This window comes from Streptomyces sp. NPDC044063, from assembly GCF_056434285.1.
In genome coordinates, this window is the sequence record NZ_JBWKFM010000026.1 from 1 (window position 1) to 55,333 (window position 55,333).

The window sequence follows — 55,333 nt, forward strand, 5'->3', positions numbered from 1 at the left end:
CGCGCGCGTCCCCCCCCCCCCCCCCCCCCACCCCCCCCCCGCCCCCCCCCCCCGCCCCCCCCCCCCCCCCCCCCCCCCCCCCCCCCCCCCCCCCCCCCCCCCCCCCGGCGGCGGTGAACGGCAGTACGTGTCTGGCCGGGCAGGACGGTAGCGGACACCAGCGGACCCAGGCCGGGAGACCGGGCGCGTGTTGCCCAGAACGAGGCCCGGTCAGCTGGAGGCTCCGCCCTATACCGATGCGAAACAAACACGATCACTCAGCTTGCCGAGCGGGACAACGCGGGCACCTTCCACACCCGGCGGGCGCGCCGTCCGGCTGAACACCTCGCGCGCTGCCCGCCGCCGGGTGTGAGCGTGGCAGCGCGCGTGGAGGTTCTCAGCGCCTGTGTCATCCGGCGATGCTGTGATCCGGGCACTCTCGCAGAGCCTCACAGTGTGTCAGCCGGCCGCGGTCTCGGATGCGTGTCATTTCCTCGCCTCGGCGGCCAGCCTGCGACGTGTCCTGACCCTCTCCCGTGTGGGCAGGCGCCAGTGGAGGGCGGCTTCCCGAGACTGAGCTGGGGGCAACGGGTTGTCGCGGGAGCTGGTCCGCGGTCGAGCGCGCCGAACGCCGAGTCCAGAAGGCTGAGACCGTTCCACAGGCAGGCTGAAGCTCCTTGCTACCGACGGTCCATGTGCTGCCTGGTGGAAGAGTTCCTCACGCGCGTCAGGAGGGGTTGGCGGCCTCCCAGGCCGCTTCGATCAGCTCGAAGATCTCGTCGACCGCGGCGTCCGGGTCGGCCGCGTCGCGGGCCAGCGCGTAGGCGTCGATCACGAATCGCGCGATCGCCCGGCAGGCCGTCGGGGTCGGTGTCAGCCCGGGGTCCGCGGCCATGGCCGCGGCCAGCGAATCCGCGTGGCGCAGCCGCATCGACTCCTCGTACTCCCGCAGGGCGCGTGACTCGTCGATCATGCGGTAGACGGGCGCGGCGCCTTCCGCCGTGCAGTGCCGCACCATGGCCCGGATCTCCTGGCGCAGTGTCGGCATGAGCGGTTCCGCCGGCGCCCGGTCCGTGACTGCGCGAATGAGGCGCTGCTCGAAGTCCTCGTCCAGCTCGAAGACCAGCGCCTCCTTCGAGGCGAAGTGAGAGAAGAGCGTGGTCACGGCGACGTCGGCCTCGGCGGCCACGTCGCGGATGCCTACGGCGTCGTACCCGCGCTCCAGGAAGAGCCGCAGGGCGGTGTCGGCGATCTTCTGGCGGGTCGCGGCCTTCTTGCGTTCACGGCGTCCGGTCGGCACGGTCATGGCCTGATGCTAACAGGTGCGAATTCATAACAGCCACTAAACACTAACCGTTAGTGTTACGGTCGGCGGCATGAAGAAGGTGAGCTTCGCCGAGTTCGGCGGTCCCGACGTCCTGCACCTCATAGATGCCGAAGAACCCCACGCGGGTCCCGGCCGGATACGCATCGCCGTACGCGCGGCGGGCGTGAACCCCGTCGACTGGAGGCTCCGCGAGGGCCAGGTCCTGGGAGCTCACCCCGTCGAGCTGCCTTCCGGGGTCGGCCTGGACGCGGCGGGGGTGGCGGACGAGATCGGCGAGGGGGTCGAAGGGGTCGAGATCGGCGACCACGTGTTCGGCGAAGGGGAAAGCACCTACGCCGAGTTCGCCGTCCTCGGGGCCTGGGCCCGGATGCCCGACGGCCTGACGTTCGAGGAGGCGGCCGGATATCCCTCGGTGGTGGAGACCGCGCTGCGGGTCATCGGCGAGACGGGTGTGCGTCCAGGGCAGACACTCCTGGTGAGCGGCGCGTCCGGGGGAGTGGGCTCGGCGGTACTGCAGATCGCCCGCGAGCGCGGCATCAAGGTGATCGGCACGGCCGGCGCCGCGAACCAGGACTATCTGAGGAGCCTAGGTGCCCTCGCCACGACGTACGGCGAGGGCTGGGCCGAGCGGGTGCGCCGGCTCGGCACCGTCGACGCGGCGATCGACGTGGCCGGTTCGGGCGTGATCCGCGAACTCATCGAGCTGACCGGTGACCCGCGGAAGGTGATCTCCACCGCCGACCTCGGCGCGCCGGAGCTGGACGTCCGGTTCTCCGGAGTGGCGGGGAGCGTGCCGGACGCGCTCGCAGAGGCGGTCGACCTCATCTCGCGAGGGAAGCTCCATACCCCGGTCGAGAAGTCCTACGCGCTCGCCGACGCCGCGGCGGCGCACATCGACAGCCAGGCCGGTCACACGCGCGGGCGCCGAGTCGTGGTCATTTGAGCGAATATCCCACGCGGTGACACACCGTGCGGACCGGATACCGACCGACCCTGCCGCTAGAAAAAGCATCGGGTGGCGATTCCCCGCCAGCCTTGAGCTTGCCGATCAGACGCTCGACGGTATTGCGTTCTTGGTAGAGGTCGGCATCGAAGCCGATGGGACGGCTGGCGTACGGATGACGGAGAATCGTGCCGGGACATCAGCGCGGCCATGGTGCTCGCGCCCGCCCTCATACATACCTACGGCGGCCGCATCGGCGCAGACGGGCCCCACACACCGGACAGCCAAGCCCAGCGGTCACAACTCCGGGCCGCCCCTACCCTGCGACGGACAAATGCCGGGCACCTGGCCGATGCGCGAAGGCCAGTGAGCTCCACTGGCCAGATAGGACCCGGTGCACCGCCCACCCCGAAGCGACGCGGCCTGGGCGACGAGGCCTATAACCGGTCAGGGGCGGTCGCCCGGTCCCGCGATGAGTGCGGTGGCGACGCGGCGGAAGCCCCCGCGGGCATAGATCCGGGCCACGGCATCGTCGCCCGCCGAGAGGAAGACGCTCTCCACGCCCCGCCACTGCCGCGCGTCAGCTACCAAGGCCGCCGTGACCATGAGTGCGAGGCCGCGCCGCCGCACGCTCGGCAAGGTGCCCACGCCGGCGATCTCGCTGACGGTACCCATGGGCTGATGCTGGCCGGAGCACAGGACTGTGCCATCGAGCAGGGCGGCGGCCATCACCGACGTACCGTCCTCCAGACGGGCCGCGAGACGTGCCACCGAGCCGTCCTCGGTCAGAGCGTGCGCCATTCCCGCCAGCAGATCCGGGCCTGCCATGCCGATGTGGGTGCCCGGTTCGGTGAAGGCGAGGTGCGCCGCGGCGAGCGCGTGGGCGAGGGACCGGTCCTCCGGGCCGATGATGCGGACGATCACACCGTCGGCCTCCTCCAGGCGCGCAGCGAGAGCCGGGGCATCCGTACCGAACACCATCAACGAGTACCCCCACACCACGAGTCCCATGACTTCCGCAGCGGCACCCAGAGACAGCGCCGCCTCAGCGACCCACTCGAAGCTGCGGCACAGCTGCTACCTCGACGTGGAAGCCCGCAGTCTGCTCGCCTGCCTCAGGAGCCTGATCACACTACGGGGCACGGGCTGAGCGGCCCGGGGCGCTCAGCTGCTGCTCGGCATGCTCCGCCTTCGCCGGTGCCCGAGCCGGGATGCGTGGACATGGACGAGGACCAGGAGCTGGTCCTCGAGGGCCTGAGCCAGGAGCAGGCCCTGGACCGGCGCATGACCGTGAACGTCGTGGACCGGACGGCACCGGCCCGCACCGGCGGGGGCTTCTCCTGTGGCCGGTCCGACCGCTCGCCCCGGTCACGGCCCGCCCCCGCGGGTCGAGAGGAGCTCCAGGCCCAGGGGTGTGCAGGAGTGCCAGACCGTCCTGCCGTCGCGCTGGGCGGTGATCAGGCGGGCGGCGCGGAGGGCCTTGGTGTGCTCGGAGACCGAGGACTTCGCCAGACCCAGCTCACGGACGAGGTCGGTGCCGGTACGGGGGCGGACGAGCTGTTCCAGGACGGCGGCGCGGGTACGGCCCAGCAGGGCGGCCAGGGAATGGCCGGTCGCGGGGTCGTCCAGCAGGGGCAGCGGGGTGACGGCGGGATAGACCAGGAACGTCCCGTGGACGTAGCGGCCGACCAGGGGCCGGCCCGTCCAGAAGACCGACGGCAGCAGGGTGAGCCCCTGCCCGTCGAGGGTGACCTCGACGTTGTCGGCACTGTCGAACTCGAGCGTGGAGCCGTTCCAGCGCGCCCCCGCCGTCAGGCCCTCCAGCGTCGCGCGCAGCCCCTGGCCGGCGAGGGTCTGGAGGCGCCAGGCGCGCTCGGCGTCGAAACCCGCGCGGATGCGCTCCCACGGCCGGGCCAGTACGCCCTCGACCGCCGCGCGCACGGCGTCCTCGAGAGTCCGCCGGGCCTGGCGGTCCCCCTCGGCCAGCAGGCGCGCCCACGGCGTCGGACGGCGGCCCGGCGCATGGATACGGACCAGCTCCCCGCGGATGTACGGGAGGGGCGCGGACAGGACCCGGTCGAGCCCCTCCTCGGTGCCCCGGCTCGGCGGGTCCAGGAACAGCGGCCCCTTGCCAGTGGCCGGCACCAGATCCAGCAGCGGCCGGGCGGGGCCGGGCAGGGTCCGGGCCGTCCGCTGCCGCCACGGGCCGAACAGCGGGTCGGAGCGCCGGAGCGCCGCCAGGGCGAGCGTCAGCTCCACCATCGGCGCCGGCTCGTCGGCGAAGGTCACGTGGAACAGATCCTCGGTGGTGAAGCGCACCCGCAGCACTGGGCCTCCCTGGCATGGCGGCGGGTGCGCACGTCCGGTTCGGCGAGGGACGAACCGCGTGCGCGGCCCGGCGCTCCTGTCCGATGGTGGGAACCGCGGAAGTCGAGTGTCGTCGCCGCACCGGCGGCACGTGAGTGGCGAACCGGTCGTTGTGGGCCGGAACGGCGCGACGCGTGCAAGGCGTCGGGAGCCCGTAGAGATCTGCCGGAGACAGGCCCCCAGGCCGCGAGCAGAAGGAGTGACATGTCTCGTAAATCACCCCGGCACAAGGCGGTCCTGGTAGCTGCCACCTCCGTTGTGGCGTTGGCTTCGTCAGCCACACCAGCCCTGGCGGGCAGTGACCGCGCTGCCCCGTCCAACACAGCGCAGGCGCAGTCCGCCGGCCTCACCCAGGCCCAGGCGCTCGTTCTGCAGAGGAAAGTCGACAGCTACCTCAAGCGAACAGCGCGAGGGCACCAGACCGGACCGAACACCATCGCCTTCCCCGGCGGGCAGATCACGGTTGCGGTGCCGGGTGAGCGCCACGCCAGAGACCTGCGCACGACACACGCACCGCTGGAAGCAATGAACTGCAACTACGGAAACTTCTGCGCAACCGTGGACGGGGATTCCACTCAGCGGGACTACTACTACTGCGGAACGTACGGTATCGGCTACAGCGGTTCAGGGGCATGGATCAACAACCAGACCCAGAGCAGGCGGGTCCGCATGAACCTCACCAATGGCCGGACCTACACCACGCCCAACGCCTTCTCCCAGGATCCCACTGCCGACTGGACGCCTGTGTACCAGCTCACGACGTGCATCCCGAGGTCCTGATTGCGCACGTGAAACCGCTCCGCTGGAAGGGCAGAGGAGCGCTCTCACAGGCCCGGTCGTATCCACCCATGCCCGGACCAGACGCTGAGTCCTCCCGGTGCGGTGATGCCGAGTCCGAGGCCCCGGCGCATACCCGTGATCAATCTCGGCGCTACTTCCTGAGCGTCGGCTACCCACACCCGACTGTGGCCCCCGCAGGTAGCACCGGGCCAGTTGCTCCATCTACACAACAGAGGGAGAGAAATGAGGGAAACGGTTTGCCGCTGGGTCCTTGCGTTCGATGCCTCCTGCGCCCTGTGCAAGGAGGTGTCGCGGCGAGTCGAGCGGGCATCGGCGGGGCGTCTGGAAGTCCTGCCACTTGGGCATCGTGACGTGCAGCGATGGCGGGCCCAGGCCTTGGACCGAGACACTCCATGGGCGCCCACCCTGCTCAGGGTCGAGGGCACGAGAGTCCGGGCTTGGACCGGTGTCCGTATGGGTTCCCGGCTGGCAATGCGGCTGGGGCCTCGTCGGACCGTGTTGGTGCTGCATGCTCTTGCCGATCCGGATCGGGAAGGGGCACCGCGCGGCAATCAGGCCGAGGGCCCCCGTATCGGACGACGAGGGGTGCTCCGGCTGAGTGCAGGAGCCGGGATCGCAGCTGCTCTGTTGTTGAGCGGCAAGGCGCCGGCGTTCGCGGCTCACGAGTCCAGGACCCTGGCCGCCGGACGGAGCTGGGCTCAGGCAAATCAGTCGCCGCGTGTCGGACAGTACGACGAGCTGGCCGGATTCCCCGTGGCCTATAGGCCGGCGATTTTCGCTGGCCTGCCACCGAGCGTCCGGAGCAGCCTGTGGGTCGAGCAGGTGGAACGCTACCGGCGCGTACACCCGGGCATGACGGCCGAGCAGGCCCGTGTGCTGGACGAGTTCGAAGCGATCGTCGCCGATGAGACGACCTACACCCACGAGGACTCGGCAATCCAGACTCGGATGAAGGCGATCGAGGCGAGGGGTGTTATCGCGTTCGGGCGTAGCGAGACATGCAGCCTCATGTCGACGCTCGGCCCTCTCGATACCGCTGAAACTCGCTCTGTCTCCGGCCATAGCGCCACATCGGCGCCGGCCGTGACGTGCAATTGCAATATCGGAAGCAGTTGCCAGCCGGGATGCGACCCCATATGCGGGCGCTGCACTTCGACTTGGCCCGGATGCGGCTGTGGCTATATCTGGACCTGTAATGGCAGGGTATGCGCCTGACGGATGCAGCACATGGGGCTCGTGCGGCACCGGCTTGTTGACAGGGACGATCGGCCGTTGCGGGAGCTCGGCGTGTAAGGAAGCCTGAGGCGACAGCGTGCGGTGACGGGCCAGAGAAATCCCGCCGCGGCTCGGTCGAGGAATGCTCAGAACCTGTGGATCGGCCCGGTAGGGCATACCTTCCCGGATGACGGGTTGCTGGTCGAACGCGATCGGGCGAAGACGGCGTGACCGGTCAGGCCACGCCGCGTCGCCCGACCGGTCTGCTACGCCGGTGTCCGGGCGCTCAGGGCCTGGATGAACCGGTCGTACGCCGGTGCCAGGCTTTCCGGCGCCGGCCAGTCGTTGATCATGCGAGTAGTTGCAGGTACTGCTCCCTGCGCGGGTCGTTCGCGGTCCTTCCGCACCTGCATGCGGCGCACGGGTGTGGCGGTTCGGTCCTTGCGGACGAGCTCGCGCCGACAGCCCGCGAGAGGTTCCTCGACCTCCTGCAGCACATGGTGACAGGCGAGGGCACGGACTGGGGGACCCGCTCGACGAGGACTTGATCTTCCAAAGATATGCCGAGACGTTGCCGTACAAGGTCTTTGGCTGCTCTATGAGGAGGTCATGTCGAATCGGTCCCCCGGGGGCAGCATCGCCTTCGCGATCCTCACGGGCCACGTACTCGTTCTTCCACAAAAGCGCCGCCGCCATCGGATACGTGTCCATACCTACACATGCCTCCCGGGCTTGGCCACCGCCGCCACCGTCGACGGCCGACCCGTTCCTGCCCATCCTCTCCCTCCCCCCCGGTCTCGGTGATCACCCGACAAGGGTGGTGCGGAGAATGTCGGGTGGCCGGGACCGGTGCCGCCGCAGGATGGGGGCATGGATGACACGACCTTGGTATCCCGATTCCTCCGCGACGGCTTCGTAAAGCTGGAGGGCGCCGTCGCCCCGCGCGTGGCCGCGGACTGCGCGCGGCTGCTGTGGCGAGAGACGGGCTGCGACCCGGACGATCCAGCAACGTGGACGCAGCCGGTGCACTGGGTGGCCGGCATGGCGCAGGGGCCGTTCGCCGCCGCCCCCAACTCCCCTTCCCTGCACCGGGCCTACGACCTGCTCGTCGGAGCGGGACGCTGGGAGCCGCGCTACTCACTGGGCACGTTCCCGCTGCGATTCCCGCACGAGGAGGAGCCGGACGATGCGGGCTGGCACATCGAGGGGAGCTATCTACCGGAGGGCGAGAGCTGGTACTTCACCAATCTGCGCTCCCGGGGCCGGGCGTTGCTGATGCTGTTCCTGTTCAGCGAGGTCGGCGAGGAGGACGCCCCGACCCGGATCCGGGTCGGCTCACACCTCGACGTGCCGAAGCTGCTGGAGAAGTACGGGGAAGACGGGGCAAGCGGGCTGGCCCTTGCACCCGACCTGGTAGCGGCGTCTGACCACCGGCCACTCGCTCTCGCCACCGGGTCCCCGGGCGACGTCTTCCTGTGCCATCCGTTCCTGGTGCACGCGGCACAACCGCACCACGGGGTGCGACCGCGCTTCATGGCCCAGCCGCCGCTGATGTCGGCCACGCCGTACGAGCTGGAGCGGGCCGACGGCGCGTACTCGCCCGTGGAGATCGCGATCCGCCAGGGCATGCGGAAACGAATCCGCTGGTGACAGCCTCCCGAGGGTGACCATAAGAAGCTGGTGGCGTCGCCCTCGCAGCTGTCTCGCTGTCCGCCATGTTGCTTCCCGCCGCCCCTTACAGCTTCCGCATCGCCCCGCTCCCGCCATCCGTAAGGACCCGCCCGAATGGCGGACGGCCGGAGAAACACACCCGCCGGAAAGATCGTGAACGCGATCCGCTACGTCGGGGACACCGGCTGCAAGTGGAGGGCCCACGTCGTTGTCCTCAAGGCAGCCGATACCGCCTCGACCTTGCCTGCGCGAAGCGTTCGCGGCCGGTTCACCCGGTCGCATGGATGCGCGCAGATGTTCGTGCGAGGGGTGGGGGAAGGTGTCGCAGGAGAAGCGGCGCGCGATCGGGGTCCGGCTCGGGCAGCTGCGGGCCGACGGTGGACGGCGACATCGTCGGCCAGCCGCACGAGAACATCGCGTACAGCCTGCACATGCTCTCCGAGCCACTCACCATCTATTCAGGCGACCGGCCGGGATGGGGATCGCCCGGTGTGCGGGTCCGACCGGTCTCCGTTTTGTCGTCCGGCAGGCCGAAGAGGGCGGTGAGCACTCCCAGGAGCTGCCGCACGGCGGCGTCGGGACCGTCCGAGCGATGGACTGCCGCGATCGCGGTCTCCAGGTAGGGGGAATCGTCGCGCAGCGGCCGGTAGACCACCCCGGGAATTCCCAGGGAGCACACCTGCTCGGGTGCGAGGGTCAGGCAGAGCCCCGCGGCGACATGGCTGAGTAGCCCCGGCAGGTCGTCCGCCTGCCCCGACTGCCGGGGTGTGAAGCCCGCCCTGGCGCAGGCCAGAGCGGCCTGCTCGGCGAGTCCGGGCAGAGCGTCCGGTTTGGGGAGCGCGAACTCCTGCTCGGCGAGTTCCCGCAGGTCGAGGGACGGCCTGGCGGCGAGCGCGTGGTCCTCCGGGAGCGCCACGATCAGCCGTTCCACGCCGATGCGCCGGACGGTCAGGCCTTCCTTGCCGGTGATCGGGAGGCGCACCAGCGCCAGGTCCAGCGTCCCGGTGCGCAGCATGTCGGTCAGCTCCCCGGAGGGATGCTGGCTCAGGTGCAGCCGCAGACCGGGGAGTTCCGTGCGGCTGCGGCGCAGCAGCCGCGGCAGGAAGTCGTAGCCGAGGCTGCTGACGAACCCGAGCCGGAGCCTGCCCTCGTGACCGCTCGCGATCCGCCGGGCCCGGTCGACGGCGGCGGCCTGCGCGTCGAGCAGCCGCCGGGCGTCCTCGGCGAACGCACGGCCGGCCGGAGTGAGCCTGGCGCCACGCCGGCTCCGGTCCAGGAGGACGACTTGGAGGCCACGTTCCAGCCGTTGGATCGCCTGGCTGAGCGGCGGCTGACTCATGGCGAGCCGTTCGGCGGCGCGGCCGAAGTGCTGTTCTTCGGCCAGCACGACGAACTGTTCGAGGATGCGCTGGGTCAATTCCATATGGCTCAGCGTATGAGAGACGGCGGGAAGAAGTATTGGACGCTATGAGACGACAGGAATTTGACTGGACGTCAACGGACCGGCATCCGAAGCCGGCCCCGGTGGAGATCGGAGACGCGCCATGTCGACAGGACGGGACGAGGTCGGTGGAGGGTCCGGTGAAGGGGACGGTGGCCCGGGGCCGCTGAACGGTGTGCGGGTGGTCGAACTGGCCAGTGTGATCATGGCCCCTTACGCGGCGCAGCAGCTCGGGGATCTCGGGGCGGACGTGATCAAGGTCGAGCCGCCGGCCGGTGACATGACCCGCCACTACCCGCCCACCCGCAGCCCGGGGATGGGCGCGATGACGCTCAACCTCAACCGCAACAAGCGCGGTGTCACGATCGATCTCAAGGCCCCTGGCGGCCGCGACGCACTGCTCGCCCTGATCGCGACCGCGGACGTGTTCATCACCAACGTCCGCCCGCAGGCCCTTCGGCGGCTCGCCCTGGGCTACGAGGACGTGGCGGCCCTCAACCCCGGCCTGGTCTACCTGAACGCCCAGGGGTTCCGCAGCGATTCCGGGCTCGGTGGCAACGCGGCCTACGACGACGTCGTGCAGGCGGCTTCCGGTCTGGTGTGGCTGAACGAACAGGTCAGCGGCGTCCCGTACTTCGTCCCCACCGTGATCGCCGACAAGATCTGCGGTCTGGTGATCGCGCAGTCGGCGCTCGCCGCGCTCCACCATCGCGACCGCACCGGTCAGGGGCAGCACGTCGAGGTCCCGATGGCCGACACCATGCTGGCCTTCAACCTGGTCGAGCACCTGGCGGCGGCCACCCTCGACCCGCCCGAGGGCCCGATGGGCTACTCGCGGGCGCTCAGTTCCCAGCGCAAGGCATCCCGCACGGCGGACGGCTGGATGTGCGTCCTGCCCTACAGCGACCGCAACTGGCGCGACTTCTTCACCTTCGTCGGCCGCCCGGAACTGGCCGACGACCCGCGCTTCGGCTCGCTCGCCGACCGGGCCCGCAACGCCGACGACCTCTACGCCCTGGCCGCCGAGTTCTCCCCCCGGCACACCAACGCCGAGTGGCAGGAGTTCTGCGACGCGGCCGGCATTCCCGCGGCCCCGGTGCTGAGCCTGGACGAGGCCGCGCACAGCGCCTACGCCGCCGAGGGCGGCCTGCTGCGAACCGCCGAGCACCCCACCGAGGGCCGCTATCACCTCATCGGACAGCCCGTACGGTTCTGGGCCACCCCGGCCGGCCTGCGCCGGCACTGCCCGGGGATCGGCGAGCACACCGAAGAGGTCCTCGCCGAGATCGGCTACCGCCCGGCCGCGTGAGCCCCGATCCCCGCGCGCCCTGGAATCGTCGCACCTTCCGGAAAGCGAGAACCCCATGAGCGAACAGCAGCCGCTGCGCGTCGAGCACCGGCCGAACGGCGTTGCCGTGCTCACCTTCGACAACCCCGGCAAACGCAATCCCATGACTGGCCGGCTGACCGAACAGTGGCGTCGGACCATGCGGACGCTGCGCGAGGACCCCGGCCTCCGCGCGGTCGTGGTCACCGGCACCGGACCCGCGTTCAGCTCGGGAGCCGACCTCGGAGAGCTCTCCGACGGGCGCGACCGGGACCTGTCCGGCGCCCGGAGCCGGATGTCGGACTTCTACCGGACCTGGCTGGCCATCCGCGATCTGCCCGTCCCTTCCGTGGCGGCCGTGAGCGGCCACGCGGTGGGCGCCGGACTGGCCCTGGCCCTGGCCTGCGACCTGCGCTACGCAGCCGAGGACGCGAAGCTCGGCGCACCGTTCGTCCGGCTGGGCCTGCACCCCGGCATGGCCGCCACCGCCCTGCTCGCCGAGGCGGTCGGTCTGCCGCGCGCCCGGGAACTGCTCCTGACCGGCAGGCTGGTCAGTGGTGCGCAAGCCGCCGCCATGGGCATGGTGCACGAGGCCCTGCCCGTCGGCCAGGTGCTCCGGACCGCGCTCGAGGCGGCCGACGAGATGGCCACCGCCGCACCGCTGGCGGTCCGGCTGACCAGGAGCGGCCTGGCCCACGGCCCGCTCACCGTCGAACAGGCGCTGACGTGGGAGTCGCTCGCCCAACCGGTGACGGCCACCACGGACGACTTCCGTGAGGGCGTCCGGGCCCGCCGCGAGCACCGCGCCCCGCGCTTCGCGGGTGCCTGAACCACGACCACCGAAAGGAGCACTCGGATGACCTTCCCCACCCTCGACACCATGGCGGTGCGCCTTCCCCCCGGGGCCCAGCGGTTACGAGAGGAGGTGCGTGACTTCCTGGCGGCCGAGCGCACCGCCGGCACCGTCATGGGCCGGCCCGACTCCTGGCTGACCGGCTGGGACCCCGGGTTCACCCGCCGCCTCGCCGAGCGCGGCTGGGTCGGCATGGCCCTGCCTCGCGAGTACGGCGGCGGTGGGCGCGGCAACCTCGAGCGCTATGTCGTCATCGAGGAGCTGCTGGCGGCCGGCGCCCCGGTCTCGGCCCACTGGGTCGCCGACCGGCAGGCCGGGCCCTCCATCCTGCGTCACGGAACCGAGGAGCAGCGACGCCGCTTCCTACCCGGGATCGCCGCCGGTGAATGCTTCTTCTCGATCGGGATGAGCGAGGAGAACAGCGGTTCGGACCTGGCCTCGGTGCGTACCCGGGCGGAACGGACGGACGACGGCTGGCGGCTGACCGGCACCAAGATGTGGACGGGCGGGGCGCACGTCAACGACCACGCGATCGTGCTCGCCCGCACCGACGACCTGCAGGACCGCCACGCCGGGTTGAGCCAGTTCATCGTCGACCTGCGCGACCCGCGCGTGCGAGTCGAGCCGATCCGCCTGCTCAGCGGCGAACACACCTTCAACTACCTCCATTTCACGGGCGTCGAGCTCGACTCCGACGCCCTGCTCGGCCGTCCCGGTGACGGCTGGCGGCAGGTAACCGGCGAACTGGCCCTGGAGCGCAGCGGGCCGGAGCGTTTCCTGTCCACGCTGCCGCTCCTGATCGCACTCGTGGGACAGTTGCACCGGACCGCGTGCACCCCGCAGCAGCACGCCCGCGTGGGCCGTCTCACCGCACGCCTGGCATCGATCAGGCAGCTGTCGCTGGGCGTGGCCGCCACCCTGGAGGCCGGCCGCCCGGCCGACGTACAGGCCGCGCTGGTCAAGGACCTCGGGACCCGTTTCGAGGGCGAACTCGTCAACGAGGTCCGTGAGATCCTGCCGGTCCCCGCCCGCTTCGACGCCACTCGCGGCACTTTCCCCGAACTGCTCGCCGCGGCGATCCTCCACTCACCGGGGTACACGCTGCGCGGCGGCACCAACGAAATCCTGCGCGGAATCATCACCCGAGGTCTGGAGCTGCCCTCATGAGCACCGAATCCCTCCTGCGGCGTGCCGTCGCCGTCCTGGCCGGACCGCACGGGACGGACGCGTACGAGCGGCCCGCCGAGGCCGCCCGGGCGGTGTGGGACGCGCTGCGCGAGGCCGACGCCCTGCCGCGGCCCGACGCGGACCCGGCCGGCCTGGTGGCCCTGGTGCGCGAAGCCGGCTACCGCACCACCCCCGCTCCACTCGCCGAAACACTGCTCGTCGCACACCCGCTGCTGACCGGGGCGGGCCTGGCCGTGCCGGACGGACCGCTGACGGTCGCGTCCGGACCGCTCGACATGCGGTTCGCCCACGTGGACACCACCAGCAGGGTCGGCCCCCCGGGCACGCACGGCACCGACGATGCCCTGCGCGTCAGCGGCACGCTGAGCCGGGTGCCCTGGGGCCGTGCCGCCGACGCCGTGGTCGTACTGACCGAGGGGCCGTCCGGCGCACCCGTGCTCCTGCTCCTCGAGGCCGCGGATTGCACAAGGAGCGAGGGTGTGAACCTCGCGGGGGAGCCCAGAGACGAACTCGTACTGATCGACGCGCACATTCCCGCCGACAGAGTCCGGCGCGTACCGCCCGCACTGGTCGGTGAGGCGGAGTGGCGCTCCGGCCTGGCACGGGCCGCCCTCATCGCCGGCGCGGCACGCCGCTGTGTCGACCTGACGGCCTCCCATACGGCTTCCCGTGTGCAGTTCGGGCGCCCGCTGAACCACTTCCAGGCGGTCAAGCAGGAGGAGGCCAAACTGATCGAGGAAACAGCCCTGATCACGGCGGCCGTCAACGCGGCGGCCACCGCCCTGACGGAGCCGCGCACCGCGGAGTTCGCCGCCTGGACCGCCGCCGCGCAGGCCTCGGCCTCGGTCGCCGAGATCACCCGTATCGCCCACCAGCTGCACGGAGCGGTCGGATTCACCGAACTCAGCCCGCTTCACCTGGCCACGACGCGCATGTGGTCCTGGCGCGACGAGGACGGCGACGAACACACCTGGTACCGGAGGATCGGACGCTGGGTGGTGGAAGGCGGCGGAGACCGCCTGTGGCCGCAGGTGGTCGGTGGCTGACCCGGCACGACGGGGGAACGTACGGCGGGAGGTGCCGGCTGTGCTGCCACCCGGCCGGCACCCGGTACGCCCCGTCCGTACGTGCAACGAAGCTGGTCGAGCAGGCCGCGCACCCGACACACGGCCCGTGCACGGCCCATGCACGGCCCGTGGAGGACGGTGGACGCGGAGCAAAGACGCTCGGCCGTCTACTCTTCGCCGCAGTGCCGGGTAATCCAATGAGCCCACCACACCGGTGGTGGGCGGCATGCGGGCCGGACGAGCGGTGCCGGCCCCTGGCCGGGCAGGTCCACAAGTCATCGGTGAGGAAGACGACATCGTCGGCCCCGCCCCCCCCCAAGGAAGCTCCCCGGGCGGCAACCATTCGACGCCCCCGGCCGGAGCGTCGTGTCGTCGGCCGGGGGCGTACCATCACGTTTTCGCTTCGTTTCGGTCGTGGGTCTCTAGCCGACCGGCAGGCCCAGGAACTTCGCTGGAGCCAGCGCAAGGAAGTTCGACATCGCGGTGGCGAGACGTGCCGCCTCGGGGCCACCGGGCTCGCCCGCCAGGCTACGGAACGTCAGTTCCAGTGCCCGGTCACCATCGCGTACCAGAAGAGTGGTAATCCGGCCCTGCCGGCCGACCGGGCCGGCGAGCATCGTGCGCATCAAGGCCTCGTCACCGAACTTCTGCTCCACCTTGAGCGGCTCACCCGGATCACCGGCCGGGTCCACCACCTCGATGGTGATCTCCTGATCGCCGATACTCATCGTCCACGCGGCGCACTGGGCGTAGATCTGTCGCATGTCGGCCATCCACGTCGCGGCAGCCCCTGCCGCCCGCTGCGAGACTCCCTCGTCGACAACGATCGAGGAGTCGGCGTTCATGAAAGAAGTCCTGACCTCCCTCGCGGCCTTGTCGGTGAACGCCTTGTTCAGCAGGGCCGTGAGTTCAGGGGTCGGACCGGTCATCGGCGGCGGGTCCTCGTCGGACGAGGGCGACTCCAACTCGGTGAAATCATCGAGGCCCGCGTCGATCAGATCCGCTGCCGTAACCAGCAGCCCCTTAAGCTCCACAGGCCGCGCGGCCGACGACGGCTGCGAATCGCCAGGTGTGCTCACAAATTTGCCTTTCGTCGAGCGGTAGCTGTACGTGGAGGCGGGCACCACCATAACCCGCCACGACCCCAAGATGATCATGTAGCTGCACCATGGTGCATGAAGTGGCGAGCGAGGCCCTGGCGGGCGTCATGGACCGGGACCGGGGGGCGGCCGGTTGGCCGGGGTGACCCTGCCGCGCACGCATCCCAACACCACGCAGCCGCCTCCTCGCTGCACTCCCGGTCGGCGGGGAACCCTCCGGTGGTGGCGATGCGCACCACGAGGTCGGTAGTGACATGAAGGAGCAGGATCCGCAAGTGGATACCGGCGCCTCCGACACGGCTGAAGAACCCTTTGCCCAGGTACGGTTGAGCAGGGGCGTCGGTGCCGCCACCCAGCCGGACCCTCGCGGTCGACGAGAACAGCAGCACCCTTCGCCCTACGCGGTCACCGAGCCCCGGACCGGGGTCAACCCGGAGCCGTCAGGCCGCGTCCGGCACCTCGGTACGCAACGCCGGCACAGGTCGCGGGCGCCCCTCGGCGTCGATCGCCACGAACGTCAACCGTCCTGTCGCGACCTCGGTGAGCGGCCCGGAAGCATTCCACCGTTCCGCGGTCACGCGCACTTCCACAGCCATGGAGGTGCGGCCGGCACGAACCAGTTCGGCGTTCGCGGTCAGCAGGTCCCCGGCACGGACGGGAGCCAGGAAGTTCATCCGGTCCACCGCGACCGTCACCGCGGGCCCCTCCGCATGCCGCCCGGCCGCCGCCGCGGCAGCATCGTCCATCAGCTTCATCACCACCCCGCCGTGGATGGTGCCGTAGAGGTTGGTGTCGTGCTCACTCATGATGTGCGCCAGGGTCACCCGGGAATCAGAGGGGACCTTCAAAGCGGTGGACGGCACGGAAGCGGTCTGTTCGGCCACGTCAACTCTCCTTCGCGAGTCGCGGCAAGAGGGGTACCACAGACACCGGTGGTGCCCTGCGGACAGCGGCAGGTCTTCGGACTCGCGGGCACACCTGCCGCCCCGGAAGACCGGACGACAAGTCACCTACTGGCCGTCGCTTCCCAGACCCACGGGCCCAGTGCGTATGACGGCGGTCGTTCCCACTCACCGCTGCGGGGCAGTCCCGGAATCCCACCGGGTTCCCTCTTACGACGCAACCCGCCTGGCGGACGGAGCGAACCAGCTGCAACACCAGACTAACCGGCACACACCAACCCCACCACACCCAACAGGGGGCGTCGGCCCGGCGCCTTCGGGCCGGGCAGGAAACCCTGCAGAACAGCCCGGGAGCCAAGCATGACAGACCATGACCAGCCGAAGGGACCCGCCGGTCCGCACGGCACGAGGGGTACGCCTCTCGCCGGGTGTGCCCCGGGTCGACAAGGCCGGCAGCTTCGGATTCGAGTGCAGTCAAATGACTGATGTCACCCGTGTGTCCTCGACGGCACAGTGGAGTTGCTCCGCAAGCGGATAAGCCGGAGCAACACCCCTGGCATGTGAAGCAGATCCGCCGGCCTGGGCCGGCGGAGGAAGCAGAGGAGATCACGATGAACATGCGGAGAACAGCATTGAGATTTGCGGTGGGCGCTGCCGCGCTGACCGGGGCGATCGCCGCCACGACGACGAGCGCGAGCGCCGCCATCCTCACCGACATTCAGACGGGATCCGGCAAGTGCCCCGCCAACTGGGTGTGTCTGTGGAGTGACAACAATTACGTCAGAGGCAATCCGGGGGGCGGGACGGACTACGGGGCCGTGGGGTCGGACAGCGACGTCGCGGACATGGGGAAGTTCAAATTCGAGAGCAAGCTCTGGCGCTGGAAGGGCATGCAGGATTCCGCCTCCTCGGTGGTGAACAACACCGGGAGCAGCATCTGCTTCTACGAGCACAACGGATACGGCGGCGCGCAGTTCAAGATCGGCCCCCGGGAGCAGTGGCCCTCCGTCCCCTCCTGGATCAACGACAAGATCAGCTCCTTCAAGCACTGCTGACACGGGAGAGAGAGACCATGTTCTCGAAGAGCAAGCTGACGAGACTCGCGCTGGGTACCGCCGCCGCGGCCGGGCTGATGCTGGCCACGGCGACCTCCGCGAGCGCCACCAGTGTCTTCAACATCGGCCACGGAGCCGGTTCGTGCCCCGACGGCTACGTATGCCTGTGGTCGGAGGGCAACTTCATTCAGGGCGGGTTCTTCAACGACCACAAGTTCGGCTCCTTCGCGTCGAACCAGAACGTCGGCGACATGGGAAAGCTGGCACGTACCCCCACCGGGGACAAGGGCATGCAGGACGTCGCGTCCTCGGTGGTGAACAACACCGGAAGCAGCATCTGCTTCTACGAGCACAACGGATACGGCGGCGCGCAGTTCAAGATCGGCCCCCGGGAGCAGTGGCCCTCCGTCCCCTCCTGGATCAACGACAAGATCAGTTCCTTCAAGTACTGCTGACCCCACCCTCCCTTTCTTCGGCCGGATGGTAATGAGAATCTCCAAGAAGACAGCAAGGCTCGGACTGTGCTCTGTCGCCGCTACCGGGTTGATCCTGACCGCGGCGGCTTCCGCGAGCGCCAACACGATCCTCGGCATCGGGCACGGTGCCGGAGCGTGCCCCGCCAATTACGTCTGCCTGTGGTCCGAGAACGGCTTCGTCGGCAACACCGGCGGTCACAAGTTCGGGTCGATCGCATCTGACCAGAACATCGGCGACATGGGAAAGCTGGAGCGGTTCGGAGCCCAGTGGACGGGGATGCAGGACGTCGCGTCCTCGGTGGTGAACAACACCGGAAGCAGCATCTGCTTCTACGAGCACAACGGATACGGCGGCGCGCAGTTCAAGATCGGCCCCCGGGAGCAGTGGCCCTCCGTCCCCTCCTGGATCAACGACAAGATCAGCTCGTTCAAGTACTGCTGACGTGACGTGAATCCGACGCGCGGCAGGCGGTCACCGATCGGACAGGGCCCCGTCGATCTCACGACGGGAGGAGATCCCCAGCTTGGTGAAGACCTTGCGCAGGTGCCACTCGACCGTGCGCGGGCTGAGGAACAACCGCGCGCCGATCTCCGCGTTCTGGTGCCCGCCAGCCGCGAGCCGGGCTATCCGGGCCTCCTGCGGGGTCAGGACCGGCGTGCCGGGAGTCCGCTTGCGGACGGTTTCACCGGTGGCGAGCAGCTCTCGCCGGGCTCGCTCGGCGTACGCCTCCATGCCCATGGCGGAGGCCGCCTCGTGCGCCCCGCGCAGCTCGGTGCGGGCCTGGGCCCGCCGGTTTTGGCGGCGCAGCCATTCGCCGAGCAGCAGCCGGGTCCGGGCCTCGAACACGCCGAGCCCGCCCCGGGCGAAGTGGTCGACGGCCTCGCGGTAGCGTTCCTCGGCCTGCTCGGGTTCTCCGGTCAGTGCGTCGGCCACCGCCTGCGCGCCGAGGGCCCAGGGGGTGCCGGCCCGGCCCCAGTCGGCCAGTCGCTCGCGCGCCCGGGCCGCCACGGCCGGATGGCCGGCCCGGGTCGCGGCCTCGACGAGCTCGCTGCACGTCCAGTGGTGCACGACGAGGTCCTGGTACTCCCCTCCTCGCAGCGCCGCTTCCATGGCGAGCGGATAGTTGCCCAGACCGTTGTGGAGGACGGCCCGCGCGCACGCCGCCATGCCGGTGAGACGGCCCAGACCGCGGTGCTCGCCTTCTCTTTCCATCGCCCCGATCAGTTCCAGGGCCGGTTCTTCCTGCCCCCGGTACGCGCTGAGCAGGGCCGTCGAGACCATGCTGGTCGCCACGCCTGCCGCTTCCTCGACGGCCGCGGCGGCGGCCTCGGCAAGTAGATCCCGGGCTTCGGAGAAGCGCCCCGCGTAGACCAGCGAGGCCGCCCGGTAGGGCAGCGCCGTCGAGAGGATCGACAGCGTGCCCGTCGTCCGGGCGAAGCTGACCGCCCGGCCGGTGATGTCCAGCCATGCCTGGAGATCGCCCAACTCCACGGCCGCGTTCGCGGCCGGCCACAGGACGGCCAGGTCCTCGTCGTCGGTGAGGGAGCGCAGCGCCCGCCCCAGCAGCGGGAAAGCGGCGACCGGCCCGTCCGTGGTCCACGCGACCAGGGCCCGGAGGAAGACTCCCGCCGTCTCGTCGCCGGGCGGCAGGTCGCGAGCCGCCCCGGCGGCTCGCCGCAATCCACTTTCGTCGTGGCGGCCGGCCCAGATGGCCGCGCCGAACGCCGCGAGGCAGGTCTCCCGCGCGCCGGCCGGATCGAGGTCCCTGAGGCGGCCCGCCGCGTCGAGCAACGGTTGCACCGCGCCGAGCCCCGGGTCGGTCATCGACGACGCTTTGGCCCGCAGCCGGCTGGCGTCGGCCGATTGCAGCGGGTCGAGCGGCCCCAGCTCGGCGGCGGCGAGCAGGTCGGGCACCCGGGCCGGCACGCCCGCCTCGAGGTGGGCCCCCGCGGACGCCAGCGCGCGCCGCGCCCGCTCCTTCGGGTCGGGGCTGAGCGCGGCGGCCCGTTCCAGGAAGGAGGCGGCGGCCGCTCGTCCGCCGCGTGCCAGGGCCCGGTCGGCGGAGCGCTCCAGCGCGGCGGCGACCTGCTCGTCCGGCCCGACCGCGGCGTGTGCCCGGTGCCAGGCCCGCCGGTCGGGGTCGCGCTCGGCGTCGGTGGCCTCGGCCAGCGCGCGGTGCGCCGCACGGAGGGTGGCGGCGTCCGCGCCGCGCCAGACGGCCGAACGCACCAGCGGGTGGCGGAACCGCACCGAAGGCCCCAGGGTGATGAGGTCCGCGGCCTCGGCCGGTGCCGCGGCCTCGATCCCGATACCGAGCAGGCGCAGCGCATGCCACAACAGCGGTGCGTCACCGACCGGTTCGACCGCCGCGACCAGCAGCAGGGCGCGGGTGTCGGCCGGCAGCGCGTCGACGCGCCGGCGCAAGCCGTCCTCGACCCGGGTCGCCAGCGGGCCGGCGCCGGGTCCTCCGAAGCCGAACGCCAGCTCCGCCGGTGACAGGTCCCGGGGCAACTCCAGGAGGGCGAGCGGGTTTCCACCGGTCTCGGCGACGATCCGGTCCCGTACGCGGGCGTCGACCGGCCCCGGAAGCGCGCTGTCGAGCAGGGACCGTGCGTCGGCGTCGGCCAGCCCGCGCAGGGTGAGGTCCGGCAGCCCGGAAAGGCGCTCTTCCTTTTCCCCGTCGGTGATCCGCTCGGCGAACACCAATGCCACCGACTCGGCGTCCAGCCGGCGCCCGACGAACGTGAGGATCCGCTGGGACATCAGGTCCAGGCACTGCGCGTCGTCGACCAGGCACACCAGCGGGGACTCGGCCGCGGCCTCGGCGAAGAGACCCAGGACCGCGATGCCGACCAGCAGCATCTCGGGGGGATTCCCCGCGCTCAGGCCGAACGCGATACGCAGCGCGTCCTGCTGTACCGACGGCAGTCGATGAAGATGCGACAGCAGCGGGGCGCACAGGCGTTGCAGGGCCGAGTAGGCGAAATCGGACTCGGCTTCGACGCCGGCCGCGTACACGGTCTGCAGCGGTGCGGCCCGCTCGGCCAGACGGTCGAGCAGGGCCGATTTGCCGACGCCGGCTTCGCCTCGCAGCACCAGCACCCGGCTGCGCCCGTCGCGCACGTCGCGCAGCAGGCGGTCCAGTGCCGCCAGTTCCCGTTCCCGCCCGAGCAGCCGGCGTTTCGCGTGGTGCGGCATGGGACCTCCGGTATGGGTTCCTCCCAGAGGAGCTTCACCCATCCTACGATCATCCGGGCCCGCTGACCTGCATGGATTCGGTCACCACCGCCGGCTGTCATCGCCGCGGCGAGTCGGCCTGTGACACCCCCTCGGTCCGGCTCAGTGCGTCGCGCAGTGCCGCCCGGGTCGTGATGCCCAGTTTGGGGAAGGTGCGGTACAGGTGCGAGCTGACGGTTCGCGGTGACAGGTGTATCCGCTTGCCGATCTCCTTGTTCGTCAGGCCGCTCGCGGCCAGGTCGGCGATGCGGCGTTCCTGCCAGGTCAGCGGGGGCGGGTTCGGCGTCCGAGCCGGTTCCGGCGTCGAGGCGCGGGGCGTGGTACCGGTCGCGTGCGGCGCGGCCCGGGCCCTCTCGTGGCCGATGAGGACTTCGACCGGGAGATCGCTCGACCGGCCGGCGAAGGCGAAGCGGGTGGGCAGTTCCAGCAGGGCCAACGGGTTGCCCTGGGCCTGCTCGAGGACGACCCGGCGGAGCCGTCGGCTCAGATCCGGGTACCGGTGGTCCAGCAGGCGTGCCGCGTCCTCGTCGGCGAGGGCGGCGATCGGCAGTTCGGGCAGTGCGGCGGTGTCGAAGCGCGACGGGATGTCGGTGCGCACCGCGACCAGCAACTTCACCGGGCTGCCGGCCAGGCGCCGGCCCACGAAGCCGCAGACGTCGGCGCTCGCGTCGTCCAGCCACTGTCCGTTGTCGAGGACCAGCAGGGGCGACCGCTGAGCGGAGGAGAGCGACAGCAGGTCGAGGACGGCGATGCCGAGCGTCATGACCGACGGCGGATCGCCCTGCACTCCGCCGAACACGGCGTCGAGCGCCGCCCGGCTCCCGTCGCCCAAGCGCGCCGCGTCGGCGAGCAGCGGATGGAGGAACTGGTGCAGCCCGGCGTAGGGCAGCGCCGACTCCGCCTCGACGCCGGCGGCCCGGATGACGACGTGACCCTCCTGCTCCGCCGACGCGGCGGCGTGGCTGAGCAGCGCACTCTTGCCGGCCCCCGCCTCCCCTCGCAGGATCAGGGCCTGGCCCGTGGTGGACTTCAGGAACGCCGCGAGCTCCGTCTGTTCGGCCTCGCGGCCCACCATCGCCGTGGTGATCGATTTCATGCCCATCCTGTCTCTTCCCGGTATCGCTCTCACCGCGCGGCAGCCCCCGACAGCGTCGGCCATTGCCGCGTGGTTCCCCCGCAGGCCGACGTGGAGCCGTGCGTGGGGCGGTGCGAGGGTGGCGGCACAGCGGAACCCGTCACGGGTCGGCCCCTTCGTACGGCGGATGCCGGCCGGCATCCGCCGCTCACGATGCCGGGGCCGGGGTCCCGTCGAGCCGGTGTCGAACCCTGGCCGGTACCCGGGCCGACGCATCGCGCACCCGGAAGCGCGGGGGCGGGAGCGTCGTCACGTGTTAATATCGAATGTTTGCGCGACTGCGGCAGTGGGTGTTTTCCGTCCGCCCGGTCGCCCTCGCTCACCTTGTTGGTCGGCCGCTCGTTCCTGCCGGGCCTTCCTCGGTACGTTCCCTATACGGAAGGCTCCTCATGAACCACCCCGGCACCGCGCCCGTGGCCTCCTTCGCCGAGCTGGGGCTGCCGGCCGCGCTGCTGCGCACGCTCGGTGAGCGTGGGCTGCGCGAGCCCTTCCCCATCCAGGCGGCCACTCTGCCCGACGCCCTCGCCGGACGCGACGTCCTGGGGCGTGGGCGCACCGGATCGGGCAAGACGCTCGCCTTCGGCCTGCCGCTGCTCGCACGGACGGCCGGGCGGCGCGCGCAGCCCAAGCAGCCCCTGGCCCTGGTGCTGGTGCCCACCCGGGAGCTGGCCCAGCAGGTCACCGAGGCGCTCGCGCCGTACGCCGGTGCGCTGCGGCTGCGGATGGCCACGGTCGTCGGCGGCATCTCGATCAGCCGGCAGATCGCCGCGCTGCGCGAGGGGGCCGAGGTTCTCGTCGCCACCCCCGGCCGTCTGCACGACCTCATCGAGCGCAAGGCCTGCCGTCTGGACCGGATCAAGATCACCGTCCTCGACGAGGCCGACCAGATGTGCGACATGGGCTTCCTGCCGCAGGTCACCGAGGCACTCGACCAGGTGAGCCCCGACGGCCAGCGCATGCTGTTCTCCGCCACCTTGGATCACGGCGTCGACCACCTGGTCAGCCGCTACCTGAACGACCCCGTCGTCCACTCCGCCGACCCCTCCGCGGGCGCCGTCACCACGATGGACCACCACGTCCTGGTCGTCCACGGCCCCGACCGGTACGCCGTCATCACGGAGATCGCCGCCCGCGACGGCCGCGTCCTGCTGTTCCTGGACACCAAGCACGCCGCCGACCAGCTCACCCGGCACCTGCGCGCCAACGGAGTACACGCCGCGGCCCTGCACAGCGGCAAATCCCAGCCCCAGCGCACCCGGACCCTCGCCCAGTTCAAGAACGGCCAGATCACCGCCCTGGTAGCGACCAACGTCGCCGCCCGCGGCCTGCACATCGACGACCTCGACCTCGTCGTCAACGTCGACTCACCCACCGACCCCAAGGACTACCTCCACCGCGTCGGCCGCACCGCCCGCGCCGGTAGGACCGGCACCGCCGTCACCCTCGTCCTCCCGGGTCAGCGCCGCGAGACCAGCCAGCTGATGACGGATGCCGGCATCCGGCCGACCATCACCAAGGTCCGCTCGGGCGAGGCGGAGCTGAGCCGGATCACCGGGGCCAAGGCCCCTTCCGGTACCCCGCTCGACGGTGCTCCCGCCGCACCCCGCGCCAAGAACACCAACACCCCCTTCCGCGGCCTGGGCACCAGCAAGGACACCACCCGCCACACCGGCGGCAAGTCCCGCAAGGCCAACGAGGCCCGCAAGCTCGCCGAAGCCCGCAAGGCGGCACGAGTACGCCGCGGCAACTGAGACGGGGCGACAGCCCGCACACCCGCTCTCACCCGGCCGCCAGCTGCCGCCTGAGCTCGTCGGTCACCGCCCGTACTCCGGGCGAGACCCAGCGCCGACGGTGCCGCGCCAACTGGACAGGGACGTCGGGGATCGCCGGGCCCGGCACCACACCCAGCCGGCCGGCACGCAGCGCGTCCTCGACAGTGGCGCGGGGCAGTACGGTCAGGCCGAGCCCGGCCGCCACGCACGAGCGAGCCGCCTCGATACTGCCGAAGCGCGTCAGCCGCGTCCGGGAGCCCGGAACCGCCAGCAGGCGGTCGGCGAGCCGGTCGCTGTAGGAGCAGCCCTGTTCGTGGAGGAAGAACGCCTCCCCCGCGAGCTCCTCCCAAGTGACCGGCTCCTCCCGCCCAACGAAAGGGTGCTCGGGAGGGCACAGGAGGACCAGCGGTTCGTCCGCGAGGTGTTCGACGTCGATGTCGGGAGCGTCGACGCCGTCTTCCAGCAGCAGTGCCACGTCCAGACGACCTGCGCGGAGGCCCTCAAGAGCCTCCGCGGTTCCCGCAGGCGACAGATCGACCTCAAGGCCGGGGTGGAGCCGGCGCAGAGCCGCGATGACACCGGGCAGCCGGGCCGAGCACAGCGTCTCACCGGCTCCGATCACCACCCGGCCGGCAGGCGGCCCGCCGGCGGCGGCCGCCGCGCGCAGCCGTGACTCCGCGTCCAGCACGCTCTCCGCCTCGCCCAGCAGACGCCTGCCGGCCTCGGTGACCGCCACACCCCGCGGCAGCCGGTCGAAGAGCCGGGTGTCCAGCTCCTTCTCCAGCGCCTGGATCTGGGCGGTGACCGTCGACTGGGCAAGGTGCAGCTCGGCGGCCGTCGCGGTGAAGCTCCGGGTTCTGACGACAGTGGTGAAGGTACGCAGGAGTCGGGTGTCCACACGGCACAGCATAGAAGGTGCCATCGGTTTATTAGATGGATTGCATCGGAATCCATCGCTTGTCCCGATCCCATGGGTGAGGGAGAGTCAGGACATGACCACCGAAGTTCTGCGCTACGCCGCCTTCACCACCGACCCCGCCGGCGGCAACCCCGCGGGCGTCGTCCTCGACGCCGCCCACCTCGACGACACCGCGATGCTGGAGACCGCCGCCCGCGTGGGCTACTCCGAAACCGCCTTCATCACCGAATCCGACCCGACGGCACGGCGCTTCCGGCTCCGGTTCTTCAGCCCCCTGGCCGAAGTCGCGTTCTGCGGCCACGCCACCATCGCCACCGCCGTGGCCCTCGCCGAACGCCTCGGCCCCGGTGAGCTCACATTCGACACCGAGGTGGGCGAGATCCCGGTGGCGACGACCACCGACGGGCAGGGCGCGGTCCGGGCCACCCTCACCAGCGCACCCACCCGCTCCCTGCCGGCCGGGGACGCCGAGCTGGACGCGACACTCGCCGCCCTGGGCTGGGCCCGTACGGACCTCGACCCGGCGCTGCCACCACACGTCGCCTACGGCGGCAACCAGCACCTCGTCGTGGCCGTGACCTCCCGCGCGCGACTGGCCGATCTCTCCTACGACTTCGACGCCCTGGCCGACATCATGCGAACCCGGGGCTGGACCACCGTCCAGCTGATCCACCGGGAGAACGAGCAGCTCTTCCATGCCCGCGACCCCTTCCCGGTAGGGGGCGTCGTGGAGGACCCCGCCACCGGGGCGGCCGCCGCCGCCCTCGGCGGATACCTACGCGCCACCGGCCACATCCACCGGCCCACGACCATCCGTATCCGCCAGGGCGAGGACATGGGCCGCCCCAGCGACCTCACCGTCGACATCGACCCCGCCGAGGCCCGCGTACATGTCACCGGCCAAGCGACCCCCATACCCCAGTAGCAAAGCCCAACCGACCCGGACGGCACGGTGAAGGCCCCTGCCGTCCGGGCCTCTCGTCAGGCTCGGGCGAGTGTTTGTCGTAGTTCCTCGCTGTTGTAGAACTCGTCCATCGTGCACAGCCCCGGCATCAGGGCGAAGTAGCGGTCGACCAGCGTCTGGTTGGTCGACAAGGCCCGCAGGAAAGGCTTCCTGTCCTCCGGACCCGCCAGCGCCGCCACGTCCAGGGTGCCGCGGTAGAAGTCCATGAACCCCTCCTCCAGGCCCCGTGCGTAACGCGCACAGGCCGCCTCCAGCGCCACCGGGTCGTGCAGGTCCTCACCGATCTCGTCGGTGAGCATCCGCACCTGCAGAAACGCATCCGTGATGCCCCGGGCCGCGATCGAGTCCTTGCTGTGGGCCGCGTCGCCGATCAGGGCCCAGCCGGGGCCCGACGCCCTCCGCATGAAATTCAGCTGTTCGCCCGTACCGTAGAGCCGCTCGGCCTGGCGGGCGGCGGACAGACGGTCGGCCAGCCCCGGGGCCGTGGTGGCGAGCGCCTCCAGATACGCGGATCGGGCGTCGGCGCGCACCTGCCGGAACTCCGACTGGGGAAAGTACGCCATCACCAGCGTCCGCCCGTCGTGGGTCGGCACCACACCCACCGACCGGCCCGCGCGTTCGTACAGTTCCCAGTGCCGGGGAAGGCCCTCCCGCGTGGGGAGGTCCTCCCAGTAGCTGTAGTACGTACAGGTCATCGGCGCGTCCTCGGCGATCATCGGAGCGCCGACGAATCGCGCGACCGACGAGCGCATACCGTCCGCGCCGATCACCAGGTGCGCCCGCTCGGTGGTCTCACCCCCGCCGGCTGTCCTGCAGCGCACACCGACCACCCTGCCGTCCTCCTGGAGCAGGCCGGTGACCGTGCACCCCTCGCGGAACTCCGCGCCGGCCTCGACCGCGGCGTCGGCCAGGATCGGGTCGAGCACGAAACGCCGGGGCGCGTACGTCGTGCTGTGACCGTCGGCCGGCAGGAAGGAAGCCTCCAGCCGGACACCGGCGGCCTCGTAGCCGACCCGGTCGATCGGCGGGCAGCCAGTGGCCCGTAGCCTCTCCAGCAGCCCCCACCGGTCGAGCATCGCGACCGCCGGTTGATGGAGGTAGTGCGAGGAGAGCTTGTCCTTGGGGAAACGCGCCTTCTCCAGGAGCAGGACGCTGTACCCGGCACGGGCCAGGAGCATGGCCGCCGGCGCTCCCGCGCAGCGTGCTCCCACCACGATCACGTCGTACACGACGCCCGCCCTTCATCCGTCCCCGGCCGGCCGAGCATCGTCGCGCAACGGTGCAGCTCACCCGCCATCGTGCGACACCGCTCCAGCAACGGGCCCAGAGGAGCCTTCACGCCGCCCACCAGGGTGAAGTCGTCGGCACACGCGGCGACCTGTGTGGGCACCACCCAACCGCCCAGTGCCTTCGCGACCGTGCGCAGCTGCTCACAGACGACGTTCCCGGTGCGCGGGCCGCTGCCGTGGGCCAGGAGCCCGACAGCCTTGTCCGTGAAGGCATCACCCGGCAGCGTGTCCAGCGCGGTCTTGAGCAGACCGGAGTACCCGGCGTGATGGACGGGGCTCGCCAGCACGATGGCGTCGGCGTGCGCCGCCACGCGGTACAGAGCCCCGAGGTCGGAGCACTCGGCGAGGTCCACGGAGTCGACGGTGGCGCCGAGTTCGCCCAGCGCGCCGCCGGCGACCCCCGCCAGGGTGCCGGTGGCGGACCGGGGACTGGGGCTGCCGCTGATCAACAGCACGCGCACGGTCAGGGCTCCTTCCGGCCCTGGGCCGCGACAAGCGTCCAGGGGCTGGGCGTGGCCAGGGCCTGCCGGGGCTTGCTGTGGGCCCAGTGGCGTACGGACGCGGCCATCACCTCGCCCGGGTCACGTACGGGACGGGTCGGCTCGAAGGGCTCGGCCATGCTGGTGTAGCTCTGGAACATCGCGAGCAGGTTGACGGCCTGCTGCTGCATCGGCGAGAGCCACTGCCGTGACAGAGGCAGGAAGAAACGATTCCAGCTGTCGGTGGGAACCATCGGCGGTATGGCGATCGGATCGACACCGTGAGACGCCCGGAACGTGTTGATCGTCTCGCAAGTGATCTCGACAAGGGTGCTCAGACGCAGGCTGGCCCCACCCGCGGCGATGACCTCGGTGCGCGGCGCGGCCGGGTCCGGGGCGGGGCCCAGGGCGGCCTGCGCGATCGCGTCGGCGACCTCGTCGAGCGGGCTGATCTCGGCGTAACCGTCCGGGTCGCCGACGACCACCGCGGCGAGACCGGAGACCAGGGCCGGGAAGAGGGTGTAAGGGCCGGAGAAACGGGAGATACGGCCGTCGGCACGGCTGCCCATGACCAGCGGCGGGCGGATCACGGTGGTGGGGCCGGCGTGCTCGGTGGCGACGATCTGCTCACAGACCGCCTTGGACCACTCGTAGCCGTTGCGGTAGCCCTCGAACTCGGCGCCCCGCAGGTCCTCGGGATTGCGTACTCCTCCGACATAGGCGGTGGAGACGTGGACGACATGGGTTTCGGGGCCGGCCAGGGCCAGGACGGCGCGCAGGGTACGGATGTTGGCGTCGGTGGCCTCGTCGCGGGTCATCGTCCAGCGGGTCGAGGCGGCGGTGTGCACGATGACGTCCCAGTGACCGGCCAGCTCCGCCGGTGCCGGTTCGCTGCCGATGTCCCAGCGGACCAGGGGCGCGTGGGCGTTACGGCGTGCGGTGCGGACGAGATCGATGCCCAGGGGGCCGGTGCCCAGGGGTGCGGCGGTGTCCAAGGATGCGGCGGTGCGCAGGCGGTCGGCTACTTCCGTGCCGACGACGCCGGTCGCCCCGGTGAGAAGGATGCGCATGACGGATCTTCCTGTCTTCCTGTGGGGAACAGGGTGCGGATGGGTCAGTGCCCGGGGGTCAGCACAAGGCAGGCGTTCTGCCCGCCGAAACCGAAGGAGTTGGAGAGGACCGGAGCCAGGGACACACTGCGGGGCGTGCCGGCCACCACGTCGATGCGGTCGGACTCGGAGCAGGTGGTGAGGTTGGCGACGGGCGGGACCGTACGACGCTGCGCGCAGACGAGGGCGACCGCGGCCTCGAGCGCTCCGGAGCCACCGATGAGATGGCCGGTGACGCCCTTGATCGAGGTCACGGGCGGCGCCTGGCCCTCGAAGCAGCGGTCGATGGCGGTGGCCTCGGCCTTGTCGTTGAGCTGGGTGGACGTACCGTGCGCGTTGATGTGCCCGATGTCCCCCGGGCTCAGCCCGGCATCGGCGATCGCACGGGCCATACAGGCGGCGGCCGCGGCACCGTCCGGCTGCGGGGCCACGATGTGGAAGGCGTCGGAGTTCGTCGCATAGCCCGCGACCTCTCCATAGATCCGCGCACCACGGGCGAGTGCGGCATCGCGCCGCTCCAGGACCAGCACGGCGGCCCCCTCCCCCATGACGAAGCCGTCACGGTCCGCGTCGAAGGGGCGACTGGCCTGGTCAGGGGCGTCGTTGCGCGGGGACAGGGCCCGCATCCGGGCGAAGCCGCTGAGCATGATGGTGGTGATCGCCGAGTCGAAGCCGCCGGTGACGACCGCGTCGAGTTCGCCGTACTGGATCCTGCGGGCGGCCTCGCCGATGGCGTTGGTGCCGCTCGCGCACGCCGTGGTGTAGGTGAGGCACGAGCCCTGGAAGCCGTAACGCATGGCGATGCGGCCGGCCGCCGAATTGGCCATGGTGCGGGGGACGGTGTGCACGGGCATACCCATGGGGTCGGCGCCGTGGTTCAGGACGGTCGCCTCCATGGTGGGCAGTCCGCTGATGCCGGTGCCGAGGTGGACGCCGACGCGGTCCGGCGGCAGCGGGGGCAGCGCCGCGTCCTGGACGGCGTCGACGGCGGCGCACAGGGCCAGTGCGGTGGGCCGGTCGATCTGTCGCAGTTCGCGATGGGTGATGTAGGGCTCCATGTCGAAGTCCGGGACCCGGCAGGCGAAACGCACCGGGGCGTCCTGCTCGGCCAGGTCGTCGACGAGGGCCGCGGTGGACTTGGCCGACATGACGGTGGTCATGACCTCGTCGAGGGTCGTGCCGGCGGGGCTCTTGATGCCGATGCCGGTGACGACGACCCGAGGGCGCCCGGCGGGGGCGCAATTTGGGGAAAGCTGGGGCGAGGTCACCGGTCGGCCTGCCGTTCCGTCAGGAGGGCTATGGCGTGGCCGACGTTGTCGGCCCGCACCAGGTCCTCGGGGGCGATCTGCATGCCGAGGGCGCGTTCGAGCTGGGCACCGATGGCCATCAGCTCCAGGCTGTCGATGCCGTAGTCGGCTTCGAGGTCGGTGCTGTCGGTGATGGCGTCGGGTGTGGTGCCCAGGACGTCGGCGATGGTCGCCCGGACGGCGTCGGCCAGTTCATCGGCGGTGACGGCCGGGCCGGTGGCGGGGGCCTGCTGCGTTGCGGTGTCGGTCATGTCGGTACTCCTGGAACAGGGTCGGGCAAGGTGGAACGAGCTCTGCCGAGCGTGGTGGGGCCGCCGGCGAGCGTGGTGGGCGTGGCCGGTCAGTGGGTGGCCAGGGCGCGGGCCGCGCCCTCCAGCGCGGCATCGAGAATCCCCAGGGCCTCGTCGAGCTCCTCGACCGTGGTCGTGAGCGGAGGCAGCAGCCGTACGGTCGTGGGGCGGCTCAGACAAGGCGATACGAGCAGGCCGGCGTTGGCCAGGCCGACGACGACCTCACCCGCGGCCTGAGGCGCGGTGAAATCGATGCCCCGCAGCAGACCCCGGCCGCGGAATCCGCTCATCACCGCCGGGTGACGCTCCTGGAGGGCCTCCAGTCCCGCGGTCAGTCGATCGGACAGCATGCGGCCGTGGTCGGCCAGGTCCTCCACCGCCGCCAGGGCGGCCGGCAGCACGGCGCAGCTGAGCGGGTGTCCCCCGAACGTCGCCGAGTGCAGGAACGGGTCGGCGGCCAGGGGCGCGTAGAGCAGGTCCGAGCAGACCACGGCGGACAGCGGCACGATGCCACCGCCGAGCGGTTTGCCGACGAGCACGGCGTCGACGGGGATCCGTTCGGCGAGGGCGACCGAGCGTTCGCCGCAGCGCCGCAACCCGCACTGGATCTCGTCGGCGATGACGAAGGCGCCGTGCGCGTGGGCGTCCAGCGTCCACTTCCGCAGCACGTCGGGGTCGAGGGGCAGGGCACCGTTCTCGCCCTGGACGGGCTCGAAGATCACTGCGGCGACCGGGGCCTGGGCACACTCCCTGCGGACCGCGTCGGGGTCGCCGGGGTCGATGTGGACGACGTCGACGGTGCAACCGCGCAGTCCGGTGCGGAACAGGGGGCTGTGGGTGAGCGCCAGCGCGCCGAGCGTCTTGCCGTGGTAGGCGCCGCGCACCGCCAGTACCCGGTCGCGGCCGGAGGCGAGGCGGGCGAGCTTGACCGAGACCTCCACGGCGTCGGAGCCGTTGAGCCCGAAGTAGACCTTGGGCAGGGTGCCACCGAGGTAGTCGGCGAGGACGGCGGCGGCCTGGGCCGTGACGGGGTTGGCCAGGCTCCGGGTGGAGGTGGGCATCACCTCCAGTTGCCGCTGGACGGCGGCCACGACGTCGGGGTGGCGGTGGCCCAGCAGGGCGACGGCGTAGGAGCCGAAGTCCAGGACGGAGCGGCCGTCGGAGAGGGTGACCCGTGAGCCCGACGCGGCGGATTCCACGGCGCCCTTGCCGGCGAACTTGCCGGTGAGCGCGAGCTTCGGGGACTGATGCCTGCGCAACTGGTCGAAGACCACGGCGGGCGGGGTGGCGGCCTGGGGCGAGCCGGTCATGTGCGACCTCCTGGGAGAGGGACCGAAGGGTGAGGAGCGGGGAGGGCGGTGGCCCGGCCGGGTGCCGGGCCACCGTTCAGGCGGCGGTGCCGGGCCACCGGTCAGGCGGCGGTGCCGGTCAGGCGGCGCTCCAGCGCCGTGAGCATCTGCTCGGCGTTCTCCCGCAGCGCGGTGGCCGCGACGGGGTTGAGCATCTCGGCGAGCAGCGGGATGCCGATGTCGAACTCGACGTGCAGGGAGACCAGGCTGCCGCCGCCATCGGCCGGGCGGACGGCCCAGTGGCCGACGAAGTGGGCGAGGTCGCCGCTGACCTGGTGGAAGTCGAAGCGGCGGGCCTCGTCGTCGATCCGCTCGGCCTCGACCCATTCGAGGACGGATCCCTTGAGGTGGACGGACCACGCGGTCGTCCGCTCCTGCGGACCGCTCTGCTCGACGACCGTGACGGACTGGACGCTGTCCATGCACGCGGAGTAGCTCTCGACGTCCACGACGGCGGCCCAGCTCTGGGCGGGCGGGGCGGCGATGGGCAGCTCTACTTCGACGCGGGGCATGAGGACCTGCTTTCTGTGTTCCTGCGGAGGATGGATCGAAGGTGTGATCGTGGTGAGGCGGTGTGCTTACGACCGGGGCGCGAGCGTCCGGACGAGCGCCGCGTTGAGCGCGCGTGGGAGCAGCAGGCGCAGCACCGCGCGGGGCAGTGGGCTCACATGGGTGAGGGCGTAGTGCTGGTCGACCAGTCGGCAGCCGAGCTCGCGTTTGGGCTCGTAGGCGGTCTGGGCGAAGCGGATGTGCCGGCACCCGCGGGCGATGGCCAGCTCGATGGCCGCGTAGTGGACGTTGTGGTAGAGGCGTGCCTCGTGGGCCAACCGGTAGTCGAGCCCGATGCGCGCCCCGATGGCGCCCTCGCCGCGGAAGAGACAGTGCAGGTAGGCGACGAGGCGGTCGCCCTCGAAGCAGGCCACGAGCCGCTGGTCCGGTCCGCCGGGCCGCCGCAGCGCGTGGAGGAAGGACTCGTCGAGGACGTCGAGGGTCTGGTCGGCGCGGTCCATCACCTGCTGGTACAGCTCCAGCATCTCGGGGACGAGGTGGGCGAAGTCGGACAGCACCTCGATCCGCAGATCGTCCCGGGCACGGAACTTGCGCAGCTTGTTGCGGGCGTTGCGGCGGGGCTTGGCCGGGAGCGCGGCGAGGTAGTCGTCGAAGGTGGCGTACTCCAGGGGGAGTTCGGTGTCGGGCATGCTCGGTACGAGGAAGAAGTCCGCCTCCTCCAGGGCCGGCCGCAGGGCCGCCATCTCACCGGGGGCGAAGTCCTTGAAGACGACGGTGCCGAGCCGGTGGCGGCGCGCGTGGTCGAGGACCGCGCGGACCAGCAGCTGGGCGACCGGTGCCGTCAGCGGTTCCCGGCTCAGGACGTGGCCCTGGCCGAGGAAGTTGCCGCAGAACAGCATCGGTACGCGCAGCAGGCCGGGGAACAACCGGCCCACGGGGGCCAGCATCCGGCGCTCCCGGGGGCCGACGACCCGGTCCAGGCGCAGGCCGCGGACCGCGCTCAGCGGCAGGATCGCGATCGTGCGGCCCGCCTCGCGAACCACCGCGTACGCGTAGGCGTCCGGACCGATGGCGCCGCGCTCCATCGCCGCGAACACCTGCCGGCCCCACATGGGGTCGTGGGGCGGGGCCAGTTCGTCCCACGTGTGCGGGGGGATGGCGTCGACGCCGGTCACGATGTCGACGGTGAGGCCGGTGGTATCGGTCGTGTTGGTGGGGCCGGTGGGGCCGGCCGCGTCGGCGATGGGGCCGGTTGCCGCGCTCACGTCGTCACCCGACCCGCAGCGCCTGGCCGTCCAGGGCCGCGCACAGCGCCTCGGCCATCCGGCCCCGGGACGGCGGGTGGAAGGTGAGGCCGGTGGCCGCCGAGGCGAGGTAGGTGCCCTCGTCGGAGCCGATGAAGGACATGCCGCCGAGCGCGGCCAGGGCGCCCTGTGTGGCACGGGCGATGGCGTCCTGCGCTGCGTAGCGGGTGGTCAGCGCCTTGGCCAGCAGCGTCTCGCCCCACTCGGAGCCGTCGTCCATCTCACGGGCCACGGCCTCCACGGACAGCATGGCGGCGTCGAGCTCGGTGACGAGCCCGGCCCGGTCGGCGGCCGAGCCGCCACCGTGCCGCAGCACCCGCTCAACCAGGGCACTGGCGGTGCCCAGGTAGCCGGCCGTCATCAGCAGTTCGAACCACAGGAAGCCCGCGATGTTCAGGGGGTCCAGCGCGGAGCCGGCCGTGACGTCGGTGAGCACGACCATCTGCGGGTCCAGCTCGACGTCGTTGAGGACCACCTCCTCGCTCTCGGCACCGGCCAGCACGGAGCTTCGCCAGAACGGCCGTACGGACACGCCGTGGGTCTTCGCGGGGACGATGGCCACCGCCAGACGCTCGACGCCCTCCTCGTCGGTCATGGTCACGGAGGCGGTGAGCAGGTCCATGGAGTGGGCGAGGCTGCACGGCTTCTTGCTGCCGTTGAGCAGGATGTGGTCGCCGCGCCGCTCGGCGGTGATGGCCGGGCGCAGGATGGACTGGCCGGTGCGGCCCTCGGCGAAGCCGGACGCCAGGATCAGGCGGTCGCCGACGATGGCCTCCAGCAGCATCCACTCGAAACCGGATCCGTGCTTGGCGGTCTCGACGAGGCTGGCCACGGAGAAGTGGTGCATGGTGGTGGCGACGGCCAGCGAGGGGCAGCGGGCGCCGACGGCCCGCTGGAGCCGGACGGCTTCCAGGGGGCTGGCGCCGAGGCCGGTGTTCTGCACAGGGACCAGCAGGGCGGTTCCGCCGGCGTCCCGGAACGCCGCGATGGCGGGGCTGCCGGGCCGCTCCAGTTCGGCCAGCGGGTGGGCGGCGAGGGTGGCGTCGAGGCCGGGCAGCAGTTGTTCGAGCACCTCGCGCTCGGTGTCCAGGAAGCTCATGCGGTGGCCTTTTCGCGGTCGGTGGTGGTCGCGCCGCCGGTGGCGGGAGCGTCGTGGGTGACGGGCGCGTTATGGGTGACGGGCAGGTCCTCGAAGACGCGGAGGCTGAAGGACTCCCGGCGCACCGGGTCTCCGCCGAGCGCGAGGCGGGGGAAGCGCTCGATCAGCCGGCGCAGGGCGACCGCGGCCTCCATACGGGCCAGGGCGGCGCCCAGGCAGTAATGCGGGCCGGCGCTGAAGCTGAGCACCTTGCTGCCGGTGCGGGTCACGTCGAAGCGGTGGGGGTCGGGGTGCTGTGCCGGATCGCGGTTGGCGGCGGTCAGCACGGTGGTGACGTTGGCGCCTCGCGGCACCTCCACCCCGCCGATGACGGCGTCCCGGCCCGCGATGCGCTCGGTCATCTGGACGGGCGTGTCCCAGCGCAGGGCTTCCTCGACGGCCTGGGGCACCAGTCGCGGGTCCGCCGCGACCAGGTCCCACTGACCGGGCTGGGTGAGCAGGGCGTGGGTGGCCAGTCCCAGCAGGCCGGTGGTGGTCTCGAAGCCCGCGACGAAGACCAGCAGCAGCGTGTCGACGAGCTCGCGCGGCGTCAGCCGTCCCTCGCTCTCCTGGGCGTGCAGGAGCGTGGTGGTGAGGTCCTCGGCGGGCTCGCGACGGCGCCGCTCGATGAGGTCCTGGAAGTACGTGCGCAGCTGTTCCACGGCCCGGTCGGCCCGCTCCCAGTCCTCCGGGGTGCGTACGGGCTCCAGCAGGCGGCTGGCGTCGCTGCCGAGCGTACGGAACCGGTCCCGGTCGGCCTCCGGCACGCCGATCAGCTCGCCGACCACGGCCACGGGCAGCGGATAGCCGACGAGGTCCTGGAAGTTGGCGGTGCCGCCCTCCGACATGGCGTCCTCGAGGCCGTCGAGCAGCTCGTCGGTGATCTTCTCGATGGCGGATTCGAGCGCGGCGACCCGGCGCGCGGTGAAGCCTCCGCTGACGAGCCGGCGCAGCCGGGTGTGGTCGGTGCCGTTGGCCCGCAGCATCGAGGCGTAGAAGAAGTCGGCCGCCGGGTGCTCGCGCCAGTCCGGCAGGTTCTCCTCGCACCAGCTCAGGTCGGGGGCGGTGTAGGAGCTGTCGGTGAGGACGGCCTGGCAGTCGGCGAAGGTGGTCAGGAAGAAGGTGTCCAGGTCGGGGTCGTAGTAGACGGGTACGCTCTGGCGCAGTGCTTCCAGCGCGGGGTGGGGGTTCTCCCGCCCTTCCGGTGTGAACATCGAGAAGAGCAGGGCCTGTGGTGTCAGGGAGTCCAAGACGAGTACCTCGGTGATCTGCGGTTCGGTGGTGCGGTTCCCTGCCGGTGGCAGGGCCCGCCCCGGGGGCCCCTCGCTGTGGGGGCAGCGGGGCCGCGGGGCGGGCTCGATGAGCGTGTCACCGCCGGATCCGCGTTCGATCAACCGCGCGTCAACGGATTGTCAGCAGGCCTCTGACCTGCTGGGGACGGCGTTCACAGACACGTGCGAGGGCATCGCGAAGGCATGAGGAAGAGGGCATGAAAAAACCGGTGCCCGCCGAGGTCTCGGCGGGCACCGGTGGTCCGGGGCTGTGGAGGTCAGCTCGTCTGCTGCAGGCGTGCCGCGAGCTCACGGGCCTCGGGCATCCCCAGCCGGTCGAAGAGGGCGTGCGCCTCCCGGTAGTGGAAGGCCGCCTGACTCGTACGGCCGCGGGCCGCGCAGGCGTGACCGAGCTGGGCGAGGGCCCGGCCCAGCAGATAGCCGCCGCCGTGCTGCTCGGCGCTCTCCCTGGCCTCCTCGGCCCACACGGCGGCCTCCTCGGGCCGGCCCAGGACGTTGTGGGCCTCGGCGAGCAGGCTCATGCCCAGGGACTCGCGGAAGCGCGATCCGGTCGCGCGCCAGAGGTCCAGGCTGCGGGTGAGGCAGTCCAGCGCCTGGTCCGGGCGGCCGAGCCACAGGCAGATCTGGCCCAGCACGCGCAGGGCGTGGGCCCGGCCCTCGCGGTCGCCGGAGGCCTCGGCGACCGCGACCGCCGCCAGGCCCGATTCCATCGCGGCCTCCGGCGCCCCGGTCGCCAGCTGGGCGAGGCCCAGGAAGCCGCGGACGTACGCCACACAGCCGGGGCTCTGCGCCGCCTCGGCCAGCGGCAGGGCCTCGGTGAGCTGTTCGAGCGCGCCCGGGAAGTCGTACAGGCCCAGCGCGCAGCCCGCCCGGACGCCGAGGGTGAGGGCGAGCAGCGTCGAGTGGCCCTCGCGGCGGCAGATGTCGGCGGTGACCTGGAAATGCCGTACGGCGGTGGCCAGTTCGAAGCGCTGGGCATGGGCGCCGCCGAGCATGTAGCGTGCGACGGCCTCGGCGCCGGCCTCGCCGGAGCGTTCGGCCGCCTCCAGGACGGCCCGGGCCGCCCGTTCCAGGCCGTGCGGCTGGTCCGCGTGGCGGCCCAGCGGGTCGGCGGCCAGGACCAGCTCGGCGGCGATGGTCACCGGGATGTGGGGGTGGCGGGCGGCCTGCTCGGTCAGGGAGAGCAGCGCGGTGAGCTCGTCGAGCAGCCACGTCGTGGCACTGTCCTGCGTGGCGAAGTGGCCTTCCGCGGACGGCACCGGCGTGAGGGTGACGGGAAAGGCGTCGCCCGCCGTGGCGGCGCGGTAGGCGTCGCGGGCGAGGGCGAGGTAGGTCCGCAGGAGCCGCAGCAGCGCGCCGTCGCGCTCGTCGGCGGGTATCTCCTCGACCGCGGTCTTGCGGGCGTACAGGCGCAGCAGGTCGTGATAGCGGTAGCGGCCGGGCCCGACGGACTCCAGCAGGCTCAGGTCGACCAGGCTCTCGCACAGGTCCTCGGCCTGCCGCTCGGTGCGGTCCAGCAGGACGGCGGCCGCCGCGCGGGTCAGTTCGGGGACTTCGGGCAGGGCGAGCAGCCGGAACGCCCGCAGCTGCTCGGCGTCGAGCAGGTCGGTGCCCAGCCGGAAGGTGGTCTCGACGTCGTCGGTGTCGCCCGACAGCTCCGCCAGGCGCCGCCGCTCGTCGGCGAGCGCCCGCGCGGTCTGGGCGAGGGAGGCGGCGGGCCGGGCCACCAGGCGGGCCGCGACGATCCGGATCGCCAGCGGCAGGCGCCCGCAGTCCTCGAGCAGCTGCCGGGCGGCCTCCTCCTCGGCCCTTACGCGCCGCTCGCCGACGAGCCGGACGAGGAGCGCCCACGCCTCGTGCTCGGCGAGTTCCCGCAGGTCGACCAGGGTGGCGCCGGGCAGTCCGGCGAGCCGGGTGCGGCTGGTGACCAGCACGCCGCAGCCGGGTCCGCCCGGCAGCAGGTCGCGGATCTGGTCGAGGTCGCGGGCGTTGTCGAGGACCACGAGGACGCGGCGGTCGGCCATCAGCGAGCGGTACAGCGCGGCGCGTTCGGCCGGCAGTGCCGGGACGCGCCCGGGGACGACGCCCAGGGCACGCAGGAATTCGCCCAGCACCCGGGCCGGGTCGGCGGGCACGGCGTCGGTGCCCCGCAGGTCGACGAAGAGCTGTCCGTCGGGGAAGCGGGCGCGCAGACCGTGCGCCACGTGCACCGCGAGAGCCGTCTTGCCGACGCCGCCCATGCCGCTCACCGCGCTGACCGCTACGACCCGGCCGCGGTCCAGCGCGCCGCGCAGCGTGTCGACGGTGTCCTCGCGCCCGGTGAAGTCGGCCGTCGCCGGTGGCAGGCGTAGGGCCGTCACGCCTCCGGCCGCGGCGGAGGACGCGGTCCCGGCGAGGACGCGACGGTGGATCCGCTCGAGCCCCGGGCCCGGCACCGCGCCCCGCTCGCGCAGAGCGCTCGCGGCACGGGCGTGCACCTCCAGGGCCTCGGCCTGCCGGCCCGCCTCGTACAGCGCGGTCATCAGCAGTTCCCGCGTCCGCTCCCGCGACGGGTGAGCGTCCGCGAGGGCTCGTAGCGGGTCGATCGCCGCGGTGTGCCCGCCCAGGGCGAGTTCCGCCTCCCAGCGTGCCTCGACGGCGTCGAGGCGCCGTTCGACGAGCCGGTCCCGCTGGGCGGCGGCGTACGGGCCGGGTACGCCCGCCAAGGGCTCGCCGTGCCACAGCCGGAGCGCCGCGTCGAGCAGGGAGCGCGCCTCCCGCGGCCGGCCGGCGGAGCGCGCCCGTTCCGCCGCCTCCGTCAGCCGATCGAACTCCGCGAGGTCGAGTGCGCCCGGCTCCAGCCGCAGCGCGTATCCCTCGCCGTGGGAGACCAGGACCCGGGCCGGGGTGCGCGCGGCGCGTCCCGGCTCCAGCAGGCCGCGCAGGTGGGAGACGTGGGTGCGCAGCGCGCCCAGGGCGTGCGGCGGGGCGGTGTCCCCCCATACGTCCTCGATGAGCGCCGCCGTGGAGCCGCGCCGCCCTTGCCGCAGCAGCAGGGCGGCCAGGACGGCGGCGCACAGCGGCGGCCGGATGTCCGTCCGGGCGCCGTCGACGACGGTCTGTACGGGGCCCAGGACGCGGAAGGACAGCGGGGGTTGCGGGGTGCTGCGGGTGGCGGGGGCGGGGGCTTCGGTGGGGTCGGGTGCCGCGGTGGGGTCGGCTGCTGCGGTGGGATCGGGTGCTGCGGTGGGATCGGGTGCTGCGGTGGGATCGGGGTGGGGCACGTTGTACTCCGGAGTTGCTGGCGGTGCGGTGGAGGGCGGGTGGGCCGCCCGTGGGGGTGCCGAAAAGGTCTGCCGGACAGGGTTCTAGGACGCGCAGGCGGTGCACGAGGCGCATGCGGTGCACGAGGTACTGCCGGGCAGTGCGTCCGTACCCGGGGACGTAACCGAGGACGTCACGCCCTGGTTCGCGTCGCAGGCCGAGTAGCCCGGCGCGGCGGCACGCGCGTACGCCGCCGCCCTGAGCCGGCGACCGCGCGGGCCGCTCCGGGGCGGGGTGGTGGACCCGGGGCCGGTCGCGGTGTCGGGGCCGACGCATGTGCGGGCGAACTCGGCCAGCAGGCTGTGGAACCGGTACCAGCCGGGCGCGGGCGACTCCAGCAGGCTGATGTCGACCAGCGACTCGCACAGTTCCTCGGCACCGTGCGGGGGCCTGCCGAGGGAGGCCGCGACGTCGACGGCCCGGAAGGCGGCGTCCGGCCTGTCCGCCGGGGGCAGCAGTCGGAAGGCCCGCCGCAGCGGCTCGGGCAGCCGACCGTACTCCCGCCGGAAGACCCCCTCCACGGCGAGGTCGGCGACCTTGAGTTCGGCCAGCCGGCCTTCCCCCTCCGCCATCCGCTCCACGAGTGAGGCGACGGTCCAGGAGGGGCGGGTGGCCAGGCGTACGGCCATGATGCGCACGGCGAGCGGCAGGCCGCCGCAGGCCTCCACGAGCCGGGCGCAGTCCTCCGGCTCGGCGGCGGCCCTGTCCGGGCCGATGACCCGCCCGAGCAGGGTGAGTGCCTCGTCGGGCGCCATGACGTCGAGGTGGACGAACCGGGCACCGGAGAGCCCGGCGAGCTTGGCGCCACTGGTGACGAGGAAAGCGCTCGACGGCGTGCCGGACAGCAGGGGGCGGACCTGGTCGCCGGTCGCGGCGTTGTCCAGTACGACGAGCATGCGGCGGCCCGCCATCCGGGCGCGGAAGAGGAAGGCGCGCTCGGCGGTCCCGGCGGGGATGTCGGCATCGGCGACGCCGAGCGCGCGCAGGAACGAACCGAGCGCCGTGGCCGGGTCGACAGGGTGCCCGCACGGGTGCCTGAGGTCCGCGTACAGCTGTCCGTGCGGGAAGCCCGCCCGCATCCGGTGCGCGGCGTGCAGGGCCAGCGCGCTCTTGCCGACCCCGCCCAGGCCGGAGACCGCCACGACGGTGGCTCCCGTCCCCGGGGGTGCGGCGAGTAATTCGCACACGTCGCGCACCGCGCCGGCGCGGCCCGTGAAGTCCGCGATGTCGCCGGGAAGCTGGGCGGGGCAGGGGTGGCGGTCCGCTCCCCCGCTCTCCCGGCCTGCCCGGCCGGCCGGGTAGGCCGGTGCGGCGCCGTCATCGGCGTCGGCGATGTCACGGGCGAGGGCGGACAACTCGTGCCCGGGGTCGAGACCGAACTCCTCGGCCAGGGCGCGGCGTATGCGCGCGTAGGTCGCCTGTGCCTCGCCCGGCCGGCCGCAGAGCACCAGCGCCCGCATCAGCAGCGCGTGCAGGGGCTCCCGCAGCGGGTGGCGTTCCGCGAGGGCCACCAGCTCGCCCAGCACGGCGGCGTGTCCGCCCAGTTCCACGTCGAGGGCGAGGCGGCTCTCCAGCACCGCCAGCCTGCGGTCGGCGAGCCGTGCCCGCTGCGCCTCGATGCCGGGCCCGGAGAGTCCCTGCAAGGGTTCCTCGCCCACCAGCGCGAGGGCGGAGCCCAGCAGGTCACGGGCCTCGGCGGGGCGGCCGGCCATCCGCTCGCGCTCGGCGGCGGCTGTGAAGGTCTCGAACTCCGCCACGTCGAGGGCGTCCTGCGGCACGCGTACGGCGTAGCCGTCGCTGACCGAGACGAGGACCGCGGGGGCCGCCCCGGCGTCCCGCCCGGGCTCCAGGAGCTTGCGCAAGCGTGACACGTACGTGCGCAGCGTGCCCGTCGCCCGCGGGGGCGCGTCCTCCCCCCACACCTCGGCCACCAGCGCACCGGCCGTCACCGGCTCGCCCTGCCGCAGCAACAGCAGCGCGAGGAGGGTCCGCTGCTGCCGCGGACCGAGATCCAGCTCGCTGTCGCCACGCCACGCCCGCAGTCGGCCGAGCACGGCGAAGCGCACGGTGTCGTCGGTCATTGTTCGCGCCCCCTGTCCCCGGATATCGCTCCCGGGTACAGCTGTCCCCCTGTCCCGGTAGAGCCACGGACGGCGGTCGCCACGGCGACCGCTGCCCCTCCCATGAATATCATCAAAAATCCGCTACGCCGGTTTCCTTTCCCCTCGCTCGCGTGGCGTGATCCGCCGGAGGCACCCTCCGTCTCAGGGGCGGTCCGAGGAGCGTGCCTCCTCGTCGGGTGGACTTGTCGGGTGGACTTGTCGGGTGGACTCGTCGAGTGGACTTGTCGGGTGGGCTCACCGGCTGTGCTCTTCGTCCGGTCCGGGAGCCGCGGTCGATTGTCAGTGGTGGGTGAGACGGTAGGAACATCAAGCCGGAAGCCGGAAAGAGGGGGACCTGCCATGTCCGGAACTCAGAACTACATCAATCACGTTGCCCTTGTGCTGGATGCCAGTTCGTCCATGTCGCACCTGAGTCGCAAGGTCGTCGAAGTCGCCGACCAGCAGATCGCCTACCTCGCCCGTCGGTCGGAGGAACTGGACCAGGAAACGCGCGTCACGGTGTACGTCTTCGCCGACAAGGTGGAATGCGTCATCTACGACAAGGACGTGCTGCGCATGCCGTCGCTGAAGCAGCTCTACCGGGCCGGGGGAATGACGGCCCTGCTGGCGGCCGCGCTGAAGTCGCAGCACGAGCTGGCTCAGACGGCCCAGCTGTACGGCGACCACAGCTTCCTGACCTTCGTACTCACCGACGGGCAGGAGAACGCGAGCCACCGCTGCCCCGGCGCTCCCAGCAGGAATCCGCGTGAACTGGTCGAGGCCGTGGCCAAGATGATCGAGACGCAGCAGGACAACTGGACACTGGCCGTCCTCGTACCGGACCAGATGGGCAAGCGCGAGGCCATGCAGTGCGGTTTCCCGAAGGACAACATCGCCATCTGGGACGCCACCAGCACACAGGGCCTGGCGGAAGCCGGCCAGGTCATCCAGCAGGCCACCGAGAAATTCATGGTCGGTCGCAGCCAGGGCATCAGGGGATCACGGGCCGTTTTCTCCATGAGTGCGGATGCGGTCAACAAGGACACCATCAAGGCGGCCGGTCTCACCCCGGTGGATCCGTCGCAGTACCAGCTGATTCCGGTGGCCCGTGACGCGGGAATCAGGGACTGGGTCACCGAAAGCGGACACACTTACCGGACCGGTGGCGCGTACTACCAGCTGAGCAAATCCGAGAAGATCCAGGCGCGAAAGCAGATCGCCGTACTGGAGAAGAAGACCGACCGGGTCTACACGGGACCGCAGGCCCGCGCCCTGCTCGGCCTGCCCGACGCGGAGGTCCGCGTGAAGCCGGATTATAACGACGACTTCACCATCTTCGTGCAGAGCACCAGCGTCAACCGCAAGCTCGTGGCGAACACGCGGCTGCTGCTGATGATCTGACGCCTTGAGCGGACGCGGACGCCGGCGGATGCTGGCGAGGGCCTGGGAGCGGGCGCGGGCGCGGGCGCGGGGGGATCTGCGGGGTCAGGCGCTGGTCAGCGCTGCCGGTGCGTCGTCCGCCTGCCTGAGGGAGGCCGACAGGGCGCGGGCTTCGTGCTCGGTCATCCGGGGGGTGTCGTACGGTACGGCGTTGACCCAACGCTGCGTCAGCCGGGCGATCCGCTCACCGTACCGCCGCGCGGTGATCCGGTCACCGCGCGATCCGGCGTCCTCCGGCCCCTGGTCGGCGTGGCTCTGGCTCATCAGGCCCAGCCACGAGCCCAGCCGGTTGACATCGTCGCGGGTGCCACCGCTCCAGTTGTTGCCCGGCATGTCACCCACACCGATCCACTGCATGCCCATCTGCGCGCCGAAGACCGCCAGCTGCTCCAGGACCGCCAGCTTGTCGCCGCTCTGCGAGGCGGACATGGTGAAGCCACCGGCCAGCTTGTCCTTCCATGCCTGCGTCAGGAAGGGCGTGAACGCCGCCTCCATGAACGCCTTGAACACCGCCGACACGCTGCCCATCAGCGTCGGGCAGCCGAGGACGATCGCGTCGGAGCGATCGAGCAGCGCCAGCACCTCCGCGTCGTGCCAACGGCCCGCGGTGACGTCCTCGGCCCGAATTTCGACGAGGTGCACCTGGGCGCCCGGCACCAGCCGCGCCCCGTCGGCGAGGCTCTCGGCCAGGACCCGGGTGTGCCCGTGCACCGAGTGGTAGACCACCGTCACCGTGACCATCGGCGCCTCGTGCTCACGGTCGACGTCATTGACTGCCATGCGTTCTTCACTGCTTTCGGTCGTGGGGGAATCCCTGCTCTGCCCAGCCATCACACCCTGCCGGCGACACGGCATCAACGAGGAACTTCGGCACGCAGCGATCGGTCACACCGATCGATCGCGTTAGCCTGGCCCCGTGGACAGAATGGAACTGGAAGCATTCGTCGCCGTCGCGGAAGAACTCCACTTCGGCCGCGCCGCCGCACGCCTGCACCGCGGGCAACCCACCATCAGCGACGCCATCAGGCGGCTCGAGAACACCTTGGGCGGACGGCTCTTCCACCGCACCAGCCGCCGGGTATCGCTGACCGACCTCGGCCAGGCGCTGCTACCCGACGCCCGCACCGCCCTCGCCCAGCTGCGCCACTTCCAGCAACGCGGACGCTCACTGGCCTCCGGCGACCGGATGCGCACCACCCTCGTCGTCGCCCACGCCGAATACACCAGCCACCAACTGCTGCTGCGCTGCCTGCCACAACTGCGCGAGCGCTTCCCGGACGTCACCATCGTGCCGGAAGCCATGCCGACCACGGCTCAGCTCACCGCCCTGCGCGCGAAGACGATCGGGCTGGGCATCGGCTGGGCGACGGACGACATCACCGGCATACGCGCGAGGGTGCTGTCCACCGAGAGGTTCATGGCACTCGTCCCCGCCACCCACCCCCTCGCCGGGCGCGCCGAGCTGAGCGCGTCCGAACTGTCCACCACCGACCTGCTCACCTGGCCCCACCAGATCAACAGCGGGCTGTGCGACCGCCTCCTGTCCGCCTTCCGGATCGGTGGAGCCGACCTGCGCATCATCAGAACCGCCGACAGCCTCCACGCCATCACCGCTCACGTCGCCGCTGGTACGGGCATCGGCATCACGATCGAATCCGCCCTCGACCACCAGCCACCCGGCCTCCGCGTCATCCCCCTCACCGGCCCGTCGACCACCGCCGACCAGGTCATCCTCACCCCCACCCAGCCATCGGAGACCGCCACAGCGCTGCGCGACCTCCTCCTGCTGCACGCCACCACGGACCTCTACCAGGGCACGACCTGCCCCTCGTGATCAACGAAGTGGAGGCCGGACTTCCCTCGGTGGCGCTCGATCGTCTCCGCCACCCCCGGAACGCTCTCCTCCACGCTGAGATCGGCGTCGGGTCCGCCGAGTTCGGTGCGGACCCAGCCGGGGTCCATGAGCAGCAGCGTTCGCGTGTCGTCGGCGTGACGGGCGGCGTAGCCGCGCATCAACTGGTTCAGCGCGGACTTGCTGGCCCGGTACAGGTCCTGTCCGCCTTCGGTGTTCAGCGCGATGCTTCCCTGATCGGAGGACATGACGCCGATCGTGCCGGTCGGCGCGACCAGCGGGCCGAGGGTCTCCACGACGCGCATCGGGCTGAGCGCGTTGGTGACCATGACTTCGGTGAACATCTCCGTCGGAACCTCGCCGATCGGGATGTCGCCGCGCGTGATGGCGGCGTTGACGAAGAGCAGGTCGAGTGTGTGCCCTGCCAGTCGTTCGCGCAGTGCCGAGATCTGCTCAGGCTCGGTCATCTCCAGCGACTCGATGGTCAGCCGTCCTCCGGAGGCTTCGGCCAGGTCGTGGAGGCCGGTGCGCCGGCTGCCACGGACCGTGCCGATGACGTCCCAGTCGCGACGGAGGTACTCGGCGGCGAGCCCGAGGCCCAGGGTGCGCGAGGCCCCGATGATGAGGGCTGTCTTGCGGGCGCTGTTCATGAGCTTCCCTTTCAGTCGACCGTCGAAGTGATTGCGGCGATCATGCTGCAAGTCTCCGAGTGGTCCGACCGGGCGTCCAATACCCTTCGGGCCGCGTTGATACCGTCACGCTATGGATCTGGATCTGCGAAAGCTCCGCTACTTCGTCGCGGTGGCCGAGCATCGGCACTTCGGCCGGGCGGCACAGGCGCTGTTCATCGCACAGCCGGTCCTCAGCCGGCAGATCCGCGCGTTCGAGCAGGAGCTGGGATGCCCGCTGTTCATACGGTCCACGCGCAGCGTCGAGCTGACTCCCGCGGGGAAACAGCTGTATGACGAGGCGTCAAGGATCACCACGGTGGTGGACGTGGCGCTGCGACGCGTGCATGAGGCCCAGCGGGGCGAGCAGCGGCTCGTCGTCGGCTTCTCGCCCGGCCTCCATGTGTCGGACGTGATCCGGGCGTTCACGGTGAGCCACCCGGACGTCGAGATCGATGTCTTCCCGCTGCGCTGGTGGGAACGGGACGCGCCGCTCCGCGACGGCCGCGCGCACGTGGGATACCTCCGACGCCCCTTCGACGACTCCGGGCTCCACACCGTCCCCATCGGCCACGAGACCAAGGTCGCCTGCCTGCCCGTGACGCATCCGCTGGCCGGCCGCCGCGCCCTCACAACGGCCGATCTCGACGGTGAACCGATCCTCGACGGCAGCACGCGACGGACGTTCTCACTGGAGGAGAAGTTCGAGCTCATCGCCTCCGGCCAGGGCATCGCACTCGTCCCCGTCAGCATCGCGGGCTATTACACCCGCCCCGACCTCGTGTACCTGCCGGTCGCCGACGCCCCACCCGTCGAGACGTGCCTTGCGGTACCGGAGCACGGCCGCGCGGGCCCCGTAACGGACTTCCTGACCATCGCCACCGCAACGCTGCGCCGACACGTCGGCGATGCGAACGGGAACCCGCACGAGCCTGGCCACCAGCCACGGTCTGGGGCGATTTCCACACCACCCCACTCGCCCGAACGTCCGTGCTAGCGTCCCGCCGGGATCACATACGAGGGGGCGGGAGCATGCGCGCGCACGCACACACGCGAACACATCAGCACACGCGCAAGCGGACACACATCGCGATCACCCTCATCGCGCTGACCACCCTCTCCGCGACGGCATGCGGCAGCGACGGCGGTGCCTCGGACCCTGCTCCCGAACCGCCGAAGACGACGGCAGACGCATCCGCGCGGCCGACCCCCACCCCGACGGCGAACCCCGCCGCACCGCAGGACGCGAAGGTGCGGACGCCCGCGGACTTCTGCGCGAACAAGGACACGCTGCTCGAGCCGACGGTCCGCACCGTCATCAACATCGCGGGTGTGGAGCAGCAGAAGAAGGGCGAGTTCACGGTCCTGGGCGCCACCGAGCCCGAACTGAAGTGCGGCCCGGAAGTGGACAACGGCGGATACTTCGAGGTCAGCCAACCGCTCGGCCCCTACTACCTCGCACCCGACGCGAGCATCCGCTTGCTGACGTACGACGAGAAGGCGCGGCAGCACACGTGGCTGAGCGAACCGGCCTCCGCCGCGAAGCTGCGGGACGTGGTGACGGCGTGCAAGGAGGGGAAGGAGCCGGGCAAGCCGTACACCTGCGCGGGCAACTTCTTCCACATCACGATGAACAAGAACGGCGTGATCACCGAGCTCGCCGCGATCTTCCAGTCCTGACCGACGACGAGGAGGGGTCGGCGGTCACCTGCCGCCGGCCCTCAGCGGAACGCCGACAGGCTCAGGGTGAGCACCCCGACCACGCGGGCCCCGTACAGCAGGCGGTTCAAGGCGCGCTCGGCGCCGGCGTCGAGCGGGCGGTCGCGCCAGGGGCCGTCACCGGGCGGTACGGGATTGGCCGTGCGCAGCAGTTCCAGTTCGTCATGCATCGTCGTCGCCTCCAGCGCGCACGTCGGTTGGTGTGCCGGACCCTACGGGCAGGGCGGGCCGTATGCGTTCGGCCTCGGCGCGCAGCCGGCGGCGGGCCCGGTGCAGGCGCATGGCGGCGGCGCCGCGGCCGCAGCCCAGGGCCACGGCCAGTTCGTCGAGGGTCAGCTCCTCCCAGGCGGTCAGGCGCAGCGCTCCCTGGTCGGACGGGGAGAGGCGGGCGAGGGCCTCGTGCACCCAGGCGCCGGGGCGGTCCGTGTCCGGGCTGTCCACGGCATGGTTCGCCAATGCGCCGCTGTCGGGCGCGGCGCACTCGCCGTCCGTGGGGGCCGACATGTGGGTCATGGGTCTGGCCTTCTCGGGCTTCGGCACGATCCTCGGTTCGGTCAACTTCATCACCACGATCATCTGCATGCGCGCTCCGGGCATGACGATGTTCCGTATGCCGATCTTCACCTGGAACGTGCTGCTGACCGGTGTGCTGGTCCTGCTGGCCTTCCCGGTGCTGGCCGCGGCGCTGTTCGCGCTGGAGGCGGACCGTAAGGCGGCACCTTCGGTCGCCGGAGAGCAGCGGTGTGTCGGGGGTGCCAGGCTCGGCGGAGGGAGCGGCGGGAAGGGGCGAACGGCGGACATGCGGCTGTGCGGGGCCCTGGACGAGAGCTTCCTGACCTCTCGGCACCGGCCCGGTGCGGCCGGTCGGCGTGCGACGTGACCGGCACGTACCGGATGACCACACGCGACGGACGCCGGGTCGCGACCGGCAAGCTGGCCACCCGTACCGGCTACCCCGGGCCCGGCACGTACCGGGTCACGGTCACCGCGCGCGTCCGGTCCGCGGCCTCGGGCCTGGACGTACGGGGAACGTGGACCCGGGCGATCATGTTCACCTGGCCGCGGCCGGAACCGGTCCACACCATCACCGTCAGCCCGGCCGTCCTGCGCCCCGGCCGTACCACGGCCGTGACCTACACGGTCACCCGCCGGGACCTGCGCGGCGACAGCAACGCGCGTCTCGGCATGATCGGCGAGGAGGGGAAGGGCGTACGGATCTCCTCCTCCGACCGCCAGTGCGGCAACCCGCTGGCCGGGGCCTACCCGTCCACCCAGCGGCGGCCGCACGTCCTGGACTGCGCCCTGGTCAACCTTCAGCCGGGACGCCCCATGGAGGTGACGGTGCTCGTGCGCCTGGGCAAGGACTGTTCGACGGTCATCTCGAAAATGGGCTACTGGCTTCCCCAGGGCCAGGCCACGTACAACGGCGGCATGCTCCAGGGGCCCACGCTGACGTGCGAAAAGAAGTGAGGGAAGGCGAGGTGCACGACGTACCCCGCTCCCCCTCCCGGCGGTGCGCCCCGGGGCCCGGTCAGCGCAACTTCGAGCGGCCGACCCCCGGGCGCGCCCGCCGCGCCGTACGGGCCCGTGCGCGCGCGGGCAGACCGGGCAGCTCACGGTCCATCCCCTGCTCGGCCCGCACCCACGCGAACCTGCCCATCATGGTGCGCACCTGCTCCGGCAACTCCTCGCACAGCTGACGGCACTTCTCCTCACTGCAGTGAAGAGGCGAGACCTTCATGCCCGGATCCGGATACTCCATGGCCTTCGGTGGCAGATAGGTGCATCCGCAGCTCACGCAGACGAACACGGGCCGCATCCGATCAGGCTGGTCCACAGCGGCCCCCTCCTCCGAGTCCTTCATGCCTTCCCCCTGCCACCGCAATTCGAACAGGAAGAGGTGAAACGGTATGTGACGGCCACCTGGTTGCCGTTCTCGTCAAGCTCGACCTTGTGCTGTTCCTTCTCGGTCAATCCATCGCCCTTGCAGGCGTTGCACTGCTTCTCCTGCCCTCCGGGCATCCCTGGCCCTCCCCTCACCGACCCGAGGCTAGCGGCAAGCACGCCGCCGCCGGCAGGTAGCGAACCCTGGCGTTTCCCGACGCCTCTATCTGCGACGGGATCGGCGAAGAGCCTCGTGGCAGTGGCCCTTCACGGTGCGCTGTCGACGAGTTCGGCCAGCGCGTCGGCGGACTCGGGGGTCAGCCGGTAGAACCCCTGGAGGCTGACCGAGCGCTCCAGACGGCCGTCCACGACGTACTTCAGGTTACGGGTCTGTCCTCGGCGGTTGCGCCAGGCCAGTGCCGGCAGCAGGTCACCGGGTATCGGCGTGTCGAAGCGTACGGGTGTCGCGTCCACGTGCACCGCGGTGGCGCCGCAGCCACCGGCGCCGAGCATCCACCAGTCGTCGTGTCCGGAGAACGGCGGGTTCTCCCACGTCGCCGGTGCCGTGCCGCAGCAGTCGCCGCGTTCCGTGTCGATCACCCGCATCCGGGACACCACGAACACCTCGCACCGGTTGACGTGCAGCGCATAGACCTCGTCACCGGCGCCGGCACCCGACCAGGTGGGCAAGGACTGGTGGACACCGGAGAACGCCACGGTCGGCCGCTCACCCACGCGCCCCTCCTTACGCAGAGCACGGCACGTGTCTTGAGTCCACAGGACGGTGAAAGCATCAGGCATGGCGACGATCATAGGAACGGGGACTGACAGCCCCTGCCGGGCCGGGGCCCTGTCCCCTTGTCATGCGGCCGGCCCCGGTCCACCGTCACGCTTCTGCGTCCGACAGCAGATGGCGTCCGGGACACCCCATGTCCTTCACTCCGGCAGCGCCCGCTTGAAATAGGCCACGAGCTGTTCCGGGTTGGTCGGGTTCGGAGCGACCTGAACCAGCTCCCAGCCGTCCGCGCCCCAGGTGTCCAGAATCTGCTTGGTAGCCCCCGGGAGGAGTGGCGCGGTCGCGTATTCCCATGTGACCTGCGGTACGGCAGCCACCGCGGCATGGGCTGGCGCGGCCACGGCAACGGCCTGCGGCGCGAGAACCGGCGAGAGTGCCAGGGCCGCGGCGGCAGCGATCGGGCTTGCCAGCCGCGTGAGGGATCGCATCGAACGCATTGTTTCTCCCCTTCCAGTCTTCCGGCCTTCCAGAGGCAGCACGGGACTCGGGAGTTTGTCGCTGATCGAGTGGAATTTCTCCGACAGCGCTGGGGATCGGGGGCGTAAATGCTGTCTGTACGCCGACAACGTCCGGCCAAACGCTCATTTGACGATACCCAGCCTTGAGTGAAGTCTCCACTCGAGCTCGTCGAGGCACCGCTGCCCCAACGTGGGCCCCGGATACGCACATGCATATCCGGCACGGGGGTACTCGGCAGGCTCCGCCGTGTCCTCGGCGGGTCGGCGAGGAGCCGTACGAACGGGAGGTGGGCGGAATGGCCCGGGACAAACGCAAGAAGACCGGTTCCGATCCCTACGAACGAGCGCGGAGCGACGAGGAACCGGGAGCGCACTCGGGCAAGGAGAGCCTCCCGCGTGAACGTTCCATTCCAGGAACGGCCAGCGCCCGGGAGGGCTACCAGAACGAGGGCGGCACGGCGGGCGGCGATGCCCTCCGAGGCGTACAGCGACGAGGACAGGACGCGGAGAGCAAGCGACAGGGCAAGGGCAGGAGCGGGAAGGACCGGCCGTCATGACAGACCGACGCCGGGGCAGCGTCCCCCGTGACATGCAGGACCAGCAGGCGAGTGGCGACCGCCGGGGCCCGGCCTCGAAGACCGGGAAGAAGGCCGGTGAGCGGGGCGGGGCCGGGGCCGCCGACGCCAAGGGTGCCGGTGCGGAGAAGTCCCGGCGCCCCGACGACGCGACCGGCGAGGCGGCCCCGCCCACGAGCGAGCCGCCCGACTGACTCCATCTGAGGCCGTGGTGGGTGGGCTGCGCGGCGATGACGGCGACCCCTGGCGCAGGTCGGGTCGGTCAGGTCGGGTGAGGTCAGGTGGCCGCTGCGGGTGCGGTCTTCTTGCGGGCGCGGTACGCGGCCGCCTTGATCTTGTTGCCGCAGGACGCCATCCCGCACCACTGCCGGCGCATGCCCCGCGAGCGGTCGATGTAGGTGCGGGTGCACTCCGGGTTGCCGCATTCCTTGAGCAGGGGCGCGTCCGCCCCGCTCAGGAGCTCGATGGCATGGCGCGCCACCGTGGAAAGGGCTTCTTCCGGCGTCGCCTGCGTCCATCGCCCCGACGGAGTGAGTTGCGGGACCGCGGGCGGCTTGCGTGCCGCGTTGTTCACCACGGTCAGCGCCGCCCTGTCCCACTCCCCACCGAGCCGACGGGCGGTGACCAGCTGATATATCGCTTCCCGAACGGTCGTCGCCTGCTGGACATCGGCCTCCTGGCCGGGTGAGACCGCGTCGACGATGCCGGACTCCACGTACCACGCCGTCAGCCTGTCGGGCGTCGTGAACATCTCGAAGCGCACCGAGCGGCGCGCTCGCAGTGTGGCGGCGAAGTCGAGGGCCGGGTTTCCGCACACGAAGACGTGATCGAGGTTCACGTCACCAGTTTGACAGGTGACAGTGAGCCGGAGCAAGAACCTTCGCCTACAGGCCCAGGTCAACGGCGAGACAGGAGAAGTACGTCCACGATCGCTCGGGGTCGCACGTGTGACGTGTCGAGTCGCTCGCCGCAGCCTCCTTTTCCTCGACCATGTCCTCGTACCGGATGCGCTCGGGCAACGTGCCGAACCGCGCTCGTCGTGCCGCCGCGGTGCCGTCGGTGGTGCTGCGGGATTCCATGGTCGAACTCCGTTCGGTCTCAGAAGTGGTCCACGTCGACGACGGCCTGGGCGAAGGCGGTGGGCGCCTCCTGGGGCAGGTTGTGACCGATTCCCTCCAGGGTGCGGTGCTCGTACCTGCCCGTGAACCTGTCCCGGTACGAGGCTCCGTCGCCCGGCGGCGTAAAGGGATCGCGCTCGGGGTCGAGGGTGATGGTGGGCACCTCGATGACCGGCCGCGCGGCGAGCCGCTTCTCGAGTCCGTCGTAGCGGCGCTCGCCGTCGGCGAGGCTCAGCCGCCAGCGGTAGTTGTGGATGACGATGGCCGCGTAGTCGGGGTTGTCGAATGCCGCCGCGGTGCGCTCGAACGTGGCGTCGTCGAAGTCCCAGGTCGGTGACACGGTCTTCCAGACGAGCCGTGTCAGGTCGTGGCGCAGTGTTGTGTCCTCCATGGCGAGCCGGCCCCGCTCGGTGGAGAAGTAGTACTGGTACCACCAGGCGTATTCGGTTTGGGGCGCCAGAGGCTTCAGATTCGCCCGGCGGTCGGTGATGAGGTAGCCGCTCACCGATACGAGGGCCTTGCAGCGTTCGGGCCGGAGTGCGGCGACGATGTCGGCGGTGCGCGAGCCCCAGTCGAAGCCGGCCAGGACCGCCGTCTCGATCCGCAGGGCGTCCATCAGGGCGATGACGTCGAGGGCGATCGCCGACTGCTGGGCGTTGCGGAACGTCCGGTCGGACAGGAAACGCGTTGTGCCGTGGCCGCGCAGATACGGGACGATCACCCGGTAGCCCTCTTCGGCCAGCAGAGGGGCGACGTCGGCATAGCTGTGGATGTCGTACGGCCAGCCGTGCAGGCAGATGACCACGGGGCCGTGGGCGGGGCCGACTTCGGCGTAGCCGACGTTCAGCAGGCCGGCCTTGACCTGCTTGATCTGCGGAAAAGTGGTGTGTGCCGCGGAGGTGACCGAGTGCGCGGTCGATGCCGCGGACGCGGTCCGCAGGCCCGGCACGCCTGGCAGGCCCGTCAGTGAAACGGCGGCCGCGCCCGTGCTCAGTCCTGCTGCCTTGCTGAAGCCACGCCTGTCGATCATGGGATTCACTCCGTGCGCTCGTGTGCACCGGCTTCTGCTGCGACTGACTGTCTCATCGAGGAGCGTCACCGGTCAAGAAGGTGACGCTGAGCGGGCGTTCCATGTCGGCTGACGTCAAGTCACTGCCTAAACGGGTGACCGACACCGTTGGTACGAGAGCGCCTGCCGGTGTGTCCGAGGTCAGCGGCATAATGCGGGCCGTGGATCTGAGAGCTGAACTGATGGCCCCGTCGGTGAGCCGACAGCGACTGGAGGAGCTCGGCCGTGAGATCTCACGGATCGCTGAGCTGGTGCTCACCGGGTCCAAGAGCGCGGACGAAAAAATCAGGGCCTTCAACACGAGGACAGGTCACGACTACGAGGCTCTCGACTTCGCCGAGTACGACGCCGGCCGGAGCCTGACCGACTTCGCGAGGGAGGCCGCCCGGCCGGCCCGGCCCCGGATCGCCGACATCACCACCGACGAACTCGTCGAGATCGTCCGCAGACTCCTGACCGGCGCCCCGGACAGCGACTACTACCTGCGGCTCCTCGAAGCCAACATGCCGCATCCGCGGGTCAGCGACCTGATCTTCCATCCTCCTGCCGAACTCGGGGACGCCTCGGCAGAGGACATCGTCGACATAGCTCTTGCGTACCGACCGGCAGTCGGCAGCCGATAATGCTGCGAGGAGACGAGGCGATCGCCGATCGGTCGTAAGCTGACGCCATCGAAGGGCTGCCGAGCAATGGAAGAAGGGCGGCGCCGACTGGTCCCCGGTGCCGGATGAGGAAGATACATGCAGGGTGAACCAATAGCCGGACGACGCTCGAGGATCTACCGGTTGTGGCTCTTCATCCCCGCATCAGGTCTGGCAGCCGTCTGGCTCGCCCTCTATGAGCGCGCGCCCGCCGCGGTTCCGTCGCCCCAGTTCTACGTCCTGTGTCGAACCCCAGGATCCCTGACGGCGCTCTCCTTGACTTCGATCCTGTTCATCGTCGCAGCCGCCGCCGTGTCCATCACTGGAACGGTCCGAGCCATCAGAACACCCTCACGCCGTCCCCTGCGTTCGATGCTTCACCTGGCCGTGGCACTCGTGCTTCTTGTGGGAGCGGACAGCATGGACTACCTCGGAGGCGGCATCGCCTACCGCGCGGCGGTGCACAACGGCGCGGACATCGCCGCCTGCGAGGGTTCCTACCATGTCACCCCGGGCTGGTTCTTCTTCCTCACTCCGGAAAACCGCGGGCAATGACCCAGCCACGCGGTCGAGCCCAGGTGAGACCGGCGAAAGCCAGCCATCAGAGATCCGTTTGGTCGGCCTCGGCGACCCGTTCCGAAAACGGGCTTTACGGGAGTGTGCCGGCGTGATCACCTTGCGTGGTCATGATCAGGCGGCTTCTGGGGAGGGGCCGTGGGATGGGGAGAGTGTGCCGGTGGCTGACACCACACAATCGACGACTCGGTCGTGTCCGCAGTGCGGGTCCGAGATCCGGGCGGACAGCCGGTTCACCGTCTGGTGCGCCGGCTGCGACTGGAATGTGGACCCGGGGCGACCGGAGGACGAGCAGGGGCGGCTGGAGAGGGCACGGCGGACACTGGCCCGCCGTTACGGCGAGCAGTTGCTGGCCGAGGTGACATCCGGCAGGACGTTACGACCGAGGCGTGATGCCTCCGCGGTCCTCGCCTACGCGATCGCGTTCGCCGTGCATGGTGTGACCGTCGTCCTGCTCGGGGCCGGGGTCTGGTGCCTGGTGGCCGGTTGGGGCGGTACGGGGATGGTGATGGGAGTGCTGTTCCTGGTGCTGGCGTGGGTGCTCAGGCCGCGGCTGAGGCGGTTGTCCGTACAAGGCCCGCTACTGCGTCGTGCCGACGCTCCCGAGCTGTACGCGCTGATCGACGATGTCGCCCGCGTGGTCGGCACCACCGGCGTGGACGCGGTCGCGATCGACACCGACGCCAACGCGAGCGTCACGACGTACGGCGTGCGCGGTCGCCGCCTGCTGACGTTGGGGCTCTCCCTGTGGCAGGCCCTCACTCCGCAGCAGCGCATCGCCCTGCTGGGCCACGAGCTCGGCCACTTCAGCAACGGGGACACCCGCCATGGGCTCGTCGTGGGTACCGCGTACCGCTCCTTGATCACCTGGCGCTACGTTCTCGCCCCGATCGCGCGGCCGTCCCTTCCCGAGATGGCCGTGAACCTCCTCTATCTCGTGCCTCGCTGTCTGGTCCAGGGCGTACTGAAGCTGTTGGACCAGCTGACGCTGCGCGCCACCCAGCGCGCCGAATACCTCGCCGACTCCGCGGCGGCTCGCGCCGGTTCCACCGAGGCGGCCGTGGCGCTCATGGACCGGCTCCTGGTCTCCGACTCGGCTGTCACCGCCCTGCAGCGCGAGGCCAATACGGCCCGCGCGAGCCGGCGCGGGACCGGACGGCCCGAGGACCGGGCGGAGGGGCTGTGGGAGCGCCTGTCCGCGCACATGGAATCGATCCCTCAGCACGAGTACGAGCGCCGGCGTCGGGCCGGCGTCCTGAGAGGACACGCCGTCGACGCGACCCACCCACCGACACATCTGCGACGCGAACACCTGCTGGTCAGCG

General features: G+C 71.1%; 52 protein-coding genes, 3 pseudogenes and 1 riboswitch (1 of these 56 cut by a window edge). Of the genes and pseudogenes, 23 read left to right on the forward strand and 32 right to left on the reverse strand.

Annotated features, from left to right (window positions below):
• Positions 1 to 706 precede the first annotated feature (706 nt).
• Complete coding sequence (locus AC07BS_RS26955) at positions 707 to 1,285, reverse strand: TetR/AcrR family transcriptional regulator (protein WP_478934744.1); 579 nt, start codon at positions 1,283 to 1,285, stop codon at positions 707 to 709.
• 70 nt (positions 1,286 to 1,355) lie between these two features.
• Here AC07BS_RS26955 and AC07BS_RS26960 point away from each other — a divergent pair, with 70 nt between their 5' ends.
• Positions 1,356 to 2,249 carry an NADP-dependent oxidoreductase gene (locus tag AC07BS_RS26960; RefSeq protein ID WP_478934745.1) on the forward strand — a complete coding sequence of 298 codons (894 nt, stop codon included), beginning with the start codon at positions 1,356 to 1,358 and terminating at the stop codon, positions 2,247 to 2,249.
• A 68-nt stretch (positions 2,250 to 2,317) separates the two neighbouring features.
• On the opposite strand, the pseudogene AC07BS_RS26965 reads toward AC07BS_RS26960, so the two are convergent.
• The 3 genes and pseudogenes from AC07BS_RS26965 to AC07BS_RS26975 all read right to left on the reverse strand — a co-directional run.
• Positions 2,318 to 2,412: pseudogene (locus AC07BS_RS26965) on the reverse strand (IS5/IS1182 family transposase); the annotation flags it as partial.
• Positions 2,413 to 2,696: 284 nt separating this feature from the next.
• Positions 2,697 to 3,260 (reverse strand): GNAT family N-acetyltransferase, encoded by a 564-nt coding sequence (locus AC07BS_RS26970; RefSeq protein ID WP_478934746.1) that lies wholly within the window; start codon positions 3,258 to 3,260, stop codon positions 2,697 to 2,699.
• A 357-nt stretch (positions 3,261 to 3,617) separates the two neighbouring features.
• Entirely contained in the window at positions 3,618 to 4,577 is a 960-nt protein-coding gene (locus tag AC07BS_RS26975; RefSeq protein ID WP_478650608.1) for an ArsR/SmtB family transcription factor, read from the reverse strand.
• A 243-nt stretch (positions 4,578 to 4,820) separates the two neighbouring features.
• Between AC07BS_RS26975 and AC07BS_RS26980 the strand changes: the two genes are divergently transcribed.
• The 3 genes from AC07BS_RS26980 (at position 4,821) to AC07BS_RS26990 (ending at position 8,282) form a co-directional block, all read left to right on the forward strand.
• Complete coding sequence (locus AC07BS_RS26980; protein WP_478650606.1) at positions 4,821 to 5,396, forward strand: peptidase inhibitor family I36 protein; 576 nt, start codon at positions 4,821 to 4,823, stop codon at positions 5,394 to 5,396.
• 492 nt (positions 5,397 to 5,888) lie between these two features.
• Complete coding sequence (locus AC07BS_RS26985; RefSeq protein ID WP_478934817.1) at positions 5,889 to 6,632, forward strand: bacteriocin fulvocin C-related protein; 744 nt, start codon at positions 5,889 to 5,891, stop codon at positions 6,630 to 6,632.
• A gap of 870 nt (positions 6,633 to 7,502) precedes the next feature.
• The gene (locus tag AC07BS_RS26990) at positions 7,503 to 8,282 is read left to right on the forward strand and encodes a phytanoyl-CoA dioxygenase family protein (RefSeq protein ID WP_478934747.1); all 780 of its coding nucleotides are present in this window, start codon (positions 7,503 to 7,505) and stop codon (positions 8,280 to 8,282) included.
• 475 nt (positions 8,283 to 8,757) lie between these two features.
• Here the strand turns inward: AC07BS_RS26990 and AC07BS_RS26995 are convergent, their stop codons facing one another.
• Positions 8,758 to 9,726 carry a LysR family transcriptional regulator gene (locus tag AC07BS_RS26995; RefSeq protein ID WP_478934748.1) on the reverse strand — a complete coding sequence of 323 codons (969 nt, stop codon included), beginning with the start codon at positions 9,724 to 9,726 and terminating at the stop codon, positions 8,758 to 8,760.
• A 121-nt stretch (positions 9,727 to 9,847) separates the two neighbouring features.
• Between AC07BS_RS26995 and AC07BS_RS27000 the strand changes: the two genes are divergently transcribed.
• Genes AC07BS_RS27000 through AC07BS_RS27015 form a run of 4 tightly spaced genes read left to right on the forward strand, consistent with a single transcriptional unit; the run spans position 9,848 to position 14,158 of the window.
• Entirely contained in the window at positions 9,848 to 11,053 is a 1,206-nt protein-coding gene (locus tag AC07BS_RS27000) for a CaiB/BaiF CoA transferase family protein (RefSeq protein ID WP_478934749.1), read from the forward strand.
• 55 nt (positions 11,054 to 11,108) lie between these two features.
• Positions 11,109 to 11,900 (forward strand): enoyl-CoA hydratase/isomerase family protein, encoded by a 792-nt coding sequence (locus AC07BS_RS27005; RefSeq protein WP_478934750.1) that lies wholly within the window; start codon positions 11,109 to 11,111, stop codon positions 11,898 to 11,900.
• 27 nt (positions 11,901 to 11,927) lie between these two features.
• Positions 11,928 to 13,091: an acyl-CoA dehydrogenase family protein gene (locus tag AC07BS_RS27010; RefSeq protein ID WP_478934751.1), complete on the forward strand. Its 1,164-nt coding sequence runs from the start codon at positions 11,928 to 11,930 to the stop codon at positions 13,089 to 13,091.
• Positions 13,088 to 14,158: an acyl-CoA dehydrogenase family protein gene (locus AC07BS_RS27015; RefSeq protein ID WP_478934752.1), complete on the forward strand. Its 1,071-nt coding sequence runs from the start codon at positions 13,088 to 13,090 to the stop codon at positions 14,156 to 14,158. The genes AC07BS_RS27010 and AC07BS_RS27015 overlap by 4 nt, the downstream gene beginning before the upstream one ends.
• 443 nt (positions 14,159 to 14,601) lie before the next feature.
• On the opposite strand, the gene AC07BS_RS27020 is transcribed toward AC07BS_RS27015, so the two are convergent.
• Together AC07BS_RS27020 and AC07BS_RS27025 are read right to left on the reverse strand one after the other, a co-directional pair.
• Positions 14,602 to 15,336: a hypothetical protein gene (locus AC07BS_RS27020; RefSeq protein ID WP_478934753.1), complete on the reverse strand. Its 735-nt coding sequence runs from the start codon at positions 15,334 to 15,336 to the stop codon at positions 14,602 to 14,604.
• A gap of 383 nt (positions 15,337 to 15,719) precedes the next feature.
• Positions 15,720 to 16,163 carry an acyl-CoA thioesterase gene (locus AC07BS_RS27025; RefSeq protein ID WP_478934754.1) on the reverse strand — a complete coding sequence of 148 codons (444 nt, stop codon included), beginning with the start codon at positions 16,161 to 16,163 and terminating at the stop codon, positions 15,720 to 15,722.
• Between the two features lie 50 nt (positions 16,164 to 16,213).
• Positions 16,214 to 16,444: riboswitch (cobalamin riboswitch) on the reverse strand.
• Between the two features lie 348 nt (positions 16,445 to 16,792).
• On the opposite strand from AC07BS_RS27025, the gene AC07BS_RS27030 reads away from it, so the two are divergent.
• The 3 genes from AC07BS_RS27030 (at position 16,793) to AC07BS_RS27040 (ending at position 18,154) form a co-directional block, all read left to right on the forward strand.
• Entirely contained in the window at positions 16,793 to 17,236 is a 444-nt protein-coding gene (locus AC07BS_RS27030) for a peptidase inhibitor family I36 protein (protein ID WP_478934755.1), read from the forward strand.
• Between the two features lie 17 nt (positions 17,237 to 17,253).
• Entirely contained in the window at positions 17,254 to 17,691 is a 438-nt protein-coding gene (locus tag AC07BS_RS27035; RefSeq protein WP_478934756.1) for a peptidase inhibitor family I36 protein, read from the forward strand.
• A gap of 88 nt (positions 17,692 to 17,779) precedes the next feature.
• On the forward strand, positions 17,780 to 18,154 hold the full coding sequence (locus AC07BS_RS27040) for a peptidase inhibitor family I36 protein (protein WP_478934757.1): 375 nt from the start codon (positions 17,780 to 17,782) through the stop codon (positions 18,152 to 18,154).
• 30 nt (positions 18,155 to 18,184) lie between these two features.
• Here the strand turns inward: AC07BS_RS27040 and AC07BS_RS27045 are convergent, their stop codons facing one another.
• Complete coding sequence (locus AC07BS_RS27045; protein ID WP_478934758.1) at positions 18,185 to 20,911, reverse strand: ATP-binding protein; 2,727 nt, start codon at positions 20,909 to 20,911, stop codon at positions 18,185 to 18,187.
• 97 nt (positions 20,912 to 21,008) lie between these two features.
• Positions 21,009 to 22,046 carry a helix-turn-helix transcriptional regulator gene (locus AC07BS_RS27050; RefSeq protein ID WP_478934759.1) on the reverse strand — a complete coding sequence of 346 codons (1,038 nt, stop codon included), beginning with the start codon at positions 22,044 to 22,046 and terminating at the stop codon, positions 21,009 to 21,011.
• A 428-nt stretch (positions 22,047 to 22,474) separates the two neighbouring features.
• Between AC07BS_RS27050 and AC07BS_RS27055 the strand changes: the two genes are divergently transcribed.
• Positions 22,475 to 23,836 (forward strand): DEAD/DEAH box helicase, encoded by a 1,362-nt coding sequence (locus AC07BS_RS27055; protein ID WP_478934760.1) that lies wholly within the window; start codon positions 22,475 to 22,477, stop codon positions 23,834 to 23,836.
• 28 nt (positions 23,837 to 23,864) lie between these two features.
• Here AC07BS_RS27055 and AC07BS_RS27060 read toward each other — a convergent pair whose 3' ends face one another.
• A complete protein-coding gene (locus AC07BS_RS27060) occupies positions 23,865 to 24,755 on the reverse strand; it encodes a LysR family transcriptional regulator (RefSeq protein WP_478934761.1) in 891 nt (296 codons plus the stop codon).
• Between the two features lie 94 nt (positions 24,756 to 24,849).
• On the opposite strand from AC07BS_RS27060, the gene AC07BS_RS27065 reads away from it, so the two are divergent.
• Positions 24,850 to 25,701, forward strand: coding sequence for a PhzF family phenazine biosynthesis isomerase (locus AC07BS_RS27065; RefSeq protein WP_478934762.1), 852 nt, complete (start codon positions 24,850 to 24,852; stop codon positions 25,699 to 25,701).
• Positions 25,702 to 25,757: 56 nt separating this feature from the next.
• Here the strand turns inward: AC07BS_RS27065 and AC07BS_RS27070 are convergent, their stop codons facing one another.
• The 12 genes from AC07BS_RS27070 to AC07BS_RS27125 form a co-directional block, all read right to left on the reverse strand.
• Positions 25,758 to 26,969, reverse strand: a complete 1,212-nt coding sequence (locus AC07BS_RS27070) for an NAD(P)/FAD-dependent oxidoreductase (RefSeq protein ID WP_478934763.1) — start codon at positions 26,967 to 26,969, stop codon at positions 25,758 to 25,760.
• Positions 26,957 to 27,490 carry an NADPH-dependent FMN reductase gene (locus AC07BS_RS27075; RefSeq protein ID WP_478934764.1) on the reverse strand — a complete coding sequence of 178 codons (534 nt, stop codon included), beginning with the start codon at positions 27,488 to 27,490 and terminating at the stop codon, positions 26,957 to 26,959. The genes AC07BS_RS27070 and AC07BS_RS27075 overlap by 13 nt, the downstream gene beginning before the upstream one ends.
• A 2-nt stretch (positions 27,491 to 27,492) precedes the next feature.
• The gene (locus AC07BS_RS27080) at positions 27,493 to 28,578 is read right to left on the reverse strand and encodes an SDR family oxidoreductase (protein ID WP_478934765.1); all 1,086 of its coding nucleotides are present in this window, start codon (positions 28,576 to 28,578) and stop codon (positions 27,493 to 27,495) included.
• Between the two features lie 44 nt (positions 28,579 to 28,622).
• Positions 28,623 to 29,885: a beta-ketoacyl-[acyl-carrier-protein] synthase family protein gene (locus AC07BS_RS27085; RefSeq protein WP_478934766.1), complete on the reverse strand. Its 1,263-nt coding sequence runs from the start codon at positions 29,883 to 29,885 to the stop codon at positions 28,623 to 28,625.
• Positions 29,882 to 30,175, reverse strand: a complete 294-nt coding sequence (locus AC07BS_RS27090) for an acyl carrier protein (RefSeq protein ID WP_478650566.1) — start codon at positions 30,173 to 30,175, stop codon at positions 29,882 to 29,884. Before AC07BS_RS27090 ends, AC07BS_RS27085 begins: the two co-directional genes overlap by 4 nt.
• A gap of 89 nt (positions 30,176 to 30,264) precedes the next feature.
• Entirely contained in the window at positions 30,265 to 31,524 is a 1,260-nt protein-coding gene (locus AC07BS_RS27095; RefSeq protein ID WP_478934767.1) for an aspartate aminotransferase family protein, read from the reverse strand.
• A gap of 101 nt (positions 31,525 to 31,625) precedes the next feature.
• A complete protein-coding gene (locus tag AC07BS_RS27100) occupies positions 31,626 to 32,075 on the reverse strand; it encodes a type II toxin-antitoxin system RatA family toxin (protein ID WP_478650562.1) in 450 nt (149 codons plus the stop codon).
• 66 nt (positions 32,076 to 32,141) lie between these two features.
• Complete coding sequence (locus AC07BS_RS27105; protein WP_478934768.1) at positions 32,142 to 33,338, reverse strand: GNAT family N-acetyltransferase; 1,197 nt, start codon at positions 33,336 to 33,338, stop codon at positions 32,142 to 32,144.
• Positions 33,339 to 33,342: 4 nt separating this feature from the next.
• Positions 33,343 to 34,476, reverse strand: a complete 1,134-nt coding sequence (locus AC07BS_RS27110; protein WP_478934769.1) for an acyl-CoA dehydrogenase family protein — start codon at positions 34,474 to 34,476, stop codon at positions 33,343 to 33,345.
• The gene (locus AC07BS_RS27115; protein ID WP_478934770.1) at positions 34,473 to 35,765 is read right to left on the reverse strand and encodes a cytochrome P450; all 1,293 of its coding nucleotides are present in this window, start codon (positions 35,763 to 35,765) and stop codon (positions 34,473 to 34,475) included. The genes AC07BS_RS27110 and AC07BS_RS27115 overlap by 4 nt, the downstream gene beginning before the upstream one ends.
• 299 nt (positions 35,766 to 36,064) lie before the next feature.
• Positions 36,065 to 39,070, reverse strand: coding sequence for an AfsR/SARP family transcriptional regulator (locus AC07BS_RS27120; protein WP_478934771.1), 3,006 nt, complete (start codon positions 39,068 to 39,070; stop codon positions 36,065 to 36,067).
• 84 nt (positions 39,071 to 39,154) lie between these two features.
• Entirely contained in the window at positions 39,155 to 41,191 is a 2,037-nt protein-coding gene (locus tag AC07BS_RS27125; RefSeq protein WP_478934772.1) for an AfsR/SARP family transcriptional regulator, read from the reverse strand.
• A gap of 381 nt (positions 41,192 to 41,572) precedes the next feature.
• Between AC07BS_RS27125 and AC07BS_RS27130 the strand changes: the two genes are divergently transcribed.
• The gene (locus AC07BS_RS27130; protein ID WP_478934773.1) at positions 41,573 to 42,613 is read left to right on the forward strand and encodes a vWA domain-containing protein; all 1,041 of its coding nucleotides are present in this window, start codon (positions 41,573 to 41,575) and stop codon (positions 42,611 to 42,613) included.
• A gap of 84 nt (positions 42,614 to 42,697) precedes the next feature.
• Here AC07BS_RS27130 and AC07BS_RS27135 read toward each other — a convergent pair whose 3' ends face one another.
• Complete coding sequence (locus AC07BS_RS27135; protein WP_478934774.1) at positions 42,698 to 43,432, reverse strand: flavodoxin family protein; 735 nt, start codon at positions 43,430 to 43,432, stop codon at positions 42,698 to 42,700.
• Between the two features lie 145 nt (positions 43,433 to 43,577).
• Here AC07BS_RS27135 and AC07BS_RS27140 point away from each other — a divergent pair, with 145 nt between their 5' ends.
• A complete protein-coding gene (locus tag AC07BS_RS27140; protein WP_478934818.1) occupies positions 43,578 to 44,486 on the forward strand; it encodes a LysR family transcriptional regulator in 909 nt (302 codons plus the stop codon).
• Here the strand turns inward: AC07BS_RS27140 and AC07BS_RS27145 are convergent.
• The gene (locus tag AC07BS_RS27145) at positions 44,459 to 45,154 is read right to left on the reverse strand and encodes an SDR family NAD(P)-dependent oxidoreductase (RefSeq protein ID WP_478934775.1); all 696 of its coding nucleotides are present in this window, start codon (positions 45,152 to 45,154) and stop codon (positions 44,459 to 44,461) included. The genes AC07BS_RS27140 and AC07BS_RS27145 overlap by 28 nt on opposite strands.
• A gap of 112 nt (positions 45,155 to 45,266) precedes the next feature.
• On the opposite strand from AC07BS_RS27145, the gene AC07BS_RS27150 reads away from it, so the two are divergent.
• Both AC07BS_RS27150 and AC07BS_RS27155 read left to right on the forward strand, forming a co-directional pair.
• Positions 45,267 to 46,169, forward strand: a complete 903-nt coding sequence (locus AC07BS_RS27150) for a LysR family transcriptional regulator (RefSeq protein ID WP_478650542.1) — start codon at positions 45,267 to 45,269, stop codon at positions 46,167 to 46,169.
• Between the two features lie 35 nt (positions 46,170 to 46,204).
• Positions 46,205 to 46,852 carry a hypothetical protein gene (locus AC07BS_RS27155; protein ID WP_478934776.1) on the forward strand — a complete coding sequence of 216 codons (648 nt, stop codon included), beginning with the start codon at positions 46,205 to 46,207 and terminating at the stop codon, positions 46,850 to 46,852.
• 41 nt (positions 46,853 to 46,893) lie between these two features.
• Here AC07BS_RS27155 and AC07BS_RS27160 read toward each other — a convergent pair whose 3' ends face one another.
• Together AC07BS_RS27160 and AC07BS_RS27165 are read right to left on the reverse strand one after the other, a co-directional pair.
• A complete protein-coding gene (locus tag AC07BS_RS27160) occupies positions 46,894 to 47,061 on the reverse strand; it encodes a hypothetical protein (protein ID WP_478650539.1) in 168 nt (55 codons plus the stop codon).
• A pseudogene (locus AC07BS_RS27165) lies at positions 47,054 to 47,332 on the reverse strand (sigma factor-like helix-turn-helix DNA-binding protein); the annotation flags it as partial. The gene AC07BS_RS27160 and the pseudogene AC07BS_RS27165, both read right to left, overlap by 8 nt.
• Positions 47,333 to 47,336: 4 nt before the next feature.
• On the opposite strand from AC07BS_RS27165, the pseudogene AC07BS_RS27170 reads away from it, so the two are divergent.
• Both AC07BS_RS27170 and AC07BS_RS27175 read left to right on the forward strand, forming a co-directional pair.
• Positions 47,337 to 47,603: pseudogene (locus tag AC07BS_RS27170) on the forward strand (cbb3-type cytochrome c oxidase subunit I); the annotation flags it as partial.
• Between the two features lie 182 nt (positions 47,604 to 47,785).
• Positions 47,786 to 48,361 (forward strand): hypothetical protein, encoded by a 576-nt coding sequence (locus AC07BS_RS27175; protein ID WP_478934777.1) that lies wholly within the window; start codon positions 47,786 to 47,788, stop codon positions 48,359 to 48,361.
• Positions 48,362 to 48,422: 61 nt separating this feature from the next.
• Here AC07BS_RS27175 and AC07BS_RS27180 read toward each other — a convergent pair whose 3' ends face one another.
• From AC07BS_RS27180 to AC07BS_RS27190, 3 genes are all read right to left on the reverse strand, one after another.
• Positions 48,423 to 48,728 (reverse strand): hypothetical protein, encoded by a 306-nt coding sequence (locus AC07BS_RS27180; RefSeq protein ID WP_478934778.1) that lies wholly within the window; start codon positions 48,726 to 48,728, stop codon positions 48,423 to 48,425.
• A gap of 314 nt (positions 48,729 to 49,042) precedes the next feature.
• A complete protein-coding gene (locus tag AC07BS_RS27185) occupies positions 49,043 to 49,510 on the reverse strand; it encodes a hypothetical protein (protein WP_478934779.1) in 468 nt (155 codons plus the stop codon).
• Positions 49,511 to 49,711: 201 nt separating this feature from the next.
• On the reverse strand, positions 49,712 to 49,888 hold the full coding sequence (locus tag AC07BS_RS27190) for a DUF4177 domain-containing protein (protein ID WP_478649772.1): 177 nt from the start codon (positions 49,886 to 49,888) through the stop codon (positions 49,712 to 49,714).
• 694 nt (positions 49,889 to 50,582) lie between these two features.
• On the opposite strand from AC07BS_RS27190, the gene AC07BS_RS27195 reads away from it, so the two are divergent.
• Positions 50,583 to 50,798 carry a hypothetical protein gene (locus AC07BS_RS27195; RefSeq protein WP_478649746.1) on the forward strand — a complete coding sequence of 72 codons (216 nt, stop codon included), beginning with the start codon at positions 50,583 to 50,585 and terminating at the stop codon, positions 50,796 to 50,798.
• Between the two features lie 83 nt (positions 50,799 to 50,881).
• Here AC07BS_RS27195 and AC07BS_RS27200 read toward each other — a convergent pair whose 3' ends face one another.
• Genes AC07BS_RS27200 through AC07BS_RS27210 form a run of 3 tightly spaced genes read right to left on the reverse strand, consistent with a single transcriptional unit; the run spans position 50,882 to position 52,752 of the window.
• On the reverse strand, positions 50,882 to 51,442 hold the full coding sequence (locus AC07BS_RS27200) for a CGNR zinc finger domain-containing protein (RefSeq protein WP_478649743.1): 561 nt from the start codon (positions 51,440 to 51,442) through the stop codon (positions 50,882 to 50,884).
• Positions 51,443 to 51,488: 46 nt separating this feature from the next.
• Entirely contained in the window at positions 51,489 to 51,683 is a 195-nt protein-coding gene (locus AC07BS_RS27205) for a hypothetical protein (RefSeq protein WP_478649741.1), read from the reverse strand.
• A 19-nt stretch (positions 51,684 to 51,702) separates the two neighbouring features.
• The gene (locus tag AC07BS_RS27210) at positions 51,703 to 52,752 is read right to left on the reverse strand and encodes an alpha/beta fold hydrolase (RefSeq protein WP_478934780.1); all 1,050 of its coding nucleotides are present in this window, start codon (positions 52,750 to 52,752) and stop codon (positions 51,703 to 51,705) included.
• Between the two features lie 191 nt (positions 52,753 to 52,943).
• On the opposite strand from AC07BS_RS27210, the gene AC07BS_RS27215 reads away from it, so the two are divergent.
• From AC07BS_RS27215 to AC07BS_RS27225, 3 genes are all read left to right on the forward strand, one after another.
• Positions 52,944 to 53,414: a hypothetical protein gene (locus AC07BS_RS27215; RefSeq protein ID WP_478934819.1), complete on the forward strand. Its 471-nt coding sequence runs from the start codon at positions 52,944 to 52,946 to the stop codon at positions 53,412 to 53,414.
• A 162-nt stretch (positions 53,415 to 53,576) separates the two neighbouring features.
• On the forward strand, positions 53,577 to 53,987 hold the full coding sequence (locus tag AC07BS_RS27220; protein ID WP_478649733.1) for a hypothetical protein: 411 nt from the start codon (positions 53,577 to 53,579) through the stop codon (positions 53,985 to 53,987).
• Between the two features lie 181 nt (positions 53,988 to 54,168).
• A protein-coding gene (locus tag AC07BS_RS27225; protein WP_478934781.1) for a M48 family metallopeptidase crosses the window boundary here: on the forward strand, positions 54,169 to 55,333 show its 5' portion. Its footprint extends 119 nt past the window's final position; 1,165 of the gene's 1,284 nt are visible here — the first part of the coding sequence; the start codon lies at positions 54,169 to 54,171; the stop codon falls past the right edge of the window.

Excerpts from the sequence above, each read along its gene's own strand:
- AC07BS_RS26955 (WP_478934744.1), bottom strand. The coding sequence starts at position 1,285 with ATGACCGTGCCGACCGGACGCCGTGAACGCAAGAAGGCCGCGACCCGC.
- AC07BS_RS26960 (WP_478934745.1), top strand. The coding sequence starts at position 1,356 with ATGAAGAAGGTGAGCTTCGCCGAGTTCGGCGGTCCCGACGTCCTGCAC.
- AC07BS_RS26970 (WP_478934746.1), bottom strand. The coding sequence starts at position 3,260 with ATGGGACTCGTGGTGTGGGGGTACTCGTTGATGGTGTTCGGTACGGAT.
- AC07BS_RS26980 (WP_478650606.1), top strand. The coding sequence starts at position 4,821 with ATGTCTCGTAAATCACCCCGGCACAAGGCGGTCCTGGTAGCTGCCACC.
- AC07BS_RS26985 (WP_478934817.1), top strand. The coding sequence starts at position 5,889 with ATGCGGCTGGGGCCTCGTCGGACCGTGTTGGTGCTGCATGCTCTTGCC.
- AC07BS_RS26990 (WP_478934747.1), top strand. The coding sequence starts at position 7,503 with ATGGATGACACGACCTTGGTATCCCGATTCCTCCGCGACGGCTTCGTA.
- AC07BS_RS26995 (WP_478934748.1), bottom strand. The coding sequence starts at position 9,726 with ATGGAATTGACCCAGCGCATCCTCGAACAGTTCGTCGTGCTGGCCGAA.
- AC07BS_RS27000 (WP_478934749.1), top strand. The coding sequence starts at position 9,848 with ATGTCGACAGGACGGGACGAGGTCGGTGGAGGGTCCGGTGAAGGGGAC.
- AC07BS_RS27005 (WP_478934750.1), top strand. The coding sequence starts at position 11,109 with ATGAGCGAACAGCAGCCGCTGCGCGTCGAGCACCGGCCGAACGGCGTT.
- AC07BS_RS27010 (WP_478934751.1), top strand. The coding sequence starts at position 11,928 with ATGACCTTCCCCACCCTCGACACCATGGCGGTGCGCCTTCCCCCCGGG.
- AC07BS_RS27015 (WP_478934752.1), top strand. The coding sequence starts at position 13,088 with ATGAGCACCGAATCCCTCCTGCGGCGTGCCGTCGCCGTCCTGGCCGGA.
- AC07BS_RS27020 (WP_478934753.1), bottom strand. The coding sequence starts at position 15,336 with ATGATCATCTTGGGGTCGTGGCGGGTTATGGTGGTGCCCGCCTCCACG.
- AC07BS_RS27030 (WP_478934755.1), top strand. The coding sequence starts at position 16,793 with ATGAACATGCGGAGAACAGCATTGAGATTTGCGGTGGGCGCTGCCGCG.
- AC07BS_RS27035 (WP_478934756.1), top strand. The coding sequence starts at position 17,254 with ATGTTCTCGAAGAGCAAGCTGACGAGACTCGCGCTGGGTACCGCCGCC.
- AC07BS_RS27045 (WP_478934758.1), bottom strand. The coding sequence starts at position 20,911 with ATGCCGCACCACGCGAAACGCCGGCTGCTCGGGCGGGAACGGGAACTG.
- AC07BS_RS27050 (WP_478934759.1), bottom strand. The coding sequence starts at position 22,046 with ATGAAATCGATCACCACGGCGATGGTGGGCCGCGAGGCCGAACAGACG.
- AC07BS_RS27055 (WP_478934760.1), top strand. The coding sequence starts at position 22,475 with ATGAACCACCCCGGCACCGCGCCCGTGGCCTCCTTCGCCGAGCTGGGG.
- AC07BS_RS27065 (WP_478934762.1), top strand. The coding sequence starts at position 24,850 with ATGACCACCGAAGTTCTGCGCTACGCCGCCTTCACCACCGACCCCGCC.
- AC07BS_RS27080 (WP_478934765.1), bottom strand. The coding sequence starts at position 28,578 with ATGCGCATCCTTCTCACCGGGGCGACCGGCGTCGTCGGCACGGAAGTA.
- AC07BS_RS27090 (WP_478650566.1), bottom strand. The coding sequence starts at position 30,175 with ATGACCGACACCGCAACGCAGCAGGCCCCCGCCACCGGCCCGGCCGTC.
- AC07BS_RS27095 (WP_478934767.1), bottom strand. The coding sequence starts at position 31,524 with ATGACCGGCTCGCCCCAGGCCGCCACCCCGCCCGCCGTGGTCTTCGAC.
- AC07BS_RS27100 (WP_478650562.1), bottom strand. The coding sequence starts at position 32,075 with ATGCCCCGCGTCGAAGTAGAGCTGCCCATCGCCGCCCCGCCCGCCCAG.
- AC07BS_RS27110 (WP_478934769.1), bottom strand. The coding sequence starts at position 34,476 with ATGAGCTTCCTGGACACCGAGCGCGAGGTGCTCGAACAACTGCTGCCC.
- AC07BS_RS27125 (WP_478934772.1), bottom strand. The coding sequence starts at position 41,191 with ATGACCGACGACACCGTGCGCTTCGCCGTGCTCGGCCGACTGCGGGCG.
- AC07BS_RS27130 (WP_478934773.1), top strand. The coding sequence starts at position 41,573 with ATGTCCGGAACTCAGAACTACATCAATCACGTTGCCCTTGTGCTGGAT.
- AC07BS_RS27135 (WP_478934774.1), bottom strand. The coding sequence starts at position 43,432 with ATGGCAGTCAATGACGTCGACCGTGAGCACGAGGCGCCGATGGTCACG.
- AC07BS_RS27140 (WP_478934818.1), top strand. The coding sequence starts at position 43,578 with ATGGAACTGGAAGCATTCGTCGCCGTCGCGGAAGAACTCCACTTCGGC.
- AC07BS_RS27145 (WP_478934775.1), bottom strand. The coding sequence starts at position 45,154 with ATGAACAGCGCCCGCAAGACAGCCCTCATCATCGGGGCCTCGCGCACC.
- AC07BS_RS27150 (WP_478650542.1), top strand. The coding sequence starts at position 45,267 with ATGGATCTGGATCTGCGAAAGCTCCGCTACTTCGTCGCGGTGGCCGAG.
- AC07BS_RS27155 (WP_478934776.1), top strand. The coding sequence starts at position 46,205 with ATGCGCGCGCACGCACACACGCGAACACATCAGCACACGCGCAAGCGG.
- AC07BS_RS27160 (WP_478650539.1), bottom strand. The coding sequence starts at position 47,061 with ATGCATGACGAACTGGAACTGCTGCGCACGGCCAATCCCGTACCGCCC.
- AC07BS_RS27175 (WP_478934777.1), top strand. The coding sequence starts at position 47,786 with ATGACCACACGCGACGGACGCCGGGTCGCGACCGGCAAGCTGGCCACC.
- AC07BS_RS27195 (WP_478649746.1), top strand. The coding sequence starts at position 50,583 with ATGACAGACCGACGCCGGGGCAGCGTCCCCCGTGACATGCAGGACCAG.
- AC07BS_RS27205 (WP_478649741.1), bottom strand. The coding sequence starts at position 51,683 with ATGGAATCCCGCAGCACCACCGACGGCACCGCGGCGGCACGACGAGCG.
- AC07BS_RS27210 (WP_478934780.1), bottom strand. The coding sequence starts at position 52,752 with ATGATCGACAGGCGTGGCTTCAGCAAGGCAGCAGGACTGAGCACGGGC.
- AC07BS_RS27215 (WP_478934819.1), top strand. The coding sequence starts at position 52,944 with ATGCGGGCCGTGGATCTGAGAGCTGAACTGATGGCCCCGTCGGTGAGC.